The sequence below is a fragment of the Pedobacter caeni genome (assembly GCF_900129215.1).
Classification (GTDB): domain Bacteria; phylum Bacteroidota; class Bacteroidia; order Sphingobacteriales; family Sphingobacteriaceae; genus Pedobacter; species Pedobacter caeni.
In genome coordinates, this window is sequence record NZ_FQUQ01000001.1 from 634,010 (window position 1) to 691,680 (window position 57,671).

The window sequence follows — 57,671 nt, forward strand, 5'->3', positions numbered from 1 at the left end:
AGGGAAAATATCAGGAACTCAAAGTTTTTTTTGACAAATATCCTGAATTAAAACAACCTGAAATTGAAACGGAGCTTGCAATTTTGGCTGCTGCTTATCTTGAAGCAAAGAAGAATGGCTTCGATATTGACGATGATTTTGAAGTGCTTTTTGAAAGGGCAAAAGGAGTAAATAGAAAATTACGCTGGGGAGATCTCAAGCTGCAGGATGCTATATTCTTAGATTTAGGATTAGCAAGTTCCAATGATTTGGAACGGCAAAAAAGATGTCGAAAAGCAATTAAAGACAATAGATTGAAAAAGGAACTGTTATAATTCAGCCTCAGATAAAAAAAATATGACAAAGTCAGTATAAACGTTTTTATCTTCAAAGCTTACGGATTCCAAACCTGTGCTAGCGAATTTTAAACAGCTCTTGTCGTTTAAGAAAATTAGACTTTCCTTTATTACCAGCATTATAAAATTGATTCGATATGGCTAAAGATGATAGAAGATATGTCATAAGAATTTTAAACCGAAATGAAACTGGACTATTTAAGAAAATTGCTGTTTGCAGCCATCATCATCACTTCCATTATAGTGTTCACCATTTTGCAGGGATACTGGGTTTTGTGGGATTACCGTACGGCACCTTCTTCCGGCTGCCTGGATTGTGATATGTTTCCGGATTTGCTGTTATCCTCTTTATTGCCACTTTTAGCAACAGGCATCTTGCACCTGACTTATTACTGGCTAAAACCAGGACTACTTTGTCGAACTGTTTTTTGTGTGATCATGCTTATCCTTTCCTGGTATGCGATAGACACCGCCATTTTTGATGAAAGAGAAGCCTCCTGGAGTACTTATACTCATATCTGGTGGATAGTATTGGAAATGTGCATTTTGCAGACAATGGCTTTCGGATTGATTTTTGGAGGTATATATTACGCTTTACATCTTCATAAAAATTATGATTAACAAGACCGGAATGCGAAAGGAAATTCTAAGAATATATGCCGTGGTTTCTTTATTGTTGGTTGCCGATATGACTGCTTATTATTTATATAAAATAAGTCTGCGGGGGTATTACAGTGACCTCATCCTGTTTTGGTTCTGGTTTTTGGGTACCATTGCAATCATCATCTTATTCTGGAAAAAGATAATGGCGAAAGTCCTTTTGGTGGCAATGATACTGGGCCTGATCATGAGCATTTTGCCAATGATGCTGCCGTTTTATGCGCTGGTATTGGCGATCACACCTATTGGATTAAGGATGAACAAAGACCTGAACAAAAATTACAGGGCACAAATTGTGGGGTATAGTGTAATGGCCTATCCTGTATTGCAGGTGATAGAAAAGAAAGGCATCCTCGAAAAACAAGTATTTCAGTGTGATGATTTCCAATTGCCGGATGATCATATCGATCTGAAGATTCGTGATGCAAAAGACATCATCTTTGATCAGGAAACTGACAGAACCCTTAACCTTACTTTGTTTTATGGAGGGCCAAACCTAAAGCTAACATTTGATAAAGCAACCGGAAACCTGATAAAGAAACCCAATCCTGCCCATGAAAATCAATTATAGAAAAGTAATTTTGTGGATAGCAATCATCATTTGTGTTGCGGTTCTACCTGATGGAAGGATGTACTACCAGCAATATAAATTAAGCTTAGATAAGCTTCCTGATACTTACAAGACTTACGCTGAACTGGATAGTTTGAAAGATGATGTCTATGAAGTGCTCGAAATTAATAGTGACTTAGCCGAGCCTGTAGTACAGTTGATGGACAGCAGCATAATGATTGCTTATAAGAGTAGTATCAAGACTGAAAATGGGGATTCGACAAAAGCGATCTGGTATAAAATTAATCTGGAAGGGGAAATCGACTCCGCAAGCGGGACGGCGGCAGATGTTGCCGGTGGAAAAGAATTGAACTACCTGCAGTCGACCTATGAGATCGATACCGTTCCTGGTTTAATAAGGAGAGAATTTGTCCATAAAGAACATTGGAGTGACCGTTCATTTTGGAACCTCAGGAAAAACCTGATGTGGGGAACAGGAAATGGTTCAGGAGGAGGGGGATGGACAGGGACAAGTTATTTCCAGATAAAAATGCCTGAAAAAACGCTTCATTTTAAGCGATTTGTCGCGATTGATGAAGACGGGGATTTTAGGGATCGTTTTTTCTATTTCGTATATCAGGTTAAAAATGGGAAATACCTGTTGTTGAGTGACCTGCCGAGTAGAAGATACTACCTGATCAGGCCAATAAAAAGATCATTAAACTCAAAAGAATGAGAACTACAGGCGCTCAAAGTAATTTCCTGTTCCATAGCGTTCACATTATTTTGCACTGGATATTTAAATAAAATATTAATGGAATCATGTTTAGAAAATTAAAAAAGGGAAAATGGTGAAACCTATATTTATACTAATTGTTGCCTTTCTTTTATCGTTAAGTCCGGAAAAGGTGTTTAGTCAGAATTACAATAAGCTGGTATATAATGTAAAAGGAGATTTAAACAATGACAATCTAGAAGATTTGGTGACGGTGAAAGCGGATACTGCTGACCTCCATCATCCATTTTTATTCGAAATAAAATTCCAGACAAAAGGCGGAAAATATGTTACGGTTTTGAAATCGGAAACCGCTGTGATGGACAAATATCCGGAAGGAACCAGCAGTTCTTTATGCATTTTAGAAAGTTTGAAGGTGAACAAAGGGATGATCATATTTCGGAATCAAATGGACCGTGGGAGTATGACCCATAAATTCAGATTTCAGCATAACAATTTTGAGTTAATCGGATATACTTATCATTACGCCGCCCCGGGAGCGATGGAGTTTGTTGATTATAATTTATCCACTGGTGAGAAGTTAGAAAAGAAAACGGAATACGAAACAGATCAGATATTGGAGAAAAAAACAAGTATTGTAAAAATGAACCCCTTACCAAACTTGAAGAACTTTCATCCTCTTGATTTTACGTATTAAAACTTAGTCTTTATTGTAAATTTTCCCTCCATCTTGATTTTTAAAGAGAACATATAAAATTCTATTCATAATTGCAGAGAAAAATACCTTCGGAAAATAAGACTTACAGTTTACTAATCAGAAGAAAGATAGTATTTTTGATATAGCATAAGCGTAACTCCCCCTATTGAATGAAAAAAATACTGTTTTTACTACTGTTAGCGCATCAGGGATGGGCACAACAGGTCAAGAGCTCATCTCTGCAAACTAAACCATCAAAAGACAGCCTTTCCATTTACAACCGAATGCTTTCTCCTGCGGAAATGAAACAGGATCTGGAGTTGTTCCTCGACATTCGCAAAAAAGCCAATTCTGGCCTGTTCCACTACCGTAACCAAAAGCAGATCGACAGCATCTACAAATGGGCATTTAAAGAACTTCGTCAGCCAATGTCCAAACTGGACTTTTATAAGATCATTCTGCAGCTGACTGATTTTGAAGGAAGCTGTCATAATTATACGGAACCGGATGCCAGCCTGGTCAGGTATTTCAATCAGCAACAAGGATTCTTCCCATTTGCGCTTAAGTATATTGAAGGGAAAATCATCTTCAATAGCAAAATACCTGAAATTCCTGTAGGGTCGAGAATCATCAGCATCAATGGTGTTGGAGATAAGAAACTCATGCAATCCTTTTACAAGTATATGACGGGTGACGGTTTTAATGAAACACAAAAAATGTCTGGTAGCGTGGACAGGAGTTATGGACTGCGTTACCTGTATGAATATGGGATCAAAGATCGGTTTACCATCCGGTTTTTAGCCCCTGGAGCTACCAGGGAGCAGAGCCTCACCGTGCCGGCTGTTTCATTGGAGAAACGGAACGCCAACCTGATTTTGCGCCATAGTGCGGCTGTAGACAGTGTGATCGATTACAAAGTTCAGCCTAAATATAGTTTTAAGATGCTAAACCCTACGACTGGTTTACTGAACCTTCGTATATTCAGCATGGCCGACGGGCCAGACGATCCGGCCTTTATCCCATATGTTGCCTTTCTCGACAGCACCTTCCGCATGCTCAGTAACCATAAGGTACCTCATCTCATCCTGGATATCCGTGGCAATCCTGGTGGGAGTGACCCAACTTTTGAACAACCAATGATGTACCTGACGGATTCAAGCTTTAAAGAGAACACACTGGCTTATACCATCTTTGATAACGGAATTCCATATGAAGAATATTTTTGGGGAGTGTCTACCTCAGAAAGAATGAGCCCGGAAGCTAAAGCGGAAGGGAAGAAAATGCTGAAAGATTATTTCCCGGGTTTAAGCAATGGGAGGAACCTGCAGAATGTTAAATATAATCCGGTGTATCACCCTAAACAACCTGCTTTCCAGGGACAATTATACTTGCTAATCGATGAAAACGTTGCCTCAGCAGCATCACACCTGGCTTCGCTTGTAAAAGGCTATGCGCGCAATGTGACCATTGTTGGCGTGGAAACCGTTGGTGGTTATTATAATCACAATGGCCATATGGCACTGATCTACGAATTGCCAAATTCAAAAATAAAATCCAAATTCTCTATTGTTTATGTAGAACAGGATGCACCTGTAAAGCCAGATCAACCCAATGGCAGAGGCATTATTCCTCACCATACTGTATGGCCTGCTTTCGACGATTTTATGCAAAACCGGGATACACAGATGGAATATGTACTGAAGCTGATCGCTAAGAAACCATAAATATGTTGAAACCATCATGAACTTACAGATCACACAACGAAATGAATACAAGATCATGATAGCTTCATAACCTTTGAAAGACAATTATATACTGATGAAAAACAGGGAGATACAGATTTAATAAAAAAAATGTAATTTACATTGTATTATTTAAATCCTCCAAATATTCAAGTCACATGGAACTTAACCTGCCATATATTAACCCTGTTAATTTTGCCGGGACCTTAGTGAAAAATTATGGGTTCGGTATCAGTGAAGCCTGGAATTCTCATCACCTTAAATTACCGGATAGTCTGGGCGATGGCACTTTGCAATTGTTCATCAGGAAGGACATCCATTTTTTTAGAGGCAAGTGGAAATTTCTGAAGGATACCACTTTCTTATCGAGAGACCCGGTTGGGCAAAAAGGGCTGATTGATTTCAGGCTGAATAAAGATGGACAGATTCATTCGTCTTTTATAGAAGGGATAAAGAAATTTGAATGGGAAATTACCGAAGCAGATGGGATCAGGTTCTTTATTCCTGAAGCTTACCTGACCATAGATAAACATAAACTTAGCGATCAGTTTGAAAAATATTGTACTAATCAGCATATCGTAAACCTGCAAAAGCAAATTTTTAACATCCCCAGCGGGCAAATATGCAATACCTTATTGCTGGAAAGCAAAATGCTGGAGTTCATTTACTTCTGGATGGATTCTTTGAAAAACAATGATATTGAACGTCATTTTGAAGGCATCGCCGATTCCAGGTTAACTGCACTTGACGAAGCAAGAGCTTTAATTGAAGCTGATACCTCCAACACCCTGCTGATCAAGAGCATTAGTCGTAAAGTAGGCCTGAATGAATTCGACTTAAAGCGTGATTTCAGAAAAGTATATGGATTACCCCTTCATCAGTATCGAATGAAGTTCCGCATGGAAATGGCTCAGGATCTGATCCGGAATACGGATTTGCCCATTTCCGAAATTTGTACTAAACTAGGTTATACCAACCGTTTCCATTTTTCTCAGCTTTATGAACGTTTTTTTGGCACATCTCCATCAGCTGTCAGAACATTTCTGACCAGGAAATTATAAGTTATTCCCGTTTGGAGTCAAATCATTCCCGATTCGATACAAGCTGTTCATGAAATGGAGCTAAATTTATTCATCACCTGTTATCCATTCCATATGAAAAAACGAGCCTGTCACCTTTTTATCCTGCTTATTGTTCTGTCCGGTTGCTCCACTGCCAGAAAAGCGTCAAATCCTGTAACGGAACAAAAACTGAAAGATGTGGTTTATGGAGAACACCCCAGAAACATCATGGACGTTTATTTGCCTGCCGGTAGAAATGAAAAAACGCCGTTTGTAGTGCTGATTCATGGTGGTGCATGGGTAAAGGCGGGTAAAGAAGATGCGCAGCAGTATGCGGATTCTTTATTTAGTAACCGTATCGCCTTTGTCAGCATCAATTACCGTTATGCGAATAGCGAAGAGGTGCATTATCCGGAGATGCTGGAAGATATAGACAAGGCCCTGAATTACTGTATCGCCCATGCGAGCCAATGGAATACCCGTAAAAACAATTTTACCATGACCGGTGGTAGCTCAGGCGCGCATATGGCCATGTTGTACAGCTATACCACCAATAAAAAAATAAAGGCCATAGTCGACTTCTGCGGGCCCAGTAATTTAACGGATTCCACGATTCTGAATTATTCGGCTAAAGTGGGTTTAATTGGGGTGATACAAATGATGACAGGAAAGAGATATCTGAAAGGACAACTAATAGATCCCGCATACGCCCTTTCCAGCCCGATTACTCAGGTCAAAGATATTCCTATCCTGATGGTCCATGGAACCGCAGATCCTGTAGTTGATTTTTCTCAGTCCCGGCAATTAAGCGATCAGCTGGAAGCCAAAAATATTACTCATAAGCTTTTACCCATTCCTGGTGCAGGTCATGACCTGAATTTAAAAGACGCTGCAACAAGGGCGCTTGTTTATGGTGAAGCCATCAAATGGATTTACAAATATGGAAAATAACGATATGAAAAAAACCTTTACTACCCTAATGCTTGCCGCTTTTACTTTAACCGTATTCGCACAGGAAAAGGTAAAACCTTTATTGCCAAAAGAGGTTAGCGAGCGATTGATTCCACAGTTTAAAGCTGCCGCCTTCTGGCCGGTCACCGTTTTAAATATGGACAATATCAAGGATGTCAGAAAAAAAGAGCAGGCCAGACCGGTACCAAAGCTCAGCAATGCAGATAGTGTTGAAGTGAGCTATAAAAATATCCCGGGTTTAAATCCCGGAGATCCTGAAATTCCGGTACGGATTTATAAGTCCAGGCAGCTGGCCAAAGCCCCGATACTCCTCCTGTTTCATGGTGGCGGGTTTATCTATGGTGATTTAAACAGCGATCATCAAATGGCGGCAAACACCGCGATCAGAGCAGGGGTAGTGGTGATCACGGTTCAATACCGTCTGGCACCTGAAAACATTTATCCTGCAGGTGCAAATGACGGTTATGCCGCTTTACTCTGGGGAGTAAAACATGCTGCTGAAATAGGTGGTGATCCGGAACGTATTGCCGTTGGTGGCGGTAGTGCAGGTGCGGGGATTGCGGGTACTGTCGTTTTAACCGCGCGGGAAAAGAAGGGGCCAAAGATAGGCCTGCAGGTCTTGTTGTTTCCGCCGGGAGATCTGGATACCACCCGGGTTTCGGTGATCGAATTCTATAATATTCCAGGCGTAAAAGGTGCGGACATTACCCCGTTGATGAACATGTACCTTGGTGCGGATAATGTTAAAAAAGGACTTATTCCGGAGTTTGCTTTACCAGGTCTGGCAAAGAACCTGAAAGGATTACCCCCAACTTATATTGTAACCTGCGGGGCAGATCCCTTACGTGATGGTGGCTTAGCCTATGGCCAGCGATTAATAGATGCAGGTATATCGGTAGAATTACACAACTATCCCGGTTACCCGCATGGGGCCTTACCAGGTAGATTTTACAATGAATTTTATGGTGTACTCAACCAATACCTTAAATAAGCGCAGCGATGAAAACTTCTTTTTTAAAGTTAACCGTTTTGTTGCTGGTCATTCAGTTGACAGCATTTGGGCAGGATAAAATACTTCAGGCCGGTACTGTTGCTGCAAGTGGGTTTTCAGCGGAAAGATTGGGCCGTATAGATCAGACCTTAAAACAATACCTGGATAGTGGATGGATAGTAGGAGCAGTAGGTTTTATCTCCCGTGATGGCAAAATTATCTACAACAAAGCGTTTGGGAAAGATGATGTTAGAAACAACACTGCTTTAAAAACAGATGCTATTTTTCGGATTGCTTCACAAACAAAAGCCATTACCAGTGTAGCAGTGATGATCTTATTTGAGGAAGGGAAATTCTTGCTGGATGATCCCATCTCTAAATACATTCCTTCATTTGCCAAGCCGAAAGTTCTGGATAAATTCAACGAAAAGGATTCCAGCTACACCACTGTTCCGGCCAAAAGAGAGGTTACCATTCGCGATCTGCTGACCCATACTTCGGGTATTGATTACGCTCAGATCGGTTCGCCGCAAATGAAAGCCATTTATGCTAAAGCAGGTATAGAGGCTGGATTTGTAACCAAAAAACAAGTATTGGCCGATGCAATTAATAAACTGGGGGCGCTTCCGCTAGTTCATCATCCCGGAGAGAAATTTACCTATAGTTTAAGCATCGACGTATTGGGCAGGCTGGTGGAAATTGCTTCCGCAATGAGTTTAGATGAGTTTTTTCACCAGCGCATCTTCACGCCACTGGGGATGAATGATACTTATTTCGATTTACCGGCAAACAAACAAAACCGCCTGGTGAAGGTATACACAGAAAATAAAGAGACACACAAGATAGAGCCATGGGCATCAGATACCTTTCCCGGAACGACAATCGATTATCCAATTAACCACAATGGGTATTTTGCCGGAGGGGCTGCATTAGTATCAACCATACAGGATTACGCTGTGTTTTTGCAAATGCTGATCAATATGGGGATTTATAATGGTCACCGGATTTTATCCAGACATACCGTCGAAATCATGACTAAAAACCAGATTGGAGAACTCTCCTTAGGTGATGATAAGTTTGGTCTGGGCTTTTCCATCACCACGAATAAAGGCAATGCCAAACTCGGGCAGTCGGAGGGCAGCATTGCATGGGGTGGTTTCTTCGGCACCATTTACTGGGCAGATCCGAAAGAGAAAATAGTAGCGCTTCTGTTCATGCAGCAATTCCCCTTCTCTCACAACGAATTAGCAGATAAGTTTAGAGTCCTGGTGTACCAGGCACTGGAATAAGCGAATAAAATAACATCCCTGTTTTTTTTATGATTAGTCTATATGCAGGATCGTCATGATCCCGCAGCAGGCATCGCTATGCATTTTTTTTAACGGGCAATACCACATATCAACTAACCAAATTATCAGATTATGAAACGATTTATACAAAAAAACATCGCTGGTGAAACCATTCTTATGTTTTTACTTCTGCTATTCAGTATCACATCGGGCTACGCCCAGCATACTGCCATTACGGGGAAGGTCACTGACAAAGATGGAATCGCTATTCCCGGTGCAAGCCTCAAAATTAAAGGCAGCAGCAGAGCTGCCATAAGCGATCAGAATGGAAATTTCAACATACCTGCTGTGCCTGCAGATGATGTCGTGCTGATCGCCTCATTTTTAGGCTATCTCAGCAAAGAAACAATGATTCCCCAGGGCCAGCGGGATGTTCCATTAAACATCATCTTAACAGAAAGGGCAAATGAAATGGACGAAGTCCTGGTGACCGGTGTCTTTGATAAACGTAAGCGGATGGATGCTTCTGTTGCCATTACCACATTAACGGCAAGCCAGATGCAGCGGATCGTACCCGCTAGTGCGGCAGATCTGTTGCGTAATGTACCGGGTGTATTTGTCAATTCCTCAGTTGGTGAAATCAGAAATACGGTGACTTCAAGAGGAACAACAGTAGGCACACAAGATGTCGGTTACGAATATGTTTCTATGCAGGAAGAAGGTTTGCCGATTACCAATGCCACTTACTATGGTTACACTCCTGATTATTTCCTTCGCCCCGATGCAACCTTAGACAGACTGGATGCGGTACGTGGAGGCAGTGCTTCTATCACTGCTGCGAACGCTCCCGGTGGAATCTTTAACTATGTTTCCAAAACCGGAGGGGATACCTTTGCCGGAGAGCTCAGGGCTAAATACGGATTGTTGGGAAATGGGGATAACAGTTTGGGTAGGATGGATGCAAATTTCGGAGGTCCGCTAGCCAAAAACTGGACCTACAATGTGGGTGGTTTTTATCGCTATGATGGGGGCGCCAGATCACCGGGATATGCCATGAATGTTGGTGGCCAGATCAAAGCCAACGTGGTCAGGAAATATGATAAAGGTTCCTTAAAGTTCTTTTTGAAATATCTGAATGATAAAAACGCAAATCCTCAGCCCATTCCAACTACAGGTTACACCAATCCAAAACCCGCTGAAGGCTTTAATGGGAATTCTACCGTTTTACCGCCTTCCTATCATTTCAGTTCTACAGATTTTTTAAATAAAGCAGGAGGAACCATTGAGTACAACCCTAAGAATCTGACAAAGAACATTTACAAGTCGCTAGGCCTTTCCTGGGATCACCAGCTTGGAGATGGCTGGACTTTGAATAATAATGCCCGTTATTCGGACAACAGCACACTTGCCAACTTTACCAGTGCCAATATTACCAGCAGTGGCGCAGATGCAACTTTACCTGCCTTAATGTTAGGGACAATCGGTGTGGGAAATTATTCCTTCAAAAACGTCAGGACAGGGCAGGAGTTGCTAAATGTGACTTCAAATGGCGCGTCTTATGTGGTCAATGCCAATACTTTGCCCGGTCAGAATATTCTGGCCAATGGCATTCTTGCTTCTCCACTTGGATACTATAAAAATGAAACCAATGAGTTTTTGGATCAGTTCTCCTTCAATAAAAAGATCAGCAATATGACCTTTACCCTGGGTGGATATTTTGGCTATTCCAATGTCCACCGCTATTCCGGCACCAATGGCATTACTTTAAGTACGATAGAAGATCGCCCGCAGTTGATCTCAATGAGCCTTACCGGTGCACCTGTTTATGGGTTTACGCCCACAAACACCCCTATACTGGGCCCAACCGGCCTTTATCAATTTACCAATCCAGAGGGAACCGGACAGCTGACAGGTGATTTAGGAAATATGATCTCCTACAATGCCCGTCAAACCCAGGCTGCTTTGTTTTTTGGCCATACCTGGGAAATCAACCCGGAGCTTACATTCGATTGGGGATTACGATATGAAAGGGTCAACGTTAAAGGACATAATATCCGTGGATACTCCAAAACAGGGATACAGGGAGGAATAGATGGAAGTGTCTTTACCTTGTATGACAACAATGTTATTGACCATTCTACCACAGTCAATTTTAACAAAACATTAAATTCATTGTCGTTCTCGGGTGCTTTAAATTATAAGTTCAATGACAATCTGGCGCTATATGGGCGTTATTCACAAGGTAAAAAAGCACCGGATCTGGATGTGTATTTTGCTTCTAACAGGGTAGAAACCATTGATCTGCTGAATCCGCAATTACGTACCACACAACAGGTTGAATTTGGTTTAAAAGCACGGTCCGGAGATTTAAATCTCTTTCTGACCCCATTCTACAGTATCCTTAGCGGTGTGCCTAACGGTGCAATATTCGGTTCGGTTGCTACAGGTTTCTACAATCCCCCAATGACCTATGGCAAATACAGAACCATTGGTATAGAGATGGAAGCAAATTACAGACTTAATGAGCATTTCAGTTTCCGGGGCGTAGCTACGATTCAACGGTCAAAAATCCTGAGTCTGGATAATTGGGTAGCCAATGGCAATGGCCCGGCCGATGATACGATTATATCCTATACCGGAAATGAAACGGAAAATGCACCGAGGCTGATGCTGAATCTAACGCCAACTTATACCCTGGGCAAATTCTATACGTTTTTAACCTGGTCTTATCTGGGAAGTCGTCAGGCCAATTCTGCCAACGTGTTTAAATTACCTGGCTTTTCACAGGTTGATTTAGGCGCAGGCTATGACGTATCGAAAAAGATGCAACTGAGTTTTAATGTCAATAATTTATTTAATAAATATGGGGTAATGAGCTGGGTAAGACCAGGTGGCATCTTCGATGTGATTTCCGGAAATGCAAGTTTTACAAGCGCCATGTATGATAAAGCAGTGGCTGTTAATCAGCCTTATTCAACAATTGCCATTCTGCCAAGAGCATATTATTTAACAGCAACTTATAAATTCTGACAGATTTTCTAAACATAGCGCTGGTTTTCTTTATTGAATTCCAGCGCTATTCAGGGTATCTTTTACTGCGTTACCAATTAAAGCGATAAGGAAAAATGTAGGGGCTTTCTCAGTTGAACGGAATGAATATCCGTATATCATAATTGTATACCTACTTTCAGTACAACGAAAACAGCAAATACTCTTTTGAGACAGGCCATGTTTCGAAGTCGAAACTAAAATACAATTATGAAAGAACTTATTAATAAGCTGAAGGTTCCCTCTACTTCCAGTTTGGTATTGTACTACGCTTCCTCTATCTATGATACAAATTTAGAAAAGGAATTTATGAACAGGTTTGATTTTGGAAATATTGAAGAATTTGTAAAGCAAATGTCTGATTCATATCCGAATCTTGATAAAATCTTATTGTTCAGGAAATTGTATGTGCGCAAGATACTTAAGCGTATTTATAAGGAGAAAAGTTATCCTCAGGTACTTAGCTTAGGCGCTGGATGGGATCCATTGTCCCTGCACCTTGTTGAGCAGTATTCCTCACAGGTACAGGATGTTTTTGAAGTTGATCTGGCCGCCATGGTCGAAAAAGAAGCGCTTCTTAAGCGGATACTACCAGACTGTGATTTTTTGCATTTTATGGAAGGCGATGTAACTGACCCGGAAAAACTGATAACTTCCCTTGCTTTGTCAGGATACAAATCTGCTGTTCCTACAGTTGTAATTTTCGAGGGACTGATTCATTACATCACTGATGGGGTATTCCGCTCCATTTTAAAACATTTTAAAACCCCCGATAAACGGAATGTTTTTATACTGGATTTCATCCTTTCTGATGAAAGTGTATCTTCTGCGAGTCTTAAACAACATCAAAAATGTATACAGGTCGTGAGCAAATACGTAGAGGGGGAAATTAATATGTATACCCGCTTGGAAATGATCGCAGTAATTGAAGAATTGGGTGGGGAGGTCTTCTCAATTGAATCTATGAGGGATATTGAACTGGAGGTTGATCAGAAAAACAAACTTTTTCCGGAAGATGGGGATGGGGTTCAGGAGGTGCTGGCATTTTACCTGTAAATAAACAGCTGGGTTGTTGCTGAAATAATTATTATGTTGCAGAAAAAAACTGAAAGTATGCATTTGCTAAGGTTTAAAATACTGGTCAATGACATTAAGTCCTAAAACGCTCTTTTTAACGGATGGTTTAGGTGCAGTGCTTTCCGCTTTTCTGTTGGGTGTTGTTTTAGTGAGATTTGCCCCCATTTCTGGAATGCCGGAAACAGCATTACGCTTACTCGCTATAATTGCCTGTGTTTTTGCAGTCTACTCCTTGCTTTGTTATACATTCATTAAAGAGCGCTGGATTGCTTATCTGAAGACAATTGCATGCGCAAACCTGACGTATTGTTGTCTTACCATAGGTCTTCTTATTAATTATAAAAAAGAGCTGACTAATTTGGGATGGATTTATTTTTTAGCTGAACTTACAGTGATCATTGTCCTTCTCAGTTTTGAATTAAAAACAGCTTTTATACGAGCTGGTAAAGAGCAGCAGGTACCTTCTTAAATCAGATGCCTTTATCATTAATTTTGATTACGATATCCACCCATTCATCATCCGGGTATTTCGCTAAATTTACATCAGGTGTAATTCCTTTGTTGTCAATAGGGGCGGTATCAGCATAGAATGATTTTGTAGTAGGGCGCATATACCTGTAAGCGGAACAGGGGAGTTTTTCGGGTTCAAATAATTCACTATAATCTAAAGTACCTGAAGTATGCTGTCCAAAAATTTTAACCTTGCTGCTGTATTTTGCCAGCATTAAAAAATACTCTGTACTGCTTGCACAATTTTCATTTACCAGGATAGAAACAGTTTGAGGATAAGTGCAGGTTTCCTTTAATTTGATGTGAAGGGAATCTCTTTGTACAAACCCACCAATATTGGCAATGAGCCTGGGCAGCATCATTTGATGATAAGCGGAACCTGCATCTGCCGATGTCTGATATCTGCGGATGATATTTGGACTGGAATAAACGAAATCACCAGGTAGGGCAAATGGCTTTTCGTAGATGAACCGGATGAGGGAAAGAAATGAGCTATTCCCCCCAACATTGTTTCTTAGGTCAATAATAAGATGTTTTATCTTGTTGAGACTGAGGTCTGGAATGATCTGGTTCAGTACCAATGAATCGAATTTTTTTTCACTGATGTCAAATGCAGGAATACCCAGGTAATAAGTATTTTTGTCAATTGACCTATGATTGAACTTCTTGTTACTTACGCTTGCTTTGGTTTCCCGCATCTTATGATTAAGTCCTGGTACAACTTTCTCCCAGATGCCATCGGGCTCAATAATCAGCTCATTTAACCTTCGGCCACGGAGAAGATTTGTAGTTAACCAACCCGAATATTTTCTAATTCTAAACTTGTTCTCATCGCCAATCAGGTCAAAATGTACTGGTCCGGTTTTGTTCATTCGGTCTTTGGTTTTCCATAGGTAAGCCCTGTAGGTATATTGGTCCTGCTTTATGATCTTAACAGTTAATGAATCGCCTGTTCTCCGCCATAGGCCCGTCAGCTGATCGCTATGTCTGATGTGATCTTTTGGTTTGTACTCCCTCTGCGCGTTTTGTTCCGGATTCGTTTTTCTATCGCTAAAGATGATGTGGTTGTCCTTGAAGAAAGCCAGGTATTTTGATATGGTATAAAAGCAATCCTGGGCTCCGGCTATTCTGGATGCATCTGTTATTGCATCTTTTTTAACCTTCAGATAGGCCAACTGATGTTCCTTACTGGTTTTAAGCTTGTAACCCGGATAATTGATCTCTATATCTGTGATGATCTCTTTTAGGTTTAGCAAACAGTCACAATTGTCCTTTTTCCGGGCAAATGCTGTCAGGGAAATCCCTAAAATTATCAATATAAGTTTAGCTTTTTTCTCCATAGCTGTTTACTACCAGACGTTCAATGATTGCTAAAAGTTGCATATTCTTAAAAATAATCATTTTCATCTACCACCAACCTGTCTTTTTTGACACCTATATAAACAGGCATTTAAGAAATTTCTAATCAGGATGTTAAAAGAGGAATTTATCAGAGACATATTAAAAAGATATCAAGCCGGAAACTGCAGTCCGGAAGAACAACAAATCATTGAAGATTGGTATCAGGAGAGACTGGACCATGCGGCCTGGGACTTTAAGCCTGGTGATGAACCTTTAATTGGGACAAACATCAAAAACCGCATCTACAAGGAGCTGGCACTTCCTGAAAATACAACTCCAGGTCGGGGAAATAGGTATAACTGGTTTTTAATTGCCGGGGCAGCGGCAATTTTAGTATGTGCAGTTACTACTGCAATTTACTTTAGAGCAGAGAAACCTGTTAACCGATTGGTAGCCAAACCTGAATTGGTTAAGGGATTAAAAGGCAGACAACGGCATGCTGTCCTGACTTTAGCCAACGGAGAGACGGTACTCCTGAATGAGGCCGCAGGCAGTCAGGTAATCAGGCAGGGCGACGTGGAGGTAAAACAAACTGACAAAGGAAAGCTGACTTACAATTTGGTAAAAAACAACAACCTAAATCCGGTTTACAATACCCTCACCACACCTAAAGGAACGACATACGAGCTGCAATTGCCTGATGGTTCCAGGATATGGCTGAATGCAGCTTCTTCGATCACTTACCCAACCGCTTTTTCTGGTCAAACCCGAACGGTTTCGGTTACAGGAGAGGTGTATTTTGAAGTGGCACCGAATGTCAGAAAACCTTTTCTGGTAAAAACAACCTCAGCAACGATAGAAGTTTTGGGTACACATTTTAACGTCAATACTTACAGCAATGAGCCTGCAATGAAAACCACTTTGTTAGAAGGAAAAGTAAAGGTTACTCAAAATCAGATCAGTAAAGTGCTGGAACCCGGAGAGCAGGCCAGCATCGATCAGGAAGGGGCAATAACCGTACTTAAAGAGGTCAACCAAGCGCAAGTGATGGGCTGGAAAAACGGGAAGTTTGTACTGGACAAAGTTGATGTCCATACCCTGATGCGCCAGGTAGCACGCTGGTATGATCTTGAAGTAATTTATAAAGGAAAAATTACGCAGCATTTCTGGGGCACCGTATCTCAGGAAATGACGGCAGTACAATTGTTTCAAATGCTGGAAAGCACCGGTTCAGCACATTTTAAGCTGGACGGGAACAAAGTCATCGTCTCACCATAGTCAACAACAATAACCAGGTTTCGCTTTAAACAAAAACCGCTCCGGGGTCTAGACCGAAGCGGAAAAGATGTTTAGGCAAACCAAATTTCACAATCCAATTCAACTGTTTATTTATTAACCTAAACCAAAACAAAGTTATGCAATTCAAATTGATGCTGTTCACGAAATCCGTATTTCGAACAGCGGTATTTATTTTATTATGTTGCTTCAGCACTGCCGCCGCAGGATTTGCCCAGGTAACGTTGGCACTGAAAAATACACCGCTGACCAAGGTGTTCAAAGAAATTCAAAAACAAAGCGGCTATGAGTTTTTAGCAAACTACGAAATGCTGGAAAAAGCCGGTAATGTATCCATAAATGTAAACAAGGTCTCTGCAAAAGAAGCTGTTGAGCTGAGCTTAAAGGGAAAAGGCCTTGGGTATGAACTAAAACATAAGGTTTTTGTCATTACACCTTTGGCTGCCCCTGCAAAAGCGAATACTCCCGTTTCGCAACTTACCATTGAGGGAAGGGTAGTGGATGAGAAATCAGAACCTTTACCTGGCGCTACAATTGTGCTGACTGAGCTCAGGCGATCAGTTTCGGCCAATGAAAACGGAAAATTTGTCCTTGCCGAAGCACAGGTTGGCCATCACCTGCAAATTTCCTGCATTGGCTATGAAACCAAAACAGTGACCATACAGGATTCCAAACCTTTGTTGATTGTATTGCAGGAATCAACGCAAAAACTTAAAGAGGTGGTATTGGTTGGTTATGGCCAGCAGAAAAAAATCAACCTTACAGGATCAATCTCAACGGTAACAGATAAAGAATTAAATGAGAACCGCTCGAGTCCGGCGGTTTCAGACATGCTTGCCGGTCGGATTTCAGGTTTGTATGTTCAAAAAAGCAGTGGCGCACCTGGTGCGGGTTCAGACCTGAAAATACGCGGACTGAGTACCTTTAACAATTCCAGCCCGCTGGTAGTTGTAGACGGGATACCGGGAAGGAATATTGACGACCTGAATCCTGCGGATATTCAAGCAGTGTCTGTCCTGAAAGATGCAGCAGCTATTGCTGTTTACGGAGCAAGGGCATCAAACGGGGTTATTCTCGTGACCACCAAGAAAGGACTCCCGGGAAAACCCGAAATCACTTTTGCAAGTAACCTCATCAATCAGGTCCCTACACAGGTTTACAAAAGGGTCAATTCCTATGAATATGCAATGATTCAGAACGAAGCCCTGCGAAATGAGCAATCTTACAATCCGGCTTTGGGAATGGGCTATACGCCGGAACAGCTGCAGTTCTTTAAAGATGGCAGTGACCCCAACAGGTACCCCAACACGGATTGGTTTAAAACCCTGACAAAATCTTCAGTCTTGCAGGCAAACTACAACCTGTCGGCTTCAGGTGGAAATGAAGATACCCGCTATTTTGTTTCTGTAGGTTACGTTAAAAATGATGGTATAGTACCTATTGAGGCTTATAAGCGCTGGAATTTACGAAGTAACCTGAGTGCTACCATTACACCGCGGCTAAAACTGGACCTGAATCTTGCAGGCATTTTCGTTAAACAAGACGGTCAGGACCTTTATGGAGGCAGCTACATCATGAAACAGATCTATGGTACACCTCCAATCCGGGCCAATCAGTTTAGCAATGGCTTGTATGCACAGGTTCCCGAACAAAGGGGGAATGCCTACCTGCAGTCTATTGGAAGAGGAGGATTTAATACCCTTTCCAGTAATACTTTTAACTCTACTTTGTCTTTACAGTATGAATTGCCGGGGATCAAAGGATTGTTCGCGAAAGGAACTGCAGCCTATGATAAAGGCTATAGTTTTGGTAAGAGTTTTACGGTGCCCTATGATGTTTATACCATTAACAGTGCGGGTAATTATGCCAAGGCAGCCTCAAGTCCAACCAGTCCGGCACTTAGCGAGAGTTTTGGCCAGCCGCAGGCCCTGACATTGGAAGGCTCCCTCCGTTATGAGCAAGAGTATGGGGCACACCACGTTTCCGGATTGCTCTTGTACACACAAACAGCGTCCACACAAAATAATTTCAGCACACAACGCAGGGAATTTGTTTCCGGAACTTTACCGGAACTTAATCTCGGTGATCCTACACAGACCTCTAATTCCGGAACCGGATCTCAGTCGGCCAGACAAGGATTGGTAGGCCGCTTAACTTATGACTACAATTCGCGTTACCTGCTGGAAGTAAACTTCCGTTATGACGGCTCTGATATATTCCCTCCGGGACACCGTTTTGGTTTCTTTCCTTCATTTTCGGGAGGATGGGTTTTGTCTGAGGAACCCTTTTACAAAGAGTTGGTTAAAGGCCTCGACTTTGTTAAAATCCGCGGCTCATGGGGGCAATTGGGTAATGACCGTGTAGCTCCTTATCAGTTTTTATCTACTTACAATCTTGTTGGTTCTCCTTATTATGGTGGAGGATATACTTTCGGTGGTGCAAATCCTGTATTTTATAAATCTCTGCAAACCGGCGTCCTGCCAAATCCATCTTTTACCTGGGAACGTGCAGTCATGACCAACATCGGACTGGAAGCGCATTTTAAGGGGAAACTGTTGACACTGGAATTTGATTATTTCCGAAAACGCACCAAAGATATTTTAGCCGCTCCGGCGCTTCAGGTTCCCTCAGTGATTGGTTTGGGATTACCAGACTACAACAATGGAATTGTAGACAACAGTGGGCTGGAAATCACTTTAGGGCATAACAATACCCTTGGTAACTTTAGTTATTATGTTCAGGGAAATGTAAGTTTTAACCACAACAAAATCGTTTCTTTTCCAGAGTCTATGAGTACGCCTGCATGGCAGAAAATAACGGGTACATCTGTTGCCAGTTATTCGGTTGTTGATCCCCTGGTTGGCAGATTAGGATATAGAAGCAAAGGGCTTTATCAGAATGCGGCCGGTATTAGCAGCGGAGCTACGCCTTTATACAATACTGTTGCTCCAGGAGATATTAATTATGTGGATGTAGACAATGACGGTGTGATCAGTCCGAACGACAGGGTAGTGCTGGGAGAGCGTTTTTTTCCGGGAACACAATACGGAGTTCGTTTTGGCGGAAGTTATAAGGGTTTGGAATTGAATGTATTAATGCAGGGGTCCGGCAATGTTGAAGCGTATAATTCCACAGTGAATTCCCGTGTAGGATTAAGTGGAAGCAGCCAGTTGTTAGAGCACTGGACTCCGGAAAATACCAATGCAGGTTTTCCAAGGCTATGGTCGAATTATCAGAATAATGCAGAAGTCTCTGATTATTGGATTGTTAACGCGTCTTATTTAAGACTGAAAAATATTGAACTCGCCTATAATTTTCCAAAAGCAATGTTGCAAAAGATTGGGGTAAAAGGATTAAAAATCTCTGTTTCGGGTAATAACCTGCTCACATTTACAAACTTTAAGTTGTTTGATCCTGAAGCTGCCGGACAAATTACAGATCCCCTGATGAAATCTTATGCCGCAGGTATCTCCCTGCAGTTGTAAAACACAAAAGCTTACCATCATATCAAATCAACAAACCATGACAAAATATAATACTTTAACCATCCTCCTCCTGACTTTAAGCCTGTCTTTTATGAGCAGCTGTAAAAAGGATTTTCTAAATAAAGGACCTCTGGATCAATATAGCGACGAAAATGTATGGAAAGATCCGGCATTGATTAACCGTTTTGTAGCAGACATTTATTCGAACCTGATCACCACCTATGATTATGTGGGGAGTTATAATTCCATCAATCAGGGAATGTTACCAGCGGATATTACCGATGAAGGCAAATCGAATTATTCGGGAAGTAATGCAGATCTGATTAATCAGGGACAATACAATGCTTCAAGCAATCTTTTCAGTTCATTTTGGTCTCTGCCAAGTGCCGGTGGATTTCATCAGAATGGTGCCTATGAAAACATCCGTAAATGCAATACCTTTTTTTCGCATTTGCCGGATATGCCAATAGATGAAACGATTAAGAAACAACTCACTGCTGAAGTGAAATTTTTGAGGGCCTATAATTACCAATTGTTGTATTCCATATTTGGCCGCTTTCCAATTATCGATAAAGTGTTGACCATCACAGACGACCTGAACATTCCGAGAGGAACGGATGAGGCTTGCCGGGCATTTATTTTAAATGACCTCGATGCAGCTGCCGAAGCTTTGCCGCTGAGTTACAGCAACCGCAATGACCTGGGACGCATCACCAAGGGTGCTGCTCTTGGAATGAAATGCCGCTTGTTGTTAAATGCAAAAGACTATTTGGGCGCATCTGCTGCAGCTAAAGCCATTATTGAATTAAATACTTATCGTCTGTTTCCTGATTATGCAGGAATATTTTTTCCCGAAAATGACGACAATGAGGAGGTGATCTTTAACAAAGAATATGGAAGTAGCCAAAGTGGACAAACTCATACGCTGGACTTGTACTTAAATTCTTCCTTCTTTACCGGTTTCTATAGTCCGGAAGATGTTCCAACGCAGAATATGGTAGACCAATATTTAATGAAAGACGGATTGACATGGGAACAGTCGGCATTATTTGATGCAGAAAAACCATATGACAACAGGGATCCGCGCTTACAGGCCAGCATCATTTATGATGGAACCACCTGGCGTGGACAAGTGATTGACATGCAGTTGGGCTCTGATTTTAATCCGGCTACCACAATTCCATCAGTTACAGGCTATATGTTCCGGAAATTCCTGAATCCTAAGTACGTGTTTTCTGGAAATAACCTGAATTACCAGAACTGTGTAGTGTTGCGCCTGGCAGAAATTTATTTGAATTACGCAGAATGCCAGCTTAAACTGGGGAACTCGGAAGAAGCCCGGAAATATGTTAACCTCTTAAGGATCAGGGCTAAAATGCCTGAAATACAACCGGGTCATATGACCTGGGAAACCTATGTGCGGGAAAGAACTGTGGAACTTGCTTTTGAAGGCGAGCGCAGAGCTGATATTCGCCGATGGGAGATGGGGCCGGCCTTATTGGGTGGAACAATTTATGGGATGGGGATTGAAACCATAAATGGTAAACGACAGTATACGAGACAGGTGGTGGAAAAAAGAGTATTCCATCCAAAAATGTATTATTTTCCTGTTCCACTTGCTGAGCTGCAGAAATATCCTGCAGGAAAAGTGCTGGAACAGAATCCAGGCTGGTAACAGGCACATTCGCCATCCGGAATTCATTTCAGGATGGCGAATGTATCCTTTCTGATACCCTCTTTTAATACTACGTTGTTCTTGTTAGTTTTATAAAATATTTGTAGGTGAGGTTAACTAATTCATATTCCGATAAAGAACTGTGTGAATTGCTAAAAAGCAACGATGAGTCTGCGTTTTCAGCGATATACGATCGTTATTGGGCTAAAGTTTACCGAAATGCAATGCGCATTCTGGGTTGCGAAAGCGATGCTGAGGATGTCGTGCAGGAGGTATTCGAATCGATCTGGAAACGAAGGGCAACGCTGGAAATTCAGGGTGCATTGCCAAATTACCTTTTTTCTGCAGCAAGGTATATGGCGATCCGTCTGATTGAGAAGAACCTGGAAAAGTCCGGACATCAGGAATCGCTGTCCCTGGCTTTTTCCCGGATTGTAATGCCGGTCGTAGAATCAGAAATAGATACCAAAATGCTACAGGCAAATATCGATCATATTGTAGCCAGCCTTCCTTATAAAATGAAGGAGATATTTATTTTGAGCCGGGCCGAGCAACTGTCGCACAAAGATATCGCCAAGCGACTGAAGATATCGGAGCAAACGGTTAAAAAGCAAGTGTATTATGCGCTAAAACACATCCGGCAGCAACTGGGGCCAGTTCCGCTGATTGTCGTACTGGCGCTTATTTATACGACATCTGAAGTCGCCGTATTATTTTAACACCATTAAAATCAGTTGTTTTTATTTCCTGTAGAATGTATTAAAAGGGTTACCTGAAGGGTATTTATTTTATGGTATAAAAAAATGCCGTAACTTTTACGATCGTTACCTATCCCTATTTATAAACTATCAGCCCAAATATGAACCAAACCGTAACTGCTAAACCTAACCAAATTACAGATCATAAAGTTGAATACCTTCCCTCATTAACAGCCTTACGTGGCATCGCTGCATTACTGGTAGCGGTATTTCATTTTGAAATGGCTGCTGCCCGGTTTGTCCCTGCGGCACAATCGATGTTTTTTGAAAAATGCTACCTGATGGTAGATTTGTTCTTTATCATGAGTGGCTTTATCATGATGCATGTCTATAGCAACCATTTTAAAAACAATATACAAGCCTCAACATTGAAAAACTTTCTGGTAGCACGCTTTGCCAGAGTCTATCCGTTGCATTTATTTTCACTCCTGTTGCTGGTCGTAATCGTACGCTGGCTTACCGACTGGGGCAATCCACCGATCCTTTTAGAGCAACCATCTGATATTTTGCCGAATATCTTTTTACTGCATTCCTTCGGGTTTACAAAGATCTATTCCTGGAATATTCCTTCCTGGAGCATCAGTGCTGAATGGGCTGCCTACCTTCTTTTTCCTGTAATTGCACTATGTATCAATAAGAAAAAGACGATTTCGGTGATCCTTTTAATCATCCTTGTGGTAGTGGCCTATTATTCCATCATGTATGTGCTACCAAGAAAGAACCCGATCAATCCCCTGATCCCCGTTCCTCATAACCTAAATACAACATTCGATTATGGATATATCCGGGGAATAGCCGGGTTTACAGCTGGGGTCCTTGTATACCTGATCTATGAATTACGCGACTTCAGAAAAGCGTTCTCCTCTGATATGGTATCTCTGCTCGTAATTATTGGGATTATCCTGTCTCTGCATTTCTCACTGAACGATGGAATAACCGTTTCTCTCTTTGCAATTCTGGTACTCAGTATTACCGTAAATACTGGCAGGATTGCTAGTTTCTGTAATCGGAAATTTATGCAGTTCCTGGGGAACATCTCTTATTCCGTTTATCTTATGCAAATCTTTCTGCAAGAACCGTTTTCGCATGGAATGTATCTGCCTGGTACGATAGGGGTCGGAAGAGGTAAGCAGAATATTGAATTTTTCAGTGGAGCGATGTATTGCATGATCTATCTGATTCTACTCGTTCTCCTGTCTTACATTACTTATCAATGGGTGGAACGTCCCTGCCGGAAATTTATCAACCGCATATGGGGTAATTGAGTTCAATAGTTTTTACTTTTTCTTCAGACGTTCCACAATTAATGATGAAAAACATTGCACTCCTGTTCTGATGCTTTCTTCATCAACCCGGAAGTTTGGTGCGTGGTTCATTGCAACAATTCCCTTTTCAGGATTAGAGCCTCCAAGAAAGAAGTAAACACCCGGTATTTTTTGTTGAAAGTAGGCAAAGTCATCATTGAAATAGGGGACCTGACCATGATCTGCAATCATCACCTCTTTTCCATAAATCTTTTGAAGGGTTTTTGATGCAGCGTTCGTTAGTTTCTCGTCATTGATAACCGTTGGATTGTCCTGTACAAAGGAAATGGAAAGGAGCTGATCCTTATAGCCACTCTCTTCTACTACTTGTTTAATTTTAGGAATCAGGTCTTTCAGTTTAGTGGAATCCGTCTCGTATAAATACGCTTGCAGAGAAAGCGTGTTGTTTTTAGTATGGGTACTGAAATTCTCATCCATAAACAGGTAATCCTTAAAAATTGTATTGGCTTTTTTGAGTCCCATTTTTGGATCAATCATAAGTTGTATTTCCCAGGGCTTACTGCTGCTGCTTACACGATATAAAGAACTGTGGATTTTTTTCGTTAATGCTTTTGCTTCCTCTTTTGACAGTTCATTTTTTAGTTGGATTTTTACTCTTTTTTGGTAGGCAAACATCTCATTTGGCTTGACCATTATCTGTCCAACCGGTAATGCAGATACATGCAATCCATAAATCTCATCGGGCTTTATTTTGGAAAACAAACCATCATTGATCATCGCTTTTGCCCCAATAAAGGTTTCTTCTTCCGGCTGAAATATAAAATATACGGTTCCATTTAAAGAAGCTTTGTTTTTTACCAGGACTTCGGCTATTCCCAGCCCGACAGCCATATGTATATCATGACCACAACCATGCTGAACGCCCTTGTTTTTAGATTTGAAAGCGACCTCATCGGCAAAATCATTCGGCAGGGCATCCATATCAGATCTCCAGGCTATTGTTTTTCCTTTTCTGCCACCCTTTAAAATTCCTACCACACCATGACCATACATGTTTGTATCAACTTCAAGCCCAAGGTCCAGTAAATACTTTGCGATAACTTTTTGGGTACGTATTTCATTCCCGGCCAATTCAGGGTTTTCATGCAGGTCTCTCCTGATTTTCACCAGATTACTGAAAATGCGATCGGTTTGGAGCTTAATAGACTCATGAGATAAAGGTTCTTGTGCGAATGAGGAGGAAACAACAAACCACGATAAGAGGAATACAAGTTTTTTCATGTTTTAAGGCCAATTGATTTCAGATCAGCCAGGGGTTAGACTACACCGTAGTTAATAAAGTTACCATCGAAATTGACTTTTATTGAATTTAAGTTTATTTGCCGGGTCAAGTAGCTTTCAATTGATGGTTTTGTGCCAAATCAATTAACGTAATTTTAACTGTTAATTAACAGGATTGGCTAGGTTTGGTAAAGTAACCGCACCATTGACATCGGCTGTTGAGGTACCAGATTGCTTCAGCTGACTCCCTATATACAATTTGGCTGTAATCGTTTGACCGCTTGCTCCGTAATTTGGAGCGGATGTCTGACCTCCAAATCCCACAGCAATAATACTGTTCTGAACCGTCAGCTCTTTTGACCAGGGTAGAGAGACCGTTTCGTTGGCAGTTCCTCCATTTTGATCCGTGAAGGCCACAAGAATGCGTCCGGTATAATTTCCTGTGAGTTCGTACTTTACCACCGTGCTGCCTGACGGAGGGTTGTCGTTCTTTTTACTGCAAGAAGTAAGTGAGCCTGAGGCCAATCCTACCAGAAAGGTAGCTATAGCCAATAAAAACATTTTTTTCATAGTATTATAGTTTAGAAAGTTAAGTTTCGTTTAATTGTGGTCCATATTCCTCTTCATTTCGTTGATGATCCTTAACTCTTTCGTGATCTGGATTGAAATGACAAGGATTAAAACCATAAATATTAAGATAGAAGAGATGATGACATAGTGATAAAAACCGGCAGAGAGGTGTAGCTTAAATATTGGCAGCATGATCATAAAACCAATCACATAGAGTATAAACAGGACCGGGGTGATCAGAAAATGAATCAGCAGCCTGGACTTATAAAAAGCCATCATTTTTTTGCTAAATTCTTTGAACTGAAGTGTTGGCGCCAAACTTTTAAATTTTGCCCCTGAGAAAAATTCTATGACAACTCTAAAAAACAAGCTACTGATCATTAGTAGCATTCCCCAGGTAGATTGGGTGTTTTTAAAGGCTGAAGTGTAGAGAAAGAAACAGAGTAGGGCTACTACTGTTACCATTAAAATCAACTGGGTTGCGCGCTGTTTCCTCTTAATGTAAAGGCTGCTTTTAATGATTTCCCTGTGGCCATCTTTTGGTATTTCAGGAATATTCCTTTGTTCCCATTTAGCTTTGATGTCTTTAAAGTCGTTCATTTTGTACACATTTTGATAATTGATTTTTAATGCGGTGAATTCTGATTCTTAGTGCTTCGTAGGAGATTCCGATAATATTTGAAATCTCTTTTTGAGGGATATCCTGTAACTCCAGCAGAATAATACTTTTGTTAATTTCTGATAACTGATTGATACAGGCGTACATATTGTGATAGCGCTTTTCGGTTGGAAATTTTTCTTCGCCAACTTCATCCGGTACATCTATGGTTAAAGGCAGAAATTTCTTTTTCCTTGATTGCTGAAAGCAGGTGTTTATCGCAATCCGATAGATCCAGGTAGATATACTGGCTTCATTCCTGAACGTTTTCAGGTTCTCCCAAACCTTGATAAAAACCTCCTGTGTCAGATCTTTTGCGATATCCTCATCACCATTTACATACCCAAGGCAAAGACCAATCACCTTATGGTAATTTTCGTTATAGATTTCTTCAAACTGTTGCTCGGGGATCATTTGATGTTAAGTTCAGACTTTATTTGTGTTAGCAACCATTCCGGGTTATCATACATGATGAAGTGGCCGGAGTTTTCCGCGAAATTCAGGGTATAATTCTTCAGGTTTTTATATTGGCCTCTGTAATTGGACTCAGCAACGGACTTTCCATAAGGATGGGTAGCAGCAAGAATGTTTACCGGAATAACTATTGTAGAAAGCTGGTCTCTGAGATCCAGTTTCAAAAAGTCTGTGTATCCATAAACGAATGTTTTTCTGTCGCTCATGATGATCCGGTTACTTAGCTGTTCGTGCATTTCCTTGTTAAGGCTCATAGATTGGGCCATTTGATCAGCCATTTTCTTAAAATCCTGATCACTCATTTCAAGTAATCGTTTATTATAAGGACTTTCATAAATCATGTTTTCAGCCTTAAAATTAGGAATCATCAGCGCGCCTGTGGCTGGTAATGCATCTATAACGATCAACCGGGAGAATGTTTCAGGCTCTTCTGATACTAGCCATAAGCCTAGTACACCGCCCAAACTATGCCCAATTAGTATAGGTTTTATTAAGTGATTGGTTTTTACGTAAGCACTGATGGCATTCTTGATTTTTGGAAGCCATGGAAATGAGATGGGGGCTAGCTGTCCAAAACCGGCAAAAGTGAAACTGTGTACCTCATAATTAGCGGAAAGATCAGCTGTTATTCCCTGATAAACTTCTGCAGTACTTGCAAAACCAGGAAACAACAGAATGGGCTTGCCTTTGCCTGTAACTGTGACTTCAAATTCCTGGGCGCTCACTTTTGTCGTTAAAAGGAGCAAAAACAGGCAGGTAAAAATTCTAATTGCGCTCATTTTCATTTTTTTTGGCACTTAGATGCATTACTAAAAAAATGTTACCTATTATTTTAACAATTGATCATGAATTTACCCTGGCTCTTTAGAATGAAGGAAAATTTTCTGCCGTTCTGTATTTGCTGGGGGTTTCTCTTAAGTATTTTTTAAAAAATTCAATGAATGCACTATTACTTGAAAATTCCAGATCATTAGCAGTTTCACCAACATTTCGACCCTCCGCCAATAGTTCTATTGATTTATGAAGTCGCCATTGTTGTCTCCAATCCTGATATGACATACCTGTTTCTTTGATGAAAATACGACCTATAGTTTTCTCCGTTACATTTATTTCCCTGGCAAATTCCTTAAGAAGGGGAGGTTTAGATTTCCCAAGATTCCAATGGGCTACATGCGGCTTAATTCTTTGATCTAAAGGTTCTATCAATGTTAAACTTTCCCTGGAAACACTATTGAACTCATCCCAAAAAACAGAAATTATATTTTTCTGGCTTGTCCAGGGCATTTCCCATGGCCAAAAAGAGATTCGTTCTATGAGTTCTTTTAATAGGGGATTAACATGGAGAATCATTATTTGTTCAGGTGAATTTTGAAACTTGGCCGCATCAAAATATATAGAACGATAAGCAGCAACATTTCTAACGATTATCCTGTGGGGGCTGCCTGCCGGAATCCAGGCTGCCATTGTTGGAGGCAATAAGCTTTGTCTTCCATCTGTAAGTACGGTCATACATCCGGATGGAGCATATAATAACTGGGCTTTGCCATGTTGGTGGATACCGGAGTCATGATAATTGAAATCTGAGGCAATACCAATTACATTAGCCGGTATGACATCAGGGTTAAAAATACTGTCTTTTGATATAAATGCCATTGTCTTTATTTTGATGTTTTTTGTCTTAATACCATTAACAAGATAGGTCGATTTCTTTACAATTTTGCAATCCGTTAAAGAATATTATGAAGAAGAAACCTAATCTTTTATTGTTGATCGTATTAATTATGTTTCCACAATTTGTTGAGACCATTTATAGTCCGGCTTTACCAGATATCGCCCGGGAATTCCGGGTGAGCAGCCATCAGGCCGCACTAACCATTTCAATCTATTTTATTGCATTTGCCATAGGAGTGATTTGCTGGGGAATTTTGTCAGATGTAATTGGCCGGAAGAAATCAATGGTTTGGGGGCTGGTGACCTATGGGATTGGAGCAATAACTGCATTGCTGGCTAAGGATTTCAATATGATATTGGTGGCGAGGGTGATCGCTGCATTTGGAGCAGCTGTAGGCTCTATTATTACACAAACTATATTAAGGGATATATACGAAAAAGAGGAGCTAAGCAGGGTGTTTTCTATTATTGGTATTTCTCTTTCCATTAGTCCTGTAATTGGATTTCTAACTGGTGGAATTGCCACGAAAAGTTATGGATATAGTGGGGTATTTATGATGGTTTTATGGCTCGCTATTGTGCTGATCATTTGTACTTTATTGTTCCTGCCCGAAACAAAAAGAATGAGCGATACCAAGCCAGCCATTATCAGTACTTTAAACGAATTATTGCATGATAAAATGATTTGGATAAGTGCGTTTTTAGTCGCCTTTTTTAATATTATGCTCTTTAGTTACTATTCTATAGCTCCCTTCCTATTTGACAAAGCAGGTTATAGCGCTGAAGAGTTTGGGTATAGCGGCATATTATTAGCCATTGGTTCTTTAGGCGGAGGAGTCATTAATAAAAAACTCATTTATCAGAAAGTTCCTGCTCAGCGGTTGATTTTTCTCGCTTCAGTCATCGCGTTGCTGGGTGGGGTAGGTGTATTAATGTTACAGGGGAGTTTATGGTTCCTGTTGCCTACGCTGTTAATTGTTATTGCATTTGGTATTGCTATACCTAATATATTAAGTCAGGCGTTGATAAAGTATAAACATATCGCTGGTACAGCAGGAGCTATATTTGGTTTGATGTATTATGTTTTCATAGGGTTGGGGCTTACGATTTCAGGACTAGTCCAAAATTTCGGATTAATCATTACTGTATTTTCTTTACTATCTGTTTTCCTTATAACGATGTATAAAAACCGTTAAAAGACAAGGCTGGACTAACAATTAGCCTTTGAGAACTGTACTGGCATCGATTTCATATGAAATAGTCCCAGGTTGAATTAACTATTCTTATGATCAATAATTTCTAAAATCATTATTATATAAGTTTTCTTCAAGGTAGGCACTATTACCCCTAAGAAAAGCTTGTAAACAACTGTTGGCAAATGATAAATCACATTTAATCATTCGTGTTTGATATTCCGGATTTAAGACCTGCTTCTTTATGAAGAAACCTTTTGTTTCAAATTTAGGTCTTGTATATTCAATGCCGACCATATCCTGCATGTATCCGAACAGACATAAGCTTTCCTTTTCCCCTATATTGTTGTTTCCGGATACTTTAAAATAGTAAAACGGACTTTCTGGTGTATCTCCTGTTGCTTCAATTTGTTTATAAAGATCAGGCCAGTTAACATTCTCATAAAGTTCGATAACTATATTTATTGCATGGTCAGGGTGTACAATTGGTACGCTTGAAAAGGGTGATTGAATTTCAACTGTAAACATGGTGATGGTATTAAATTGCGGAAAATGTAAACAAAAATTTAATAGCTTACCATTTAAACTTGAAGAAACACACGCTTTTAAAAGATAAAAACTTAACAATACATTGATTCACGTAGTTAAAATTGAAAAAACCAGGTAAGCTTTTTACTTCCCTTTAAGCTATCCCATTACGGTCTGACTCCACCGTTGTAGCCAGAAAGAAACCAATTTCGTTGCTGAACTGAAGCGATTCATTAGCGGTGGTGTAGCCACCAGAATTCTCACCTAGAGTTATGTTGTTCTGTCTTATTAGTTTTAAAGCAATTTTCAGGTGCTTCACATCAGCAGAGCAAGTATTCACACCATTCTCTTTTTATGAATAAATAATGACGATAACTTGGTCTTATGAATGTAATTGAGACTAAGTCACTTGTATATGATTTCGGAAGTAAACCAGTTCTGAACGGAATTGATCTTACGGTTCAAAAGGGAAGTATATTCGGTTTTCTTGGACCAAATGGCTCAGGAAAAACAACGACAATCAGAGCATTGCTTGGGCTTGCCCGTGTGCCTGAAAAAAGCGTTATGCTTTTTGGTAAAGATATCAGGACCCACCGCATTGAAATTCTTAAAAATATAGGGTCGCTAATTGAATATCCTGCATTGTATAACCACCTTAGTGGATATGATAACCTGCACATTTTATGCAATCTAACTTCCACTCCCAAAAAAAGGATAAAGGAGCTGCTTGACCTCGTTTTGCTTACCGATTGTAGTAAAAAGGTTAGTAAATATTCTTTAGGTATGAAACAAAGGTTAGGTATCGCCGCTGCTTTGCTAACAGATCCGGAGCTGCTAATTCTGGATGAGCCCACAAACGGTCTTGATCCGGCAGGAATCAGGGACATGAGGCATTTAATCAAAACCTTGAATCAAGACTTTGGAAAAACTATTTTTATTTCAAGCCATCTCTTGTATGAAGTAGAAATGATGTGCAGCCATCTGGCGATCTTGAAGGAAGGAAAATTGGTATTCCAGGGGAGAGCCTGTGAGCTTAAAAACAAATATACCAAGCTTTTATTAGTAGACACTTCAGACAATAAAAAATCAGCGGAATTGATCGAACAGCAATATCCTGTCAAACTAACCGAAAATTTAATCGAGGCAGTCGTTAAGGAAGAAAAGGACACGGCAGTTATCTCGAGAATACTGTTTAGAAATGATATAGATATCTACAGGCTGGAACCAAAAAGCCAAAATTTAGAAGAATTATTTTTTAATCTCACCACAAATGATTGATCGCGTTATTAAATCCACATTAAGGTTTTATGCAGAGCTTCAAAAACTCAAAAATACCCTGGCTATTTTAGTTGCAGTCGCACTCCCATTATTTGTTGCCTTTTTAAGTTTTGTAATTTATCTTTCCGAAGGGCATAAATTAATTATCGCAGGAACTAATCCCTGGCACGGATATATATACCACCTGCAAAAATTTTGGGCTGGTCTGCTGTTGCCACTCACAATTATTATTGAAGCATCATTAATCAACTCGATTGAGCACTCGAATAACATGTGGAAGCAGATTTACGTTTTACCAGTTTCTAAATTCGCGGTTTATTTTTATAAGCTTTTAGCTTTCATCTTTCTAAATATCCTAATGGCGCTCAGCCTAACGTTTTTCATTCAATTGTTTGGCTTTCTTTTAATATTTATAAAACCTGAATTTGGATTTGATTCCCCGAGCCTCATTAAAGAAAGCCTGTTACTGTCGCTAAAAATGATGCTCGCATCATCCGCAATTATTGGTTTTCAATTCTTACTGAGTTTCAATTTCCGGTCTTTTGTAATACCCACAGTTATTGGTTTCTGTATAACAGTGGGTATGGGAATAGCCTCATCATGGAAACATATTGAGTTCTTGCCTTATTCTTATCCCTCATTGTCGACAAATAGTCAGGATGCCCGAATTTGGAATACCTATGTAATTATCGCTTTGCTCTCCCTGGTATTGACATCAGCAGCAGGTTTTTATGTATCTTCAAAAAAGGAAATAAGTTGAGACCAGTTTTGAAGACAGCGATTTATACCATAATTCATATTTCAGTGTGGCTAATGGTGTATTCCCTAACCCTGAAAATAGCCAGTACCTCATTCTTTTATAATCCAGTGATGTGGATTACGGGGATATTGGCTTTTTACACCAATATTTATGTATTTATTCCTGCCTACGTACGCAATAGCAGCAGATGGTTCAAGCATGCCTGCTTAACTTTACTCATGATAATGGTTCTTAGCAGCATCGAGTTTGGGTTGGATTACCTGTTAAAACTAGAACCTGTATTTATCAGGGGCAGATCACCGAATACATTTATTGAAATCATAATCATATTCGGCGCTATTGCTTTTGTAAAAACAATTATTGTAATGCCACTGTCTTATCTTTTTCAATTCATAAAGGATCTGATTGTCTATAAGAAGGTGAGTGTATTCGCCGAAATATCTTTGCATATCCTCATCATCGCGATGTTTTACTTGCTGAGGATTATGGAATATCCGCAATTCGCGCCAGAAAAAACACCTTTTTTATTTCTCTTCAAAGCGGTATATTCGTTCATACTCGTTACGATCAGCCTATCATTTTTCTACCTGAACTCCTTTTGGTTTATACCTTCTTTTCTGACCAGGCGGAAATACATATTGTATTTTTCTTTGCTGATGTTGATGATTGCCGGATCAGTATTGCTAGAATGGGCAATCTATTCCATTCCGGTCTTTAGCCCTCAACAGACAAACGTCCTAACGAAAACCATAGCCCCTTCGCTGGTATTTAAGTTATTGATACTTTTAGCTTCCTTTTTGTATCGATTTACAAAAGACTGGTTCAAACATGAAAACCTGCGCAAGAAATTGGAATCAGAAAAATTGCTTGCTGAACTGGATCTTTTAAAGTTGCAGGTCCATCCGCATTTTTTATTCAATACGCTGAATAATATCTATTCACAGGCTATGCAAGAAGATAGTCCCAAAACTGTTCAAAGTATAGCCAGATTAAGTGGTTTAATGCGTTACATGTTGGAAGAATGCAGCCAGGATTTGGTTCTGATCAATAGAGAATTAGCATATATCCAGGATTACATAAGTCTGCAGAAATTAAGAATCGACCAACATAATCAAATTAAAACAGATTATAAAACTGATCAATCCGACACACTTTTAATCGTCCCCATGCTTTTGGTTCCTTTTATTGAAAACGCATTTAAATACGGAATCAGTAATAAAGTCGCATCGTTTATTCACATGAAAATAGAGGTATCCGATGATAAGCTACTCTTCTCTATCCAAAACCCAATTCATGAGCGCAAAAATATGCAAATAAGCACAGGGCTGGGACTATTGAATGTCAGACAGAGATTGACTCACTCTTATCCGGACAATCATAAGCTTTCAATAAATGACAAGGACGGTATATTCAATGTAAATTTAACAATCAAGCTTTCATATGGACTGCATAGCAATAGACGATGAGCCGCTGGCACTGGATGTGATTCAATATCATTCAGAAAAAATTCCGTTCATTAGCGTAAAATCGGTATTTACCGATGCCTTTAAAGCACTGGATTACCTACAATCTAATACGGTAAATCTGGTTTTTATGGATATTTCTATGCCGGATATTTCTGGTTTACAACTGGTTAGAAGTCTCCCTAATCCTCCAATGGTCATTTTTACAACGGCTTATAGTAATTATGCCGCCGAGAGTTATGACCTGAACGCAGTCGACTACCTGGTAAAGCCTATTGAATTTGATCGGTTTTTAATTGCCTGTAATAAGGCAAATGCTATTTACAAGAGGGAGATGAACGCCGAAAATATTCGATCAGGTAAATTCATGATTATTAAAAGCGGTCACGAATCCTTTAAGATCAATTTTGAAGACATTCAATACATTGAGGCGGAAGGCAACCTTGTGAATTTTGTAGCCAGCGACAGAAAAGTCACTACAAGGTTATCCATAAAAGAAGTTTTGAAATTGCTTCCGGTAGAAAAGTTCATTCAGGTACACAGGTCATTTATTATATCACTGTCTTATTTAAATAAATTTGAAAATCATCAACTAATTGTTGCAAATAGGAGTATACCATTAGGTGGAAATTATAAACAGCAATTCATTGACTTTCTCAACGGAAATAATACTAAATCAATATCATGAGACTCGCACCGATCTATCTTATATTGCCGGTTTTTCTTTTAGGCTGCTCATCTTCCCATCATGAATTTGAAGGTAAAAAGAGCGAGAAAGCAGTTATTCTGGAGCTTGAGAAGATCATTGCAGAAAAATTACCCAAAAATAGAAGTATATCCGGGGCTATAGTCAAAGGAGATAAAATCATCTGGTCAAAAGCATTTGGTATTTCTAATCTGAAGACTCAGTCTTTGGCAGATACTGCCAGCATTTATCGCATTGGTTCCATTTCAAAACCATTCACGGCCTTTTTAATGATGCTTTTAGTACAGGATCGCGTCATCAATTTGGATGATCCTGTTGAATTATACTTCCCGGAGATAAAAAAACTTAATGGATATTCGGAGGCTACAAAAATTACCTTCCAACAGTTAGCGACTCATACATCCGGCTTAATGAGGGAACCAGAGTTACCAAATGCCGCTTCGGGATCCATTGAGGAGTGGGAAAGTAAAATTTTAGAAGCCATACCAACTACCTCCTTTGAATCTAAACCTGGTGAGAAGTTTAGCTATTCAAATATTGGATACGGGATTTTAGGATTAGCTCTTTCCAAAGCAGCTCAAAAACCCTTTATCGAATTGATTGAGAAAAGGATTTTTGAGCCCTTGAATATGAATTCCAGTTACTTTGCTGTGCCTAAAGAAAAACTTTCTGATTTATCAACTGGGATTCAGGATTCTGATGGAAAGATGGATGTAAAAACGCCTCTGCTTGAACATAGTGGCCGTGGATACAAAGTTCCCAATGGAGGCATATATTCTACTCCCAATGATTTAGCGAAATTCATGATATACAACATGGGAACTTCATCTAATCTTGTATCAGGTGAAAATTTGGAAATGATGCAAAATGAAATAACTGGTATTGGGGAGCGGAATTATTATGGCATAGGTTTTTTTGTTAATAGGAGAGACCAATTGACCATAATAAATCATGGAGGGGCGGTTGCTGGTTATACAGCAAACTTTGCTTTTGCAAGAGCGAATAAATATGGAATCATACTTATGAGGAACTATTCTCAAGGAGAACCCGATATTTGGGAACTACCTTTTGAACTATTAGAAGCCTTGAATAAAGTCAAGCAATAAATGCTTACTGCTTTTTTACTAGCTATTAATTGATAGGTAAAGACGGAACTTTTACATTTTCAAAAGCTGCGATAGGTGCCTGGATCAAGACACTCCAAAACCGAAGCTATATTTCATCTAAAACATCCATAAAATTATTCATGAATAATTACTGCCTTATTTAAAAGACTATTTGTACGCAAGCCTCAGCCAAAAAACTAACTCGAAGGAAATTTAAATAAACAGACAAAGTATTGCAGTCTAACAGAATGTTTACTTTATTTTTGTAATTCCACCATAAAAAAAATATAGCAAACTTAATTAACGAAATTACCAATTTTAATAATATGAAATTACCTCTCAACAGTTTATACCATTTGTTTTTTCTTCTTTTTTCATTAGGTTATAATCATCTATGTTCAGCCCAGACTTTCGATCATGGTGAAGTAATTAACGGGCCTGGTTTTGGATACGGCGCTGTTAAAGCTTTTGATGCCGACCGTGATGGTGATCTGGATATTTTATCTTTTCCGTACTTGTATTTTAACGATGGTCATGGCAGAAAAGAGAAAATAATTGTCATAGGAGATAGTAAAAAAGAATATGAAGATTTTAGTATTGAAGACATTGACGGTGATAAAGATAAAGATATTGTAGTATTATATAAAAATGGAGATATCGCTGTTTTTCTTAATGATACTAAGGGTTTTAATAAGAAAGAGCAAAAAAAAGAAGTAACCTATCGTCCTTCTGAGTACGCTAATTTGTATTTATATGATGCCAATGCAGACGGTATTTGTGATATTATTATTTCTGGCCTAAGAGGGGTTCCAGTTGCTTATATAGGTGCTGCAAATTAGCAATTTACTTATTTTAATGCGTTCAATGGATCTTTTCCTAATTTCAATTATATACTGGGAATTGATCTCAATAAAGACGGTATTCAGGAGCTGCTAGTACCTGATTATGCAAATAAAAAAGGAGGGAAGCTCTCACTGAATGTTTATTCTTTCAAAGGAAATAAATATGTAATTATTGAGACCATTGCGCTGACCGCAGGCGGAATAGCTAGTGTCAAGTTAATAGATATGGATAAAGATGGGGATCAGGACTTAGTGTATTCAGATGGTTATTCGAATCGTGGCATATATTGGATAGAAAGAAATAGTAAAGGTGGTTTTGGGAAAAACCATGCACTAATTGGTTCGCTTGAACTAGAGGATTTTCAACTTGGAGATTTTGATTCAGACGGAGACCTTGATCTGGCTTATTTTACGCAACAAAACCAATATACCTTCATCAAGTGGGCTGAAAATAAAGGGAACAATGTCTTTATCAAAAGTCAAAAAAGCTTACTGCCTAATATCAAAGGATCTCAATCATTTGTTTTCGAAGATTTTAACGGTGACAAGATAAAAGATGTACTGTTTTATGATGACGATAAAGAAAAAATAAGGCCACGATACACGATGGTTTTACAGCAAAGGAACAATCAGGTAAAAGAAAAGAATACCTGGATTATAAAATCTAATTGTTCTGGTTTTGTTTTTACTGATTTGGATAAAAACGGAACTAAAGATCTTGTGGGGTATTATAACAATGAATTATTCTATATTCTAATAGATAATAAAGGAAAGTATTCTAAACCATTAGAATTGCTAAAAAGTCCTTTTAAAATTGAAAATCTGAAATGTGCCGATGTTGACAATGATGGAAAAGATGATTTGCTAATATGTTCTGATGATCGGAATAATGGAAAACTTGGATGGTATAAAAATGAAGGAGGTATAAAATTTAAGCCTTTTAACATTATTCATGATGAAAAAGAAAGGCTGATCAGTTTTGCAATTATTGATTATGATAACGATGGTAATAAAGATGTGGCCGTAAATTATTGGAGTGACAAAACCCGTGGTTTTTATATCTATAAAAATATTGGTAAAGGTATTTTTAACAAAAACCGAACTATGGTTACAGAAACTACAGATTCATTCCCTGTTCTCGGTGTATGTGATGTTAATGGAAACAAGATCGACGAGCTAATCGATCACGGATCAAAAACCTGGTTCAATTATAAGGGAAATGAAAAATGGGAGAAACTACCTAGTCCATTTCAAGATCAGTTTATTAAAGACATCTATAAAGCAAAACTAGATAACAATGATTCGCCGGATTACCTGGTGCTTTCAATTAGTAAGCTCAAATGGTTAGAATATAACAATAAGGAACAATGGCAAAATAAGACGCTCCCCGATGATTTTGGTACTGATATGATAAGAGTTGGAGATATCAATGGAGATGGGTATGATGATGTGATCTGTTTGGCTAATAAATATAGCTTAGCTGAAGGATTTGATGCAGATTTATCTTTTAGCTCCAAATATTCAATCGTCTGTTTGCTCAACGATAAGTCAGGGAATTTTATACCAAAGACTTTATTCCCGGTTTCAGGTTTAACTAACATTGAGCTACAGGATATTGATAATGATGGTGATCTTGATATGCTAACATCTGGTAGCCAATGGCCTACAGCTGGTATTACGGTATGGAAAAATTTACGCATTAATTGATAAATTCTGTAATCCCGGTGCCACATGAGAACGCTGAGGTTGAAAGCAGGAGATTAGCATCAATATACGAACAACTTAAAGATGAATTTTTTCAAAATGAAACAGGATAAGCATGAGATTGATTACTAATAAATTAATTTTTTAAGACCGACACCTAATATCATATATTTATGAGTTAGTGGCAACCTTACAAACAAACTTATGTACCAAGAACAAATTGACAGAATTCTAAAGAAAGTTTCAATATTAGACCTGAAACTTGACCCTGTTATTTCCAAGACCACCCTTTTGGAAATAGAGAAAAAGCTAAATATAAAGTTGCCAGAAAGCTATATAAACTATTTGACAAAAATTCAAAATGGCGGTTTTTCAGACACATTGCATAAAAATGGACCTTATTATGGAATTTACTCAATAGACAAATCAGTTTCTGAAAATTCAGAATGGGAAATTGATTTGAACAAAGAATTTTTGTTAACAGAGGACTTAAATTTTGGAGACTTCTACAACGGAGAAGAAAATTATGAAAAGCATTGTTGGCGTTATGAAAACGACATTGAATATCAAAAAAATATTCAGCAAGTATTAGAAAAGTATCAAGACACGAATTTACTGTCGGGAACTTTACCTATTTGCGAATATGGTTGTGGCGACTTTTTCAGACTTGTAGTTAACGGTTCAAACGCAGGAGAAATTTGGGCAGATTGCGGAATCATTAATGGAACAGGTTTTTATTCCTTAAATATTGATATTTTAACTTTTTATGAAAATTGGTTGGACAGACGAATTGAAGTTAAAAAAGACCCGACAAGAGCTCTAATAAATGCTTATAATCCAACATTAGAATTTGGAAATAATGAAAAATACAAAATTATAGACCAACAAGGCAGCCAATAATATTGGGTTTGGCAATAGTGGGGCTGACAGTACAAAATTCAACAGTAGTTTTTCAATTAAACTTTTGTGCAAAGGCTCGGCTGACGGTTTTCAAATGCCCCACCACCGCCAAGCCCTGCTCGTTGATTCAAAACTAAGTCAATTTCTTTTTCAACAATGCCATATCAGCCCCAACTTTAATATCCAATATCTTGGCGTAATGTTGCGTAGTCCAGATATTGGTGTGTCCAAGCATTTTTGATACGCTTTCTATCGGTACTCCGTTTAAGAGGGTTATAGTGGTGGCAAAAGTGTGTCGGGCAATAGGTGAAGTCAGTTTCTTATCTATTCCGCAGAGGTCGGCAATTTCCTTTAAATATTCATTCATTTTCTGATTGCTTGGAACAGGCAGTAACGTTCCCTTATTAACACATCTGTCACTATCCAACCATTAGCCAAACAGATGTGGATGATCTTTCCCAGATTTTTAATGTCCTTAACCACATAGCTATTGGCACAACTCTTATCCGACCTTAAATAAAAATCAAAGTCGCTGATGAAAGACTGGTTAATATGGCGAATGTCCATATCGGTCATATTGTATTTTAACCGGATGAAGTTTTCCAGATGCTTCTCCAAGACCTTGTAACGGTTCAAGGTGCCGTGTACAAACTCTTTACCCACCAATGCCTTCATTTTTTCGTTGTGGTCTCTTACCGCTTCCATTAAGGTATGTGATTTTTCCCCTTTACCCAGGTACCTGTTTTTGATGGCATCGGCTGTAATCGTTTCTCCAACCTTAATCAATGACTGGTGGGCATCATAAACGAATGTCTGTAACTGGTCGAGATAGGCATTTTGCATTCTTCCTTTGTGCCTTTAATCCGCCCGGCTTTGGCATTCCAACTTTTTGGCTCACAATCCCTGCCAGTTGTGATTTCTGAACGCTTGCCCCCAACGGTAATCCTCATATAGATAGGAACGTTGCCATTAATGTAGTTCTTTTGCTTTTTCAGATAGAAAAGCAGGCTAAAATTGGTTTTCATCATTCAATGATTAAGGGTGAAACAAATTTAGCTTTGCTGCTTAACGTCTACAAGATGTTCAATTTATAACAACCTGTTTAATAACTGGTAGTTCCCTAAAAATAAAAACCCTGCTAATCGTGCGATTGCAGGGTTTTATACGTTTTGATGATGAATCTGGTGATCCCGCTGGGATTCGAACCCAGGACCACTACATTAAAAGTGTAATGCTCTACCAGCTGAGCTACGGAATCATTTATGGTTCCCTTGTTTCGGGAGTGCAAAAGTATAATTTTTACTCAAATATTCTGCTTGTCAATTACTAAAAATTGAAAATAAAATCAAATTCCTTTCTAATCTGTTGATATATAGGGTAAAAAATTTTTGTCTTTTTTCTCAAAACCGCTCAATCTGCATCAATTTCCCATGTTTACGGTTTGTGAAGGCTTAGCTTCAGCTTTCTCATGGAATATTACTATACTCGTGATACATTTAAAACCCATCAGCGAAATTCAAAATGATGCCCAAAGAATTAATCTCCAAAAAGGACAACATCATTATCTATTGTGTATTTGGCTTGCCAATGCTCGTTTTAATAGGGTTTGTATTATACACAGCATTTTCCGGACCGAATCGGGAAGAATTAAGGATACAGGATGACGTTTCACTGAATTTTAATGGACGTGTTGATTCTATGTATTTTGATGAAAGAAATCACAATGGAAAATATGCAGTATTAAATACCAACCAGATCTTTCCGATTTATAGAAATTGGGAACGTAACATTCATATCGGTGATTCCTTATCGAAGGAGAAAGGAACATTTCTGCTGGAAATTTATAAGAAAAATAAAACCAAGGTCACGCTAAACTACATGGATACTTATAAAAGATTCCCAGGTTCTGCACGCGGCTGGACTTTAGTGCTTATTGAAAGTGCCGCTTTGGATTTCAATGGAAAAATAGATTCTGTCTACTATGATCAGAAGAACCATAATACAAAAACGGTGGTTTTAAAAGACGGATATACTTATGGAATATGGGCTGCCTGGGAACCATTTATAGAAATTGGGGATTCTCTGTCTAAGAAAAGAGGATCTTTGGATCTTATAGTCTACAAAAAGAACAAAGGTAAGATGATCTTAAATTATCAAACGTTGTGGAAATCCAATTAATTCATATTCAATACCATCATCCTCCAACTCTGCAACTTTAATGAAGTTAAGTCGCTCAAGGAGTTTTATTGCATTCTCATTTCCTTTACTGGTCTCTGCCCAAATGCGTTTCAATCCGATCTCATTTATTCCAAAGTCTATCGCTAAAGCTATAGACGCAGACATATAACCTTGTCCCTGATATTGAGGTAATAAAACAAAGCCAAGCTCTCCGCTTCCTTTATCCAGTCCACGGTAATAACCACAGGTTCCGATAATTTTGTTGGTTACGCGTTCTGCAATGCCCCAGTGGATGGAGTTCCCTTCCACATAGTCCATATTGATTTTATCCTGCATGGCTATGGCCTGTTGCCATGAATTGGCCTGAACGGCATCATAAAATGAAATTTCGATAATGTCATGAACATCAGCAGGCTGAATTTGTCGCAAGGAGACTTTGTCGCCACGAATATCAGGAAAGGTGTGGTATGGTGGTAATTGCATTTTCTTGGTCTCTATTGAAGGATGTATATCATATATGATGGTAAAAATGAGCTTAAATATAGCATTTAAGTCGTCTGTCTTCTAATTTGTAATTTAAAGTATAGATATTTGTCACCTATGTCAAGCCTACAAGAACTACAATCCCTTTATGAACAAGGCAATTTTTCGGACTGCCTGGAATCTTCAAACACTTTCCTTCTTTTTAATAATGAACACATAGAAGCTTCACTGCTGAAAGCTAAATGCGAATATGAAATTGCGGTCATCAATGCTCAACACAACGATGAGGAAGATACTTCGTTATTTATTGCTGCCTACAACAGCTTTGAAAATGTGTTGAAATTAAAGCCAACAGAAGAAACCGCAATGTTGTTTGCAGTGTATATTAATGCATTTATTCTTCATATTAATTTACCGGAAGCAAAAGTTTACTGCGACATTCTTGCGCTTTCAGACGATGAAACGGTCAGGTTAAAAGCATTGCAATACCGTAGGAAAGTTAACTTCAGTCTGGACAATATAGACCTTGTTTTAGAAGACTTAGCGTACACAATTTCTTATTATCAGGATTTGTTCAGGAATGACAGAAGCAGGCTGGACCAGGAGTTAAGCCCCCTTTATTTTGAAAAAGCAGAAATTTATCTCTGGCATAAAAAGGACGCTGAGAAAGTGTTTGAAACTTTTAACCAGGGAAAAACACATTCCTTTACTTACGCGCTTACCAACTGCAGCATTGCCAACCTTGCTTTAGATCATGAGCAATTTGAGATTGCGGGAGAAGCGGCATTAATGGCCATTAAGTATGGAGATGAAGAATCACAACCTGAGTTACTGAACCTTTACGAAAGAATAACTGAATTGAACCTCAGAAACAAACTCGATAAAGGATCTGTACATGCTTTATTACTCGCATTGCGCATCTATTCTGATGTACTGACTGATGATGGTGAAACACTGAGTCTTGCAAAAACATATATTGATTTTTATCCTGACTGGCATGTTCCTCATCACTTTGCCGGTACTTTCTGGTTTGATAAAAAGAACTATGAAAAGGCCTTTACTCATTTAAAAAGAAGTCTGGAATTAGGAGGGATGGCTCCGGGAATCCGTCGGTATATCGAGGCTGGCTATCATTTAAACGGACAATTACCAAATATCGAAAACTGGCCGGAGGATTCACCTGAAGCCTATTATAATACTGCAGTCGATTTTTATTACCTGACCGAACCCGAAATTTCAAACGCAGCATTGGCTCCTGAATTACTAAAAATCAGAACCAGGTTGTACGAAATTTCTTACAATGGATTTTACAACTACTTCTACAACAACATCCCGATTATTGCAGAGACAGCCGAAAATCAGGTGCATGCTTTTGCAAAGTGTGCCAATAACTACGGCATTGCCTCAACAGACATGGGGGAGTTTGAACGTGCTGTAGAAGTACATAGTCTTGGTTACTCTTTATCGCCATTCTGGGAGCAACTGAGCAGTTGGGGTACTGCATTGAAAAAGTTGGGAAGGTTTGAAGAAGCCCTGGATATTTTCGGCACGGCAGCTTCTTATTATTTTGAAAATTACATGTACTTTTCGAGTTATCTGGAACTGAGGGGAGAGGTACTGCAAATGACCCAGGAACTGGGGAGGGTAGATGAAGCAAGAGAACTTTTAGATCAGATTACAAAGGATTATGATGGTTATTTATCCACCAATCAAGGCAATCTGACGGAAGAAGAGCTGTTCGAACTGAATGAAAAGTATATCGTCGTTCAAAATACCAGATACGATTTATTAAAACAGGAAAACCACGATGATATCATAAAAACATGGCAGGAAGAACTTGTTAAAAACCCAGACGACAATACCGCCTGGTATATGCTCATGCAGGAATATTATCAGCTCAAAGATTATCCCCAATGTATTGCCTGCGCAAAATAACTACCAAATGGTGAAAAGAGAGGCCATACAGCCGGAGTCTTTATGTAAGATCCATTATATGCGCGGTCGTTCACAAATGTTCTTAGGTAATTATGCGGAAGCGATCACTGACTTCAACCCATTGGTGGATTTACTGGAAGTGGTATATCCGGATGACGATCAAAGTGAATCCTGCCGGAATTTCCTGCAGCTTGCAGAAAGCCACTATATGCTTAAACAATGGGACTTATGTGTGGATACGGCCTACAAAGCGATCAGGTGCTACATTGACAGCAATTGGGGATGGGATGATGACCTGATAAAGGTGAAATTACAGTATGCCGATGCATTGTATGCCATTAAGTTAAAAGGAGAAGCAAGAGAAAATATTAATAATATTCTGGAATCTTATCCGGATAATGAAGAAGCATTGAAGCGGAAAAAGGAATGGAAAAAAGGCCTGTTTTCTTTTTGATCGCGCCTGGTTTTTATTACCTTGCTTAAAAATACAGATATGAACAGAAAGAGTTGTCTTCCTCCTCCGGGGATTTAATATTAAGCATACCTTGTAACCTCCCTTAGTTACAAATCAGTTTATTTATTAATCTTTAATCCCTCTTGTCTTTTAGGACAGGCAGACTATTCTTTTATGAAAAAATCTTATTTAGTCTTACACCTCGCTGTAATTCTTGCTGGCTTTACCGGTGTTTTTGGAAAGCTCATATCCCTCAACGAAGGACTCCTGGTTTGGTACAGGGTCTTTTTCTCCGCAGTGATCTTATGGCTGATTTTGAAGCTGTTCAAGATATCAACAGCGATTAAATTCAGAGAGAAGTTTGATATTGGGAAAATCGGAATCTTCATCACCATTCACTGGGTATTTTTCTATGCCAGTATCAAGTATTCGAACATTTCAGTGGGGGTGGTCTGTTATTGTTTAACCAGCTTTTTCACTGCGATCTTTGAACCATTGATTAACCGGCGTAAGTTTCAGCTGTCTGAGTTGTTGTTCAGTGTAATTACCTTATTTGGGATTGGCCTGATTTTTCACTTTGATTCTTCTTATCAGTTGGGTATTGGCCTTGGGATCATCTCTTCAGCTTTTGCTGCACTGTATACCATCTATAATGAACGACTGGTTCGAAAGTACGATAGCAGGCTAATCAATTATTATCAAATGACAGGAGGGACGGTAGCACTCGGAATTTCACTCCCGCTATATCTTCATTTTTTTCCGGTTGATACGATACTTCCAGGGCTGAAGGACACCGTTTACCTGATCTTGTTGGCCTCGTTTTGTACAGTTGGCCTTTACCTACTGTTTGCCGAGTCGTTAAAACGCATATCCGCCTTTACGGTGAATTTAAGTTTTAACCTTGAACCTGTATATTCTATTATACTGGCTTTCATACTTTTTAATGAAAGCAAGGAATTAAACCTGTCTTTTTATATCGGATTATTTTTTGTGATGCTGTCTGTCGTGTTACAAACGTTGATTTCAATTAGAAAATAACCTTTTATCACTCAGACAAGGTGCTCTGCCGGAATGGTTTCAATCAAAAAGGCCATGAATTCAGACGTGAGCGCCTTGTTTGAGTTGGTTATCCTCATTCCAATTGCAGCAGGTTTATGGTTTTCTAAAGCTTGTTTTAAGCCGCTTAAAAATAGGACCACTTATCAATACCATCAGAACCGAACATGAAATATCAAACAATAGTTTCCAAACTGAGAATTCATTTGGTAGGAGATACGATCGTTTTCCTCCATATTCTTTGAAAAATGTGAGTGGAAAACCAAACGTGTTATTCCCATCCGATGGACTTTCAATTTTTGCAGTTAGTACTGTCAACACCACAAACACAAGCATGGTCCAACCCAAAATACTTAAAATCCTTTTCATTCAACTTTACTTTTATGTGCATTAGTTTAAATCTGTCCGGCCCAAAACTACTAAAAGAAACTCCATTCAAAAGCTTTGACATTTCGTGTTGAAAAAAATCAACATTGCGGCAGTTCAGGTAATGCAAATGAAATTGGATCAGACTGAAGGTTTCGTTTTTGCTGTAAAGGCTGATCAAAATTGGAAAATAAACTAATTCAGGAGGAGATACATTGTATTTGGACTGATTTTTGGTGTTAAAAAGCATAAACCATCTCCCTTAGAATGAAAAAAATATTCCCCGATGTTGTTTCGCCGGCTTTAGTTATAGTAAATACTAAAAAAAATATCATCACAAAACTATAGTTCCTCTATGAAGATTACTTTTGACGGGCAGGTACTCAGCAAAAAATACACCGTTGTTTATGCAACGATCTGTCTTATCATAGCAACTGCGATAACATTATTTTATTTTTATAAGGGCTACGATTTACTATTTCAGATTTTTGGCTTTTTTTTAACCGGACCGGTTTCCATCATGATCATCGTTCTGCCACCGTTGTTTTTGTGTATGTATGTGACATACTTAATTCTCACCTTATTTTATCCCAAACAAGCTACAGTATTATTTAACGAGCAAGGCTTGGTTGTTCAATACGGTAAAACGAAGACCAGCATATCGCTGCAAGATGTTAGCAGGATAACCTTTGTTAAAAGATCAGGGAAATGGATAGGAATAACAATAGAAGCTGATAAAAAAGTTCAAATCAATATAGGTAATGTTTTCACAGGTATTGTAAATCCCGAAATAGATCAATTGTTGGTCAAACTGAAAAAGGTTCTAACCACCGGACACCAACTTCAGTATGAGGAAAATACCAACGACAAACACACGCATGCTTTTGTAATTTCAAAAGCGGGCTTAAAGGTTAACCCAAAAAAAACAGTTTTCATCATTGCTGCCATTGCAGTGATCATTATTACTTCGGTTGGAATTGCGGTGTTCTTTCTCGCCAAAGCTGATTCTGGTGAAAACTTGTTAAATGGAGTCAGTTACCCTCGGGCCAACCTTTCTAAATACAACAATAAAGTATATGCGTTAAAACCCGGTGATGGCTATTTTGAATTAAAAGGTGCTGATGTGAAGTCTTTTAAGCCTATGCATTTTGAAAATGAATATGGTACAGTTACTGGCGAAGACAATACAAACGTTTTTTCAGGCGATGAAAAAATAAGTGGGATCAATAGAGAAAATGCGGTATATCTTGGAAGGAATTACACCAGAGACACAAAAAGTGTTTTTTATAAGGCACTAAAAATACCAGATGCTGATGCCGCAACTTTTCAATCATTAAAACACGATGCAGGTTTTAATGTACTTGCGTTTAAGTTTGCCAAAGATAAAAATAAGGTATATTATAAAAATCTTGTTGTTAAGTATGCAAACCCGGAAAAGATAACTTCTGTGAACGAAACATTGGACTATATAAAAGATGACCGGAATGCTTTTTATAGAACGAAATTGCTGCCTAATGTAAATGTCTCTGATTTTCATGCTGTTGGAGCCAACTATCAACTGACCTATGCATCTGATGGAAAAAAACATTTCGTGAATGACTTACAGTTTCCTGAAGTCGTAGATGATAGGCTTTGGGGGACAAGAAAGGTAAGAATAAATCATCTTGTAGCTTTACAAAAGCCCGGAGGGAATGCCAGACATCTGCTGTTTTCTGATGCGGAGGCACTTTACTATTACGACGATCAAAAAGTAGCTTTTATCTGTGCTAAAGAATGGCACAACCTGCGTCCTTTTGATGAAGGGGTCTTTGTTGATGACGATCATGTTTATTTTACGCGTACACACACTTTGGGCTCTCGTAAATATGGCTCTTCCGGCTCTGAGACCATCATATACAAAACCGATATTAAGAAACAGAATTTTACAGTAGTGTATAGGCTCAAAGAAGCGACCATTTATAAAAGTGGTCAGGATCATTACATTTCCAAACATAATGAAAGTGTTTCGCTAAGTCTTCTGGACAATTTTACCTGGTTTGAAAATGAGGTGATAAAAACGGGCAGATACATAGATGATAAATATTTTAAGCCGGTGGAGAAGTCAACATCGGTATTTAAAATAAGAACAAGAAACAGAACTCATTTTGAAAATGAAAACGATTAATATAGAAGTGTTTCAATTTTATTCTTGTATTGTAAATAAAATGAACTGAAATCTCTTGTTAAAGCTTCGTTTATAAAGCTCAGTTTATGATCAAATTCGAAAGCAGGTTTTGGTTTATAGTACTCATTTTTTCTTAGAAAAGTCCCTGCATCTTTCAACCAATCCTTATTTGCTTCAATTGTAGAACCGTTGCCTTTAAGTTTTTGCAATTGAAGAAGTCCCAAAAGAAATACAGGATGTTTTTTAACCATGTCGGCCTCCCTATACCAGCCTTTTGTTAGCCATTGACATTTTGAATACCATTGTTCCATTTGCTGAAACGATGTTTTACTCAGTTCATCATCCCCATTCAGTACACCGTAGAGGTAGTTTAGGAAGGAAACATCAAATTTCCCCGAAACAGCATTAATAAAATCTGAATATTCCTGAAGCGTATGCTCTTTCCAGTTTTGATTAGCTAATATTGTTCGGAGAAGGTTTCTGCTCAATAAATAGGAGAAATCATAATTGTCGTCTGTTAAGACTAATGTTTCTGGATATACTAAGGACATCAATTCCTTATCGTTTGTTATTAAGCTTTCAATAGCTATCCAATCATTTGTTCCAGGAGCATGAGTCCAGTTTAAAAAGCGAAACCTTGAATACATAAAAACACCATCTATTAAAATGGAGTAATCATTTTTAACAATAGAATTATGAATGGACAAGTTTAAAATTGCTAATATTTCCTTGTTTGAAACATTCATGAAAAATAATTCTTCAGTGGTTAACTTATGAAATTGAGTCCCCCAACGATTTGAATTGAGTAGATTCTGATAACCATTATTTGAAGCTTTTTCTATTTTATTGAACAATTCTTCAAGAGAAGACTCTATAGATTCGAAACTTTGGTGCATCAACAAATACGTTTTAATTGTGTTTGATCAGATCCCATTCAGATGTCAAAATTGCAAACCGGCATTCATCGATCCATTTATCGTTTAAGAATGTATTTTTCATAAAATAAGCTTCCTGCCTGAATCGGAGGCTAGTAAGTAAATGAATTGCATCCTGATCTGTAGCATTCACATTTTTTGTAATTTTGCTGACTTTCATTTTTTCAAACAGAAAAGACAGCATTGCAGTAAAGGTTTCCTTTGCGTATTCACTTTGGTTTTGAATAGGGGAGTTGAAGATTCCTGATTCTGAGATCTGAGCTGTATCCTGATTGAGCTTAATGGCATAATCGGCCAAAATCTCATCGTTAGACCTGTTTTTAACTACATATTGACTCCATTCTCCAGGTGCCGAAAGTGGATTTTCCTGCTGTTCAACCAGGAATTCAAGCGGGCTTTCTTTACTTTTCAATGTATTGTTGCTTGTAGTTTTTGCGCTGTTGTTCAAGTTCAGAGAACCCACATGTACGCTATTAGAGACCGCTTTTCCATCGTCTTTAACGAAAGAGATATAGGCTTCCATACGTTCATTTATATGTTCAGAACTGATTACAACTACATCTTTCCCTTCAACCCTTTTTGCACCGCTTAGTTGATAAAAAGTCTCTTTTATATCAGGAAAATAGATCACCAGCATGGTGCGGTCAGTATGATACTCACTTACCGGACTGGCCGATATTTCCCAGTTAAAGGTGATTTTCTCCTCTGCCTGACTGATCGAAGGTTTAACCGCCACAGGAAGTGTTCCCATGCTCATTAATACTTTGCTGTAGTCCAGACTGATATTTGGATATACTCCCTGAAGTGCATTCTTTTTATTGTAAGAAACCGCTTCATTGTATTCATTTCTGTCCGTTCCGGCAACCGCAAGACGGAATCCTACTCTGATTGCTTGTAGGGAAGGCTTGAGGATTTCATTGACCACCGTCATCTTCTGGCAATTGGCTTTCCTTGCCGGCGTAAGTGGTTTAGTGCTTTTGCCTATCATTCTGATGACATATTTACCTTTTAAGGTATAGCCGACCAAATTGCCGACTCTGCCATGGAATCCACCAAATAAGCCATTTAGTAATTTTCCCATTTTTATTTTTTTTAATTATGTGGTTTAATTGATTAAAAACAAGTTACGAAATATTTTTCATATCGTATTAATATACGTTCACATAAAATTAACTATCGTTTGATAACAAAAACGTCGTTGAAAGGCCTTCAGGACCAATCATGGACCTATCAACCCCCTATTAAAAGTTAAATAATAGTCAATTGAAAGGGAACAGATATTCAAAGCATCTCAAAAGGATCTAATCAGAACCCGTTTATGAACCCAAATTCAACCGGATTACGTTAATTATTAATTAATAAGTTTGTTTTTATATTTAAAATTAAATAGATTAGCCTTAACAATAAGTATTTGAAAGAGTCTTACGTATACCATTATCTGACACCATGGCCTAAGACAGTAGAATACCTTAATGTCTAATATATAGATGTGCTATATTTGCGCGTCCAAAAAATAGATGTGAGGACTGCTGTAATTCCAGGCCGTGTAAGGTGTCAGAAACTTTAAAGGTATACGTGGTTGGCAGTCCTCACATTTATTCGTGATTACTTCTGCAAGGCTCATTAAAATTATGAGTCATGAAATCAAGAAACAGCACGACAGCCCCAATCTTATTTATAGACCTATCGGGTTTATTAAGCAAAGAACCTGGAATCAAATTCCCACCTCCCGTCTGACAGGTAAAATCATACGCTCCATATCCCCAGAACATTGGATTTACTATTAAAACGTACCGGCATGATCAGAATAGAAAAAGAAAAAATAATAATTGAAATAGACCACCTCGAAAATTATGAACATGAGTTCATTGAAGACTTACAGTTTGACCTGATTCAACTGATGAACTGCGTCCATATTTTAAAAGTTGTCCATGAACCTGATTTGATCGTGAACAGTTCTTTGCTGAGCATTGCGCTGTTACAAAGGGCTTTGATGCCTTCTGTATGTCAAATGAAACAAATTTATCCGTTCCCGGGTACTGACCCAAATCAAACAGAAAATGAGGAAGAAACTATATAATGTATCTCAGATTGAGTTGATGTATAAACCAAAAGTAAAGGCCTGCGACCGCCCTGTGATCAAAGATGTGGAAGATGTATATGGGATTTTTATGCAATGCTGGGATCAGGGGAAAATTGAACTGATTGAAGAGTTTAAAATGATCCTGCTTGACAAGGGGAGCACAGTATTGGGAGTCATCAACATTTCCAGTGGTGGGATGAACGCTGTAACTGCTGATCATAAAGTGGTCGTTACTGCAGCCATGCTCGGAAAAGCGAGCGGGATTATTCTGGCCCATAACCATCCAAGTGCGAGGTTAACTCCAAGCGAGCAGGATATCGCATTAACAAATAGAATAAAAGTGGCTGCAGGTTCCATGGATATCGCCGTAGTAGACCATTTGATTGTGAATCCTGCTGGGTATTATAGTTTTGCCAATAAAGGCTTATTGTAAGCGGCCTGGTATTTTGTGCTATTCTACAGTCGTTATTTTTCAGGTTGTATAATAACACAAAATATCGAAATTAAATTCAATAAAATATATTTTGATTATTTTATTTAATTATTGGTTAAATAATGAAATTTTAAATAGCTTTGGATTATGAACAACAAGCGATACATTTTGATTTCAGAACCTGGCTTAAAGAGATTCACATTTCAAAGCATTGGTGTTAAAGGCGAAGTCATAAAAGCCATTGAATATACACCTGTTGAAGTAAGTGGTTTAAAATTGTATAATCTTGGGTTTGGAGATCTGAACAAGCTGTATGATGGATTCGATGATCTGTCTATCACCAATAATGGCGATCGGGACAAAATATTATCAACGGTTGCTTTTAGTGTGATGGCTTTTACCGATCATTTTCCAGGAGCCCTGGTTTATGCTGAAGGAAGTACTTTGGCAAGGACCCGGTTATATCAAATGGCGTTAAGAGCCAATATGGAAGAGATCAGTAAAACGCTGAGCGTGTTTGGTTTGTTAAATGGCGTCTGGTTTTTATTTAAAGAAAATGTGAACTACGAGGCTTTTATGGTGTTACGTAAATAATAAATATATGGAAAAGGAAAAAACAGTAAAAACTCAATTAGAGTGTGTGGCATTTGATTCCCCTGAGGGTATCGTTTTTGCCAATCTTAAAGATCGTAGTAATGATCCTTATATCGTTAAAAAAGTGAACAAGGCAACTGAAACCCTTAAAAGAGTTGGCTTTCCTGCTGAACTGCTTAGGATTCAGGCTGAACGTATGAAACAAGGTAACGTAAAAATGGGTTAAAAACCAATTAGATACGATGCCCGGCAGTTCCGAACAGGAATTTGGGCATCGTATTTATTATGGATTACACCTGCTCACAAATAGCCGGAGACACATTTGGTTCTTTAACTGTGCCTTCTTCTGTTTTAGATTGTTGAGACAATTTGATAAAGCTAATGATTAAGGTTAAGCTAAGTAACCCGATGCTCATCCAGACAATCTGGTGAATGCCATAGTGGGCGATCACAAAACCTCCCAGAAAAGCACCCAGTGATATTCCAATATTGTAACAAGTGGTTAACAGGCTGTTTACAAATTCCAGTGCACTATGGGGTACCGCATGTGTGGTACGTATATTGGGAACCAAAAAGCCACCGGTGTGTATTAATCCCCAGATGGACAGGATAATGACCATAGGAGCAAAAGCATCCCCATAATAATAGGCAAGTACCTGAGTTGAAATCAAGAGAACCAGAAACCATCTGCTGGCCAGGGTAATGTTTTTACTTAAGGCAATACCTGTCAGCCAGTTTCCTAAGATTCCCATAACACCAAACAAAAGCAGCATCATACTGATTTGAACGCCGTTCATATGGGTGATCTTTTCCAGGTAACCTGCAAGATAACTATAACTTGAAAACATTGCAGCAAGCGTAAGAACGGTGGAAAGAAGATGGACCCAGAGCTGTGGATCCCGTAATACAAAAAATTGATTTTTTGATGATTTCTCCTTACTAGCCGGCATATTAGGGACAAAAAATGCCAGGCCTAAAAAGGCGATCAGACTGATAAAGCTGGCCAGGAAAAACGATGCCTGCCAGTTATTAAAGAATTCGACCGCATAAGTGGTGATCGGAACACCCAGTACCGTGGCCAGACTAAGGCCGGTCATGACGATGGACACCGCCTTGGCACCTCCTTGTTTAAATGCTACAGCCAGTGAGATGTTCCAAAATAAAGGATGCAAAAATGCAGGTAAGATCCTGGCTATCATTAATATGGTGAAATTGGGCGCAAAAGCCGAAATCACGTTTGACAAGACAAATACTGATAATACCAGGCATAACAAAAATTTGCGGTTAATTTTGGCAGTAAGTGCCGTTAAAAAAGGGGAGGAGATGGCAACAGTGAGGGCAAAAGCACTGAGCAGCCAACCAGCGGTATCAATGGACACCTGAAATTCTCTACTGATCGTAGGCAGGATTCCAATGACACCAAATTCGGTAGTAATGATGCCAAAAGCACCTAGAGCCAAAATGTAAATCGATTTCTTCATCGGGTATATATGTTATTTAGTGGTGGTAAAACCAGCATGAGGATATGATGGTTTCATTTATCAATATAGTTTGACTTCACAAAAATGGACAGAATAATCTTATTTTGTCAGTACATTTCAATGAAAAAACAGTAGATTTGCTTTATGGTAAGAGAAAATATTGATCGATTGGTAGAGGTGAAATATTTCAGAACGGAAGTATGTCCGGTAAAGGATTTACAGTTTTCTTTTTTTCAAATGGTTTATGTGATTTCCGGTTCAGGATTTTTAAACATAAATAACAATAAGGTTGATTATCGTGCCGGATGTCTGATATTGCTCACACCCAATGACCTCCATGATTTTGAAATCTTAACGACGACGGAGTTTTTATTCATAAAATTTAGCGAACGTTATATCAGAGATTCCAACTGGAAAAGCATCAATTGTATTGAATGCCTCTTGTACCATTCGTCACATCTGTCTGGCTGCATTCTAAATAATCAATCAGATCAGTTCCTGGTAAAGTCGGCAGTAGATTCCCTCTTGCATGTGATGAATCATAACGATGCTTATAACGAAGATTTAACCCTGCATTATGTGAATGCGCTGATTGTAATTGCAGCAAGAAATATATCGAAGATGAGACCTGCGGAGGCTACTGTAAATTCCGATAAGCGACTATTGGCAATCATAGATTATATCCAGGCGAACATCTATGATCCGCAAAAATTAAAGGCCTCTGTAATCAGTGCAGAATTTGGACTATCTGAAACTTACCTGGGTAGCTACTTTAAAAAACAATGCGGAGAAAGTATTCAGCATTTCATTTCAAATTATAGAATCAGATTGATAGAACACCGCTTAAGATTTAGCGACAGACGGATCAACGAGATTGTAAACGAATTTGGTTTCGCGGATGAAAGTCACCTGAATAAGTTTTTCAAAAAACGCCACAACATCAGCTTGACGGAGTTCAGAAAAACCGGCGCAGTTTGTACAATCTAAGTTGTTATTTATTATTTATCTGCTATCTGATCACCTCCTTTCAAAACTGAAGGCGAATTATTGATCAGATAACGTATGTTTTTAGCTAAATACCAGTTGAATAGTGGGTTTTTAATGCGGTAAATTTAAACCGGGAGTTAATATTAAGCCCATATTCATATTATGGATTCAAGAAGACAATTTCTGATAAAAGCATCTTTACTTGCAGGGGGTGGTATCCTTGCATCCACCATAAATAGTCCGGCATTTGCAATTTTTGACCAGAGGATCATGCCCAGTGACCAGCTCAATATTGGGGTAATTGGCGTAAACGGGATGGGATGGTCTAATGTAAATGCGGCATTAAATATACCTGGTGTCAACTTAATTGCTATTTGTGATGTAGACAGGAATGTCATTGATGGTCGGCTTAATGAAATGAGTAAAAGAAATATAAATACCCGTAAAATAACCATTTATAACGATTACCGGCGGTTGCTGGAAAACAAGGATATAGATGCCATCATCATCGGAACACCAGATCATTGGCATGCTTTACAGATGATTCATGCTTGTCAGGCCGGTAAAGATGTGTATGTAGAGAAGCCGGTTGGCAATTCCATTGTAGAGTGTAATCGCATGGTAGCTGCGCAGGTAAGGTACAACAAAGTGGTTCAGGCCGGACAGTGGCAGCGAAGCCAGCAACACTTCAGAAATGCGGTAGATTTTATACACTCCGGGCAACTTGGTAATATCAGGACCGTAAAAGTCTGGTGTTATCAGGGATGGATGAAGCCGGGACCTGTGGTTCCGGATAGTGCTGCTCCGGCAGGAGTAGACTATAAACAATGGCTAGGCCCATCGGCCTTGGTCCCTTTTAATAGCAGTCGTTTTCATTTTAATTTTCGCTGGTTCTGGGATTACGCAGGAGGGCTCATGACCGATTGGGGAGTCCATCTGATTGATTATGCTTTACTGGGCATGAAAGCTGACCTCCCAAAATCTATCGTAGGGCTGGGTGGACGTTTTGCTTATCCGGATCTGTACGAAGAAACGCCTGATACACTCACCACATTGTATGAGTTCGATAAATTCAATATGGTATGGGATTCGGCTATGGGGATAGATAATGGCTCCTATAACCGGGATCATGGAATCGCTTATATTGGAAATAACGGTACATTGATCCTGAATCGTGGCGGATGGGAGGTAATTGAAGAAAAGAAAAGTACAAATAAGGTGTTGAGACCGTTTGAAAAGGCTAGTGATAATGGCTTACAGAAACACATGGAGAATTTTGTTGCAGTGATCAAAAGTCGTAAAATGGAAGATCTTAACTGTAGCATACAAGCCGGTGCACATGTAGCTACGGTTGCCCAGATGGGTAATATATCTTACCGTAGTGGCCAAAAACTTATATGGGATGCAAATGCGGGGCAGTTCGAGGATAAAAAGGTCAATAAATTATATCTGGAAAAAGAGTACCATAATGGATATGTGTTGCCAAAAGTATAGTGTATTCAGATCATAGGTTGGCAATGTATTTTCCAGCTTTCATCCCGCTAAAAATGCAGCCACCAAGAAAAGTACCTTCCAGCGCGCGATAGCCATGCATGCCGCCGCCGCCAAAACCGGCTACTTCTCCCGCTGCATATAAGCCTTCCAGAACTGTGCCATCTGGTTTTAAAACCTGTCCGTTGAGGTTGGTTTCAATGCCACCTAATGTTTTACGGGTAAGGATATTCAGGCGCACAGCAATGAGTGGCCCATTTTCAGGTGCCAGTATTTTATGTGGTTTGGCTACACGCCCAAGTTTATCGCCTAAATACTTTCTGGTACTGCGGATGTAATTGATCTGGGTGTCTTTTGAAAATTTATTGTCCAGTTCCCGGTCTCTTGCTTCAATAAGTGATTTTATCTTTTGGTGATCCAACAGGTCATCTCCAGCAAGTTCATTCATCTTCTGAACGAGGTCTTCCAGATCATTTGATACAATGAAATCTTTGCCATTTTCTTTAAATGCTTCCACAGGGCCTGGTGCTTTTTTACCGAAGATCCTTTTTAGAAAAAGAACATAATCCTTATTGGTAATGTCGGGATTCTGTTCTGATCCTGAAAGTGCAAATTCTTTCTTAATGATTTTTTGTGTCAGGATAAACCAAGAGTAGGCATAGCCCGTTTCCTGTATATGTTTTAAGGTGCCCAATGTATCAAATCCGGGTAGGAAAGGAGCAGGGAGTCGGTTACCCTTTGCATCAAACCACATAGAAGAAGGGCCTGGCAGTATTCTTATGCCATGATTTGGCCAGATGGGGTTCCAGTTTTGCAGCCCCTCGGTATAATGCCACATGCGGTCGCGGTTAATGATGCTGGAACCAGCACTTTCGGCAATGCCGATCATTTTACCATCAACATAAGCCGGCACGCCACATACCATATTTTCTGGCGCTTTGCCCAGTCGTTCCGGCCAGCTTTGCCTTACGAGTTCATGGTTGGCACCGATTCCACCAGTTGCGATTACGACATGCGCCACTTTGTATTCAAATTGAGAAACCACATTTCTGTTTGTTGCAAAGCCTCTTTCTTTATCATCATTTTCCAGTACATCACCTGTTACGCCAGTGACCTTACCATCGACGCTGATCAAAGCAGTAACTCGGTGCCTGAATTTCATCCGGAGGAGGCCTTTTTCTTTGGCTTCATAAGCTTTTTCGACAAATGGCTTAATGACGCCGGTACCGGTCCCCCAGCTCACATGAAAACGTGGAACTGAATTGCCATGACCACTTGCAGCGCCATCTCCACGTTCTGCCCATCCCACCATAAACATCAGTTTGATGCCCATTTTAGAGATATATTCATATTTTTCTCCGGCAGCAAATTTTAAATAGGCTTCTGCCCATTGCTTTGGCCAGTAATCGTCTTTACGATCGAATGCTGCAGTGCCCATCCAATCCTGCAATGCCAGTTCATAGGAGTCTTTGATCCCCATTTTTCTTTGCTGTGGTGAATTGATCAGAAACAAACCACCAAAAGACCAGAATGCTTGTCCGCCGAGGTTTTGTTCCGTTTCCTGATCCAGCAATAATACTTTTTTTCCTGCACTGGTAATTTCCATAGCAGCGACCAATCCGGCTAATCCGGAACCAATGATGATGGCGTCAGGCTTAAACTCTTCTTCTATAGGCATATACACAAATATAAAAGAAAAGTTGAGGGTTTTATTCCGGAGAGATAGATAGTTGCTGACTGGCAAGCCTATTTGTAACAATATTGTCATAGCAAAAGTATATTATTTAGAATATATCTAAATAATATACTTTTGCTTTTAACAAACCCTTTCATATGCGCTTGACTTTACTTTTTATATGCTTCTTCTTTTCGTCTGTGATCTTCTGTAATTTATTGGCGCAATCTTATCCCGGTGTATCCGGAAGAATATTGGACTCCGTATCCCGTCAGCCGTTGGAGTTCATTACCGTAGGCTTATTCAATAAGGAGGGGAAGGTAATGCTGACCACAGTTACCAGTCCTGAAGGTAAATTTGACCTGAAAGCAACCAGTAGCGGCGCATCTTTTATTCGCATTTCATTTGTGGGTTATGTAACCAAACAACTTCCAGTTGCTGTAGGGGGCGACAAGGTATTTAACGATATTTTGCTTTCAGCAACTGTGAGTCAGCTGAGTGAGGTAAACGTTACCGCTTTAAAGAAAATGGTCATCCAAAAACCGGGCATGCTGATTTATGATGCAGGCAACGATCCTGGAAACAAAGGCGGAACTGCGGCTGATGTACTGCGAAAAGCACCTGTGTTAAACGTAGATGCTCAGGGTAATGTGAGCATGCGTGGCAGTAAGAATATTAAAATTCTGATTGATGGGAAGTATTCCGGACAAATGGCGAGAAGCCCTGCAGATGCA

Annotated in this window: 55 protein-coding genes and 1 tRNA gene (2 of these 56 running past the window's edge); 39 read left to right on the plus strand and 17 right to left on the minus strand. The window is 39.3% G+C overall.

What is annotated here, in order from left to right; genetic code table 11:
* The 13 genes from BUC20_RS02580 to BUC20_RS02640 all read left to right on the plus strand — a co-directional run.
* On the plus strand, positions 1-314 hold the 3' end of the coding sequence (locus BUC20_RS02580) for a hypothetical protein (protein ID WP_073227011.1). Its footprint begins 703 nt before the window's first position; only the last 314 of its 1,017 coding nucleotides appear in the window; its start codon lies beyond the left edge, outside the window; its stop codon occupies positions 312-314.
* 204 nt (positions 315-518) lie between these two features.
* Positions 519-956 (plus strand): hypothetical protein, encoded by a 438-nt coding sequence (locus BUC20_RS02585; RefSeq protein ID WP_073227013.1) that lies wholly within the window; start codon positions 519-521, stop codon positions 954-956.
* Entirely contained in the window at positions 949-1,566 is a 618-nt protein-coding gene (locus BUC20_RS02590; RefSeq protein ID WP_234994429.1) for a hypothetical protein, read from the plus strand. Before BUC20_RS02585 ends, BUC20_RS02590 begins: the two co-directional genes overlap by 8 nt.
* Positions 1,550-2,281, plus strand: a complete 732-nt coding sequence (locus tag BUC20_RS02595; RefSeq protein WP_143166679.1) for a hypothetical protein — start codon at positions 1,550-1,552, stop codon at positions 2,279-2,281. The genes BUC20_RS02590 and BUC20_RS02595 overlap by 17 nt, the downstream gene beginning before the upstream one ends.
* Before the next feature lie 112 nt (positions 2,282-2,393).
* Positions 2,394-2,978 carry a hypothetical protein gene (locus BUC20_RS02600; protein WP_073227018.1) on the plus strand — a complete coding sequence of 195 codons (585 nt, stop codon included), beginning with the start codon at positions 2,394-2,396 and terminating at the stop codon, positions 2,976-2,978.
* A 170-nt stretch (positions 2,979-3,148) separates the two neighbouring features.
* Positions 3,149-4,702, plus strand: coding sequence for a S41 family peptidase (locus tag BUC20_RS02605; RefSeq protein WP_073227021.1), 1,554 nt, complete (start codon positions 3,149-3,151; stop codon positions 4,700-4,702).
* Positions 4,703-4,878: 176 nt separating this feature from the next.
* On the plus strand, positions 4,879-5,781 hold the full coding sequence (locus tag BUC20_RS02610; RefSeq protein ID WP_073227024.1) for a helix-turn-helix domain-containing protein: 903 nt from the start codon (positions 4,879-4,881) through the stop codon (positions 5,779-5,781).
* 93 nt (positions 5,782-5,874) lie between these two features.
* Complete coding sequence (locus BUC20_RS02615; protein WP_073227026.1) at positions 5,875-6,732, plus strand: alpha/beta hydrolase; 858 nt, start codon at positions 5,875-5,877, stop codon at positions 6,730-6,732.
* A 4-nt stretch (positions 6,733-6,736) separates the two neighbouring features.
* Positions 6,737-7,744 carry an alpha/beta hydrolase gene (locus tag BUC20_RS02620; protein WP_159441040.1) on the plus strand — a complete coding sequence of 336 codons (1,008 nt, stop codon included), beginning with the start codon at positions 6,737-6,739 and terminating at the stop codon, positions 7,742-7,744.
* 8 nt (positions 7,745-7,752) lie between these two features.
* Positions 7,753-9,033 (plus strand): serine hydrolase domain-containing protein, encoded by a 1,281-nt coding sequence (locus BUC20_RS02625; RefSeq protein WP_073227031.1) that lies wholly within the window; start codon positions 7,753-7,755, stop codon positions 9,031-9,033.
* Positions 9,034-9,165: 132 nt separating this feature from the next.
* Positions 9,166-12,063 carry a TonB-dependent receptor gene (locus tag BUC20_RS02630; protein WP_084528472.1) on the plus strand — a complete coding sequence of 966 codons (2,898 nt, stop codon included), beginning with the start codon at positions 9,166-9,168 and terminating at the stop codon, positions 12,061-12,063.
* Positions 12,064-12,291: 228 nt separating this feature from the next.
* On the plus strand, positions 12,292-13,137 hold the full coding sequence (locus BUC20_RS02635; protein ID WP_073227035.1) for a class I SAM-dependent methyltransferase: 846 nt from the start codon (positions 12,292-12,294) through the stop codon (positions 13,135-13,137).
* A gap of 88 nt (positions 13,138-13,225) precedes the next feature.
* Positions 13,226-13,627 carry a hypothetical protein gene (locus BUC20_RS02640; protein WP_073227037.1) on the plus strand — a complete coding sequence of 134 codons (402 nt, stop codon included), beginning with the start codon at positions 13,226-13,228 and terminating at the stop codon, positions 13,625-13,627.
* Position 13,628: 1 nt separating this feature from the next.
* Here BUC20_RS02640 and BUC20_RS02645 read toward each other — a convergent pair whose 3' ends face one another.
* Positions 13,629-14,924, minus strand: a complete 1,296-nt coding sequence (locus tag BUC20_RS02645) for a S41 family peptidase (RefSeq protein ID WP_159441041.1) — start codon at positions 14,922-14,924, stop codon at positions 13,629-13,631.
* Between the two features lie 214 nt (positions 14,925-15,138).
* Between BUC20_RS02645 and BUC20_RS02650 the strand changes: the two genes are divergently transcribed.
* From BUC20_RS02650 to BUC20_RS02670, 5 genes are all read left to right on the plus strand, one after another.
* Entirely contained in the window at positions 15,139-16,287 is a 1,149-nt protein-coding gene (locus tag BUC20_RS02650) for a FecR family protein (RefSeq protein ID WP_073227042.1), read from the plus strand.
* A 137-nt stretch (positions 16,288-16,424) separates the two neighbouring features.
* Entirely contained in the window at positions 16,425-19,790 is a 3,366-nt protein-coding gene (locus BUC20_RS02655) for a SusC/RagA family TonB-linked outer membrane protein (RefSeq protein ID WP_073227045.1), read from the plus strand.
* 37 nt (positions 19,791-19,827) lie between these two features.
* Entirely contained in the window at positions 19,828-21,465 is a 1,638-nt protein-coding gene (locus tag BUC20_RS02660; RefSeq protein ID WP_159441042.1) for a RagB/SusD family nutrient uptake outer membrane protein, read from the plus strand.
* 107 nt (positions 21,466-21,572) lie between these two features.
* A complete protein-coding gene (locus BUC20_RS02665) occupies positions 21,573-22,184 on the plus strand; it encodes an RNA polymerase sigma factor (protein ID WP_073227051.1) in 612 nt (203 codons plus the stop codon).
* A gap of 140 nt (positions 22,185-22,324) precedes the next feature.
* Complete coding sequence (locus BUC20_RS02670; RefSeq protein WP_073227053.1) at positions 22,325-23,488, plus strand: acyltransferase family protein; 1,164 nt, start codon at positions 22,325-22,327, stop codon at positions 23,486-23,488.
* A 12-nt stretch (positions 23,489-23,500) separates the two neighbouring features.
* On the opposite strand, the gene BUC20_RS02675 is transcribed toward BUC20_RS02670, so the two are convergent.
* The 6 genes from BUC20_RS02675 to BUC20_RS02700 form a co-directional block, all read right to left on the minus strand.
* Positions 23,501-24,769, minus strand: coding sequence for a M20 metallopeptidase family protein (locus BUC20_RS02675; protein ID WP_073227056.1), 1,269 nt, complete (start codon positions 24,767-24,769; stop codon positions 23,501-23,503).
* A gap of 162 nt (positions 24,770-24,931) precedes the next feature.
* Positions 24,932-25,339: a hypothetical protein gene (locus tag BUC20_RS02680; protein ID WP_073227059.1), complete on the minus strand. Its 408-nt coding sequence runs from the start codon at positions 25,337-25,339 to the stop codon at positions 24,932-24,934.
* 30 nt (positions 25,340-25,369) lie between these two features.
* A complete protein-coding gene (locus tag BUC20_RS02685; RefSeq protein ID WP_073227062.1) occupies positions 25,370-25,939 on the minus strand; it encodes a hypothetical protein in 570 nt (189 codons plus the stop codon).
* Entirely contained in the window at positions 25,926-26,411 is a 486-nt protein-coding gene (locus BUC20_RS02690; RefSeq protein ID WP_073227064.1) for an RNA polymerase sigma factor, read from the minus strand. Before BUC20_RS02690 ends, BUC20_RS02685 begins: the two co-directional genes overlap by 14 nt.
* Entirely contained in the window at positions 26,408-27,250 is an 843-nt protein-coding gene (locus tag BUC20_RS02695; RefSeq protein ID WP_084528629.1) for an alpha/beta fold hydrolase, read from the minus strand. The genes BUC20_RS02690 and BUC20_RS02695 overlap by 4 nt, the downstream gene beginning before the upstream one ends.
* Before the next feature lie 85 nt (positions 27,251-27,335).
* Positions 27,336-28,124 carry an AraC family transcriptional regulator gene (locus tag BUC20_RS02700; protein ID WP_073227069.1) on the minus strand — a complete coding sequence of 263 codons (789 nt, stop codon included), beginning with the start codon at positions 28,122-28,124 and terminating at the stop codon, positions 27,336-27,338.
* An 86-nt stretch (positions 28,125-28,210) separates the two neighbouring features.
* Here BUC20_RS02700 and BUC20_RS02705 point away from each other — a divergent pair, with 86 nt between their 5' ends.
* Positions 28,211-29,338, plus strand: coding sequence for a multidrug effflux MFS transporter (locus BUC20_RS02705; RefSeq protein ID WP_073227071.1), 1,128 nt, complete (start codon positions 28,211-28,213; stop codon positions 29,336-29,338).
* Between the two features lie 93 nt (positions 29,339-29,431).
* Here the strand turns inward: BUC20_RS02705 and BUC20_RS02710 are convergent, their stop codons facing one another.
* Positions 29,432-29,863, minus strand: a complete 432-nt coding sequence (locus BUC20_RS02710; protein WP_073227074.1) for a hypothetical protein — start codon at positions 29,861-29,863, stop codon at positions 29,432-29,434.
* A 384-nt stretch (positions 29,864-30,247) separates the two neighbouring features.
* Between BUC20_RS02710 and BUC20_RS02715 the strand changes: the two genes are divergently transcribed.
* The 8 genes from BUC20_RS02715 to BUC20_RS02750 all read left to right on the plus strand — a co-directional run bounded on the left by BUC20_RS02715 (position 30,248) and on the right by BUC20_RS02750 (position 38,622).
* Positions 30,248-31,141: an ABC transporter ATP-binding protein gene (locus BUC20_RS02715; RefSeq protein ID WP_073227077.1), complete on the plus strand. Its 894-nt coding sequence runs from the start codon at positions 30,248-30,250 to the stop codon at positions 31,139-31,141.
* A complete protein-coding gene (locus BUC20_RS02720; RefSeq protein WP_073227080.1) occupies positions 31,134-31,901 on the plus strand; it encodes an ABC transporter permease in 768 nt (255 codons plus the stop codon). Before BUC20_RS02715 ends, BUC20_RS02720 begins: the two co-directional genes overlap by 8 nt.
* A 110-nt stretch (positions 31,902-32,011) precedes the next feature.
* Positions 32,012-33,367 carry a sensor histidine kinase gene (locus BUC20_RS02725; protein WP_234994469.1) on the plus strand — a complete coding sequence of 452 codons (1,356 nt, stop codon included), beginning with the start codon at positions 32,012-32,014 and terminating at the stop codon, positions 33,365-33,367.
* Positions 33,342-34,052 (plus strand): LytR/AlgR family response regulator transcription factor, encoded by a 711-nt coding sequence (locus BUC20_RS02730; protein WP_073227085.1) that lies wholly within the window; start codon positions 33,342-33,344, stop codon positions 34,050-34,052. Before BUC20_RS02725 ends, BUC20_RS02730 begins: the two co-directional genes overlap by 26 nt.
* Positions 34,049-35,176: a serine hydrolase domain-containing protein gene (locus BUC20_RS02735; protein ID WP_073227088.1), complete on the plus strand. Its 1,128-nt coding sequence runs from the start codon at positions 34,049-34,051 to the stop codon at positions 35,174-35,176. The genes BUC20_RS02730 and BUC20_RS02735 overlap by 4 nt, the downstream gene beginning before the upstream one ends.
* 326 nt (positions 35,177-35,502) lie before the next feature.
* Positions 35,503-36,015, plus strand: a complete 513-nt coding sequence (locus BUC20_RS02740) for an FG-GAP-like repeat-containing protein (protein ID WP_073227091.1) — start codon at positions 35,503-35,505, stop codon at positions 36,013-36,015.
* Between the two features lie 60 nt (positions 36,016-36,075).
* Entirely contained in the window at positions 36,076-37,725 is a 1,650-nt protein-coding gene (locus tag BUC20_RS02745) for an FG-GAP repeat domain-containing protein (protein ID WP_394334161.1), read from the plus strand.
* A gap of 201 nt (positions 37,726-37,926) precedes the next feature.
* Entirely contained in the window at positions 37,927-38,622 is a 696-nt protein-coding gene (locus BUC20_RS02750) for an SMI1/KNR4 family protein (RefSeq protein WP_073227097.1), read from the plus strand.
* Positions 38,623-38,755: 133 nt separating this feature from the next.
* Here BUC20_RS02750 and BUC20_RS34360 read toward each other — a convergent pair whose 3' ends face one another.
* The 4 genes from BUC20_RS34360 to BUC20_RS02760 form a co-directional block, all read right to left on the minus strand.
* On the minus strand, positions 38,756-38,989 hold the full coding sequence (locus BUC20_RS34360; RefSeq protein ID WP_317042755.1) for a tyrosine-type recombinase/integrase: 234 nt from the start codon (positions 38,987-38,989) through the stop codon (positions 38,756-38,758).
* The gene (locus BUC20_RS34365) at positions 38,986-39,465 is read right to left on the minus strand and encodes a phage integrase SAM-like domain-containing protein (RefSeq protein WP_317042756.1); all 480 of its coding nucleotides are present in this window, start codon (positions 39,463-39,465) and stop codon (positions 38,986-38,988) included. Before BUC20_RS34365 ends, BUC20_RS34360 begins: the two co-directional genes overlap by 4 nt.
* Complete coding sequence (locus BUC20_RS34370; RefSeq protein ID WP_317042757.1) at positions 39,405-39,650, minus strand: Arm DNA-binding domain-containing protein; 246 nt, start codon at positions 39,648-39,650, stop codon at positions 39,405-39,407. The genes BUC20_RS34365 and BUC20_RS34370 overlap by 61 nt, the downstream gene beginning before the upstream one ends.
* Before the next feature lie 154 nt (positions 39,651-39,804).
* A tRNA-Lys gene (locus BUC20_RS02760) sits at positions 39,805-39,880 on the minus strand.
* A gap of 263 nt (positions 39,881-40,143) precedes the next feature.
* Between BUC20_RS02760 and BUC20_RS02765 the strand changes: the two genes are divergently transcribed.
* Positions 40,144-40,800 (plus strand): hypothetical protein, encoded by a 657-nt coding sequence (locus tag BUC20_RS02765; protein WP_073227100.1) that lies wholly within the window; start codon positions 40,144-40,146, stop codon positions 40,798-40,800.
* On the opposite strand, the gene BUC20_RS02770 is transcribed toward BUC20_RS02765, so the two are convergent.
* Positions 40,768-41,283, minus strand: a complete 516-nt coding sequence (locus BUC20_RS02770; protein WP_073227102.1) for a GNAT family N-acetyltransferase — start codon at positions 41,281-41,283, stop codon at positions 40,768-40,770. The genes BUC20_RS02765 and BUC20_RS02770 overlap by 33 nt on opposite strands.
* Before the next feature lie 117 nt (positions 41,284-41,400).
* On the opposite strand from BUC20_RS02770, the gene BUC20_RS02775 reads away from it, so the two are divergent.
* From BUC20_RS02775 to BUC20_RS02795, 4 genes are all read left to right on the plus strand, one after another.
* Positions 41,401-43,218 carry a tetratricopeptide repeat protein gene (locus BUC20_RS02775; RefSeq protein ID WP_073227104.1) on the plus strand — a complete coding sequence of 606 codons (1,818 nt, stop codon included), beginning with the start codon at positions 41,401-41,403 and terminating at the stop codon, positions 43,216-43,218.
* Positions 43,219-43,225: 7 nt separating this feature from the next.
* Positions 43,226-43,672 carry a tetratricopeptide repeat protein gene (locus tag BUC20_RS02780; RefSeq protein ID WP_143166680.1) on the plus strand — a complete coding sequence of 149 codons (447 nt, stop codon included), beginning with the start codon at positions 43,226-43,228 and terminating at the stop codon, positions 43,670-43,672.
* Positions 43,673-43,846: 174 nt separating this feature from the next.
* The gene (locus BUC20_RS02785) at positions 43,847-44,710 is read left to right on the plus strand and encodes a DMT family transporter (RefSeq protein WP_073227109.1); all 864 of its coding nucleotides are present in this window, start codon (positions 43,847-43,849) and stop codon (positions 44,708-44,710) included.
* Between the two features lie 739 nt (positions 44,711-45,449).
* Positions 45,450-47,258 (plus strand): DKNYY domain-containing protein, encoded by a 1,809-nt coding sequence (locus BUC20_RS02795; RefSeq protein ID WP_073227114.1) that lies wholly within the window; start codon positions 45,450-45,452, stop codon positions 47,256-47,258.
* Here BUC20_RS02795 and BUC20_RS02800 read toward each other — a convergent pair.
* Together BUC20_RS02800 and BUC20_RS02805 are read right to left on the minus strand one after the other, a co-directional pair.
* Positions 47,255-48,154, minus strand: coding sequence for a hypothetical protein (locus BUC20_RS02800; RefSeq protein ID WP_073227117.1), 900 nt, complete (start codon positions 48,152-48,154; stop codon positions 47,255-47,257). The two genes, BUC20_RS02795 and BUC20_RS02800, sit on opposite strands and share 4 nt — an antisense overlap.
* A 13-nt stretch (positions 48,155-48,167) precedes the next feature.
* Entirely contained in the window at positions 48,168-49,274 is a 1,107-nt protein-coding gene (locus BUC20_RS02805; RefSeq protein ID WP_073227120.1) for a GNAT family N-acetyltransferase, read from the minus strand.
* A gap of 717 nt (positions 49,275-49,991) precedes the next feature.
* Here BUC20_RS02805 and BUC20_RS02810 point away from each other — a divergent pair.
* The 4 genes from BUC20_RS02810 (at position 49,992) to BUC20_RS02825 (ending at position 51,529) form a co-directional block, all read left to right on the plus strand.
* Positions 49,992-50,273 (plus strand): hypothetical protein, encoded by a 282-nt coding sequence (locus BUC20_RS02810; RefSeq protein ID WP_073227123.1) that lies wholly within the window; start codon positions 49,992-49,994, stop codon positions 50,271-50,273.
* Positions 50,254-50,709 (plus strand): JAB domain-containing protein, encoded by a 456-nt coding sequence (locus tag BUC20_RS02815; protein WP_073227126.1) that lies wholly within the window; start codon positions 50,254-50,256, stop codon positions 50,707-50,709. The genes BUC20_RS02810 and BUC20_RS02815 overlap by 20 nt, the downstream gene beginning before the upstream one ends.
* A 147-nt stretch (positions 50,710-50,856) precedes the next feature.
* Entirely contained in the window at positions 50,857-51,303 is a 447-nt protein-coding gene (locus BUC20_RS02820; RefSeq protein WP_073227129.1) for a DUF6934 family protein, read from the plus strand.
* A 7-nt stretch (positions 51,304-51,310) separates the two neighbouring features.
* Positions 51,311-51,529, plus strand: coding sequence for a hypothetical protein (locus BUC20_RS02825; RefSeq protein WP_073227132.1), 219 nt, complete (start codon positions 51,311-51,313; stop codon positions 51,527-51,529).
* A gap of 64 nt (positions 51,530-51,593) precedes the next feature.
* Here BUC20_RS02825 and BUC20_RS02830 read toward each other — a convergent pair whose 3' ends face one another.
* The gene (locus BUC20_RS02830; RefSeq protein WP_073227135.1) at positions 51,594-52,784 is read right to left on the minus strand and encodes an MFS transporter; all 1,191 of its coding nucleotides are present in this window, start codon (positions 52,782-52,784) and stop codon (positions 51,594-51,596) included.
* Positions 52,785-52,928: 144 nt separating this feature from the next.
* On the opposite strand from BUC20_RS02830, the gene BUC20_RS02835 reads away from it, so the two are divergent.
* Together BUC20_RS02835 and BUC20_RS02840 are read left to right on the plus strand one after the other, a co-directional pair.
* Positions 52,929-53,771, plus strand: a complete 843-nt coding sequence (locus BUC20_RS02835) for an AraC family transcriptional regulator (protein ID WP_073227137.1) — start codon at positions 52,929-52,931, stop codon at positions 53,769-53,771.
* A 162-nt stretch (positions 53,772-53,933) separates the two neighbouring features.
* Entirely contained in the window at positions 53,934-55,265 is a 1,332-nt protein-coding gene (locus BUC20_RS02840; protein WP_073227140.1) for a Gfo/Idh/MocA family protein, read from the plus strand.
* Positions 55,266-55,275: 10 nt separating this feature from the next.
* On the opposite strand, the gene BUC20_RS02845 is transcribed toward BUC20_RS02840, so the two are convergent.
* Entirely contained in the window at positions 55,276-57,030 is a 1,755-nt protein-coding gene (locus tag BUC20_RS02845; RefSeq protein WP_200800874.1) for an FAD-binding dehydrogenase, read from the minus strand.
* 65 nt (positions 57,031-57,095) lie between these two features.
* Here BUC20_RS02845 and BUC20_RS02850 point away from each other — a divergent pair, with 65 nt between their 5' ends.
* Positions 57,096-57,671: the 5' portion of a TonB-dependent receptor gene (locus tag BUC20_RS02850; RefSeq protein ID WP_073227146.1), read on the plus strand. 1,848 nt of this gene lie beyond the right edge of the window; only the first 576 of its 2,424 coding nucleotides appear in the window; it begins with the start codon at positions 57,096-57,098; its stop codon lies off the right edge, out of view.

Excerpts from the sequence above, each read along its gene's own strand:
- BUC20_RS02845 (WP_200800874.1), bottom strand. The coding sequence starts at position 57,030 with ATGACAATATTGTTACAAATAGGCTTGCCAGTCAGCAACTATCTATCT.
- BUC20_RS02660 (WP_159441042.1), top strand. The coding sequence starts at position 19,828 with ATGACAAAATATAATACTTTAACCATCCTCCTCCTGACTTTAAGCCTG.
- BUC20_RS02600 (WP_073227018.1), top strand. The coding sequence starts at position 2,394 with ATGGTGAAACCTATATTTATACTAATTGTTGCCTTTCTTTTATCGTTA.
- BUC20_RS02720 (WP_073227080.1), top strand. The coding sequence starts at position 31,134 with ATGATTGATCGCGTTATTAAATCCACATTAAGGTTTTATGCAGAGCTT.
- BUC20_RS02785 (WP_073227109.1), top strand. The coding sequence starts at position 43,847 with ATGAAAAAATCTTATTTAGTCTTACACCTCGCTGTAATTCTTGCTGGC.
- BUC20_RS02795 (WP_073227114.1), top strand. The coding sequence starts at position 45,450 with ATGAAGATTACTTTTGACGGGCAGGTACTCAGCAAAAAATACACCGTT.
- BUC20_RS02585 (WP_073227013.1), top strand. The coding sequence starts at position 519 with ATGAAACTGGACTATTTAAGAAAATTGCTGTTTGCAGCCATCATCATC.
- BUC20_RS02775 (WP_073227104.1), top strand. The coding sequence starts at position 41,401 with ATGTCAAGCCTACAAGAACTACAATCCCTTTATGAACAAGGCAATTTT.
- BUC20_RS02625 (WP_073227031.1), top strand. The coding sequence starts at position 7,753 with ATGAAAACTTCTTTTTTAAAGTTAACCGTTTTGTTGCTGGTCATTCAG.
- BUC20_RS02695 (WP_084528629.1), bottom strand. The coding sequence starts at position 27,250 with ATGAGCGCAATTAGAATTTTTACCTGCCTGTTTTTGCTCCTTTTAACG.
- BUC20_RS02825 (WP_073227132.1), top strand. The coding sequence starts at position 51,311 with ATGGAAAAGGAAAAAACAGTAAAAACTCAATTAGAGTGTGTGGCATTT.
- BUC20_RS02725 (WP_234994469.1), top strand. The coding sequence starts at position 32,012 with ATGTGGATTACGGGGATATTGGCTTTTTACACCAATATTTATGTATTT.
- BUC20_RS02670 (WP_073227053.1), top strand. The coding sequence starts at position 22,325 with ATGAACCAAACCGTAACTGCTAAACCTAACCAAATTACAGATCATAAA.
- BUC20_RS02610 (WP_073227024.1), top strand. The coding sequence starts at position 4,879 with ATGGAACTTAACCTGCCATATATTAACCCTGTTAATTTTGCCGGGACC.
- BUC20_RS34365 (WP_317042756.1), bottom strand. The coding sequence starts at position 39,465 with ATGCAAAATGCCTATCTCGACCAGTTACAGACATTCGTTTATGATGCC.
- BUC20_RS02835 (WP_073227137.1), top strand. The coding sequence starts at position 52,929 with ATGGTAAGAGAAAATATTGATCGATTGGTAGAGGTGAAATATTTCAGA.
- BUC20_RS02675 (WP_073227056.1), bottom strand. The coding sequence starts at position 24,769 with ATGAAAAAACTTGTATTCCTCTTATCGTGGTTTGTTGTTTCCTCCTCA.
- BUC20_RS02770 (WP_073227102.1), bottom strand. The coding sequence starts at position 41,283 with ATGCAATTACCACCATACCACACCTTTCCTGATATTCGTGGCGACAAA.
- BUC20_RS02735 (WP_073227088.1), top strand. The coding sequence starts at position 34,049 with ATGAGACTCGCACCGATCTATCTTATATTGCCGGTTTTTCTTTTAGGC.
- BUC20_RS02810 (WP_073227123.1), top strand. The coding sequence starts at position 49,992 with ATGATCAGAATAGAAAAAGAAAAAATAATAATTGAAATAGACCACCTC.
- BUC20_RS02635 (WP_073227035.1), top strand. The coding sequence starts at position 12,292 with ATGAAAGAACTTATTAATAAGCTGAAGGTTCCCTCTACTTCCAGTTTG.
- BUC20_RS34370 (WP_317042757.1), bottom strand. The coding sequence starts at position 39,650 with ATGATGAAAACCAATTTTAGCCTGCTTTTCTATCTGAAAAAGCAAAAG.
- BUC20_RS02730 (WP_073227085.1), top strand. The coding sequence starts at position 33,342 with ATGGACTGCATAGCAATAGACGATGAGCCGCTGGCACTGGATGTGATT.
- BUC20_RS02830 (WP_073227135.1), bottom strand. The coding sequence starts at position 52,784 with ATGAAGAAATCGATTTACATTTTGGCTCTAGGTGCTTTTGGCATCATT.
- BUC20_RS02680 (WP_073227059.1), bottom strand. The coding sequence starts at position 25,339 with ATGAAAAAAATGTTTTTATTGGCTATAGCTACCTTTCTGGTAGGATTG.
- BUC20_RS34360 (WP_317042755.1), bottom strand. The coding sequence starts at position 38,989 with ATGAATGAATATTTAAAGGAAATTGCCGACCTCTGCGGAATAGATAAG.
- BUC20_RS02655 (WP_073227045.1), top strand. The coding sequence starts at position 16,425 with ATGCAATTCAAATTGATGCTGTTCACGAAATCCGTATTTCGAACAGCG.
- BUC20_RS02650 (WP_073227042.1), top strand. The coding sequence starts at position 15,139 with ATGTTAAAAGAGGAATTTATCAGAGACATATTAAAAAGATATCAAGCC.
- BUC20_RS02715 (WP_073227077.1), top strand. The coding sequence starts at position 30,248 with ATGAATGTAATTGAGACTAAGTCACTTGTATATGATTTCGGAAGTAAA.
- BUC20_RS02800 (WP_073227117.1), bottom strand. The coding sequence starts at position 48,154 with ATGCACCAAAGTTTCGAATCTATAGAGTCTTCTCTTGAAGAATTGTTC.
- BUC20_RS02820 (WP_073227129.1), top strand. The coding sequence starts at position 50,857 with ATGAACAACAAGCGATACATTTTGATTTCAGAACCTGGCTTAAAGAGA.
- BUC20_RS02690 (WP_073227064.1), bottom strand. The coding sequence starts at position 26,411 with ATGATCCCCGAGCAACAGTTTGAAGAAATCTATAACGAAAATTACCAT.
- BUC20_RS02590 (WP_234994429.1), top strand. The coding sequence starts at position 949 with ATGATTAACAAGACCGGAATGCGAAAGGAAATTCTAAGAATATATGCC.
- BUC20_RS02815 (WP_073227126.1), top strand. The coding sequence starts at position 50,254 with ATGAGGAAGAAACTATATAATGTATCTCAGATTGAGTTGATGTATAAA.
- BUC20_RS02640 (WP_073227037.1), top strand. The coding sequence starts at position 13,226 with ATGACATTAAGTCCTAAAACGCTCTTTTTAACGGATGGTTTAGGTGCA.
- BUC20_RS02700 (WP_073227069.1), bottom strand. The coding sequence starts at position 28,124 with ATGGCATTTATATCAAAAGACAGTATTTTTAACCCTGATGTCATACCG.
- BUC20_RS02620 (WP_159441040.1), top strand. The coding sequence starts at position 6,737 with ATGAAAAAAACCTTTACTACCCTAATGCTTGCCGCTTTTACTTTAACC.
- BUC20_RS02705 (WP_073227071.1), top strand. The coding sequence starts at position 28,211 with ATGAAGAAGAAACCTAATCTTTTATTGTTGATCGTATTAATTATGTTT.
- BUC20_RS02780 (WP_143166680.1), top strand. The coding sequence starts at position 43,226 with ATGGTGAAAAGAGAGGCCATACAGCCGGAGTCTTTATGTAAGATCCAT.
- BUC20_RS02740 (WP_073227091.1), top strand. The coding sequence starts at position 35,503 with ATGAAATTACCTCTCAACAGTTTATACCATTTGTTTTTTCTTCTTTTT.
- BUC20_RS02710 (WP_073227074.1), bottom strand. The coding sequence starts at position 29,863 with ATGTTTACAGTTGAAATTCAATCACCCTTTTCAAGCGTACCAATTGTA.
- BUC20_RS02605 (WP_073227021.1), top strand. The coding sequence starts at position 3,149 with ATGAAAAAAATACTGTTTTTACTACTGTTAGCGCATCAGGGATGGGCA.
- BUC20_RS02630 (WP_084528472.1), top strand. The coding sequence starts at position 9,166 with ATGAAACGATTTATACAAAAAAACATCGCTGGTGAAACCATTCTTATG.
- BUC20_RS02765 (WP_073227100.1), top strand. The coding sequence starts at position 40,144 with ATGATGCCCAAAGAATTAATCTCCAAAAAGGACAACATCATTATCTAT.
- BUC20_RS02805 (WP_073227120.1), bottom strand. The coding sequence starts at position 49,274 with ATGGGAAAATTACTAAATGGCTTATTTGGTGGATTCCATGGCAGAGTC.
- BUC20_RS02750 (WP_073227097.1), top strand. The coding sequence starts at position 37,927 with ATGTACCAAGAACAAATTGACAGAATTCTAAAGAAAGTTTCAATATTA.
- BUC20_RS02595 (WP_143166679.1), top strand. The coding sequence starts at position 1,550 with ATGAAAATCAATTATAGAAAAGTAATTTTGTGGATAGCAATCATCATT.
- BUC20_RS02615 (WP_073227026.1), top strand. The coding sequence starts at position 5,875 with ATGAAAAAACGAGCCTGTCACCTTTTTATCCTGCTTATTGTTCTGTCC.
- BUC20_RS02685 (WP_073227062.1), bottom strand. The coding sequence starts at position 25,939 with ATGAACGACTTTAAAGACATCAAAGCTAAATGGGAACAAAGGAATATT.
- BUC20_RS02840 (WP_073227140.1), top strand. The coding sequence starts at position 53,934 with ATGGATTCAAGAAGACAATTTCTGATAAAAGCATCTTTACTTGCAGGG.